We start from the raw sequence: 56,298 nt of genomic DNA on the forward strand, positions 1-56,298 counted from the left end.
GCGCCGCCCCCCCCCCCCCCCCCCCCCCCCCCCCCCCCCCCTCCGCCCCCCCCCCCCCCCCCCCCCCCCCCCCCCCCCCCCCCCCGCCCTGAGCGGACTCGGTGGGGCCTGAGGCGTCAGCCCTGCTCGTCGTTCTTGCGGTCCATGACCCGTCCCTCGCCGGGAGCCAGGGTCGAGAGGATCCGCTCCAGGTCGTCCATCGAGGCGAACTCGACGACGATCTTGCCCTTCTTCTGCCCCAGGTCCACCTTCACCCGGGTCTCGAAGCGGTCCGAGAGCCGAGAGGCGAGGTCCGTGAGCGCGGGCGACACCCGGGTCCCCGCTCGGGGACCCTTCGGCTTGACCGGGGAGCCCGGCTCCGAGCCCATCAGCGTGACGATCTCCTCGACGGAACGCACCGAGAGTCCCTCGGCCACGATCCGGTACGCCAGCTTGTCCTGGGCCTCCGGGTCCTCGACGCCCAGCAGGGCGCGGGCGTGACCGGCGGAGATCACTCCGGCGGCGACACGGCTCTGGACCGGCGGCGAGAGACGCAGCAGCCGGAGCGTGTTGGAGACCTGCGGACGCGAGCGTCCGATCCGGTCGGCCAGCTGGTCATGGGTGCAGTTGAAGTCCTTGAGCAGCTGGTCGTAGGCCGCGGCCTCTTCCAGCGGGTTCAGCTGAGCCCGGTGCAGGTTCTCCAGGAGGGCGTCCAGGAGCAGCTTCTCGTCGTCGGTGTGCCGCACGATGGCCGGGATGCGATCCAGACCGGCCTCACGGCAGGCCCGCCAGCGCCGCTCGCCCATGATGAGCTCGTAGCGCTCGGTCCCCACCTGGCGGACGACCACGGGCTGGAGAAGACCGACCTCCTTGATGGAGGCGATCAGCTCTGCCAGGGCGTCCTCGTCGAAGACCTCACGGGGCTGACGCGGGTTCGGCGTGATGGCGTCGAGCGGCAGCTCCGCGAAGTGCGCGCCGGCCGGAGCCGCCGGGGCGGCCACCACCTCGGGCTCGCTCCACGACACCACCGAGTCCGGGGACTGGGGGCTCTGGGGGAGCGTCGCCAGCTTCGCGGCGGCCACGCCGCGGTCGCCGGTCAGGACCGGGACGGCACCGGGAGAGGTCGCGCCCGCCCCGACACCGGTCGCCGGCACCTGCCGCTCCTGGGGAGCCGAGGGGATCAGCGAACCGAGTCCTCGCCCCAATCCCCTACGTCGCTCGCTCACTGAATCCCCTCCGACATGCTGCGCTGGTTGTTCTGGTGCCCCAGCTGGGCGTGGCCCACCTGGGCATGCCCTCCATGGGCGTGCTGGGGGTCGTAGTGCACGGTGGCCCCCCGCAGGGCGATCTCACGGGCCGCTTCGAGGTACGACAGGGCGCCGCTGGAGCCCGGGTCGTAGGTGAGGACCGTCTGGCCGTAGCTCGGCGCCTCGGAGATGCGGACGGACCTCGGAATGCTGGTCCGCAGCACCTCCTCGCTGAAGTGGGTGCGCACCTCGTCGGCGACCTGGGAGGCGAGCCTCGTCCTGCCGTCGTACATGGTGAGCAGGATGGTCGAGACGTGCAGCCCCGGGTTCAGGTGCCCCCGGACCAGGTCGACGTTCCGCAGGAGCTGCCCGAGCCCCTCCAGCGCGTAGTACTCGCACTGGATCGGGATCAGCACCTCGGCGCCGGCCACCATGGCGTTGACCGTGAGCAGGCCGAGCGAGGGCGGGCAGTCGATCAGGATGTAGTCGAGCGGCTGCTCATAGGCCTGGATGGCCCGCTGCAGCCGGCTCTCACGGGCCACCAGCGACACCAGCTCGATCTCCGCACCGGCGAGATCGATGGTGGCGGGGGCGCAGAAGAGGCCTTCCACTTCCAGGACCGGCTGCACCACTTCGGAGAGCGGCCTGCTGTCGACCAGCACGTCGTAGATCGAGGGGACCTCGGCGTGATGGTCGATGCCGAGCGCCGTGGACGCGTTGCCCTGCGGGTCCAGGTCGATGACCAGGACCCGGGCCCCGTGCAGGGCGAGGGAGGCGGCAAGGTTGACCGTCGTGGTCGTCTTGCCCACGCCGCCCTTCTGATTGGCGACCACCATCACGCGCGTCTGGGCCGGTCGGGGAAGTCCCTCACCGGCACGACCCAGGGCCTCTACTGCCAGCTGGGCAGCACGACCAATGGGGGTGTCGTCCATCGGGGGCGGTGTTTCACGTGAAACATCCTCCCCCACCGATTCGGTTCGGGGACCGGGGACCGGATCGGTCATCGGTCCCGCGATGTTGGCGTCGGACCGCAAGGATTCACTCTCCTCGGCTTCAGGCTCGCGATGAGCAGAGCCTGCCATGCTTTCGGGGTCGTGAACCAGCGAGGTCGGTGGTTCTGTGGGTGAATCCACCTCTGTGGACAACTCCGTAACCCTCGCGAGTGGCTTTACGCGGGGGCTGCGGCCCCGGGGCGTGGCAGCCGCGCGGCCGCGGCTGATGATCCCCTGCAGCAGTGAGCGACGTTTCACGTGAAACACCATGCCTCTGCTGCCCGGCCAGGACCGCTCGACACTCCGAAATGGTGCGTATGCGACGCTCAGCGGCGTCGGCGGGTCTTGCTCGTACGGGCGGCCTTGGCCCGCTTCGCCGCGAAGCGCACCCCGCCCGGGCTCTCGCCGACCTCCACACGGACGACGGTGGTCAGCGGATCGACGATCCCCTCACCGACCTGGAGCACCGAGGTCTCCACCACACCGAGCCGGGAGAGCGCGGCGCGGGCACCGTTGATCTCCTCCTCGGCGGTGTCGCCCTTGAGCGCCAGCATCTCGCCGTAGGGGCGCAGCAGGGGAACGCCCCAGCCGGCGAGCCGGTCGAGGGGAGCCACCGCACGGGCGGTCACCACGTGAACCGGCGTGATCTTGCCGAGCATCTCCTCGGCGCGACCCCGGACCACGGTCACATGGTCGAGGCCGAGCAGCTCGACGACCTCCTGGAGGAAGTTCGTCCGGCGAAGGAGCGGCTCCAGGAGCGTGATCTTCAGATCGCGCCGGACCAGGGCCAGCGGGATACCGGGAAGACCGGCGCCCGAGCCCACATCGCAGACGGTGACGCCCTCGGGAACGGCCTCCGCGAGGACGGCACAGTTCAGCAGGTGGCGTTCCCAGAGTCGCGGGACCTCGCGCGGGCCGATCAGGCCACGCTTCACACCCGCGTCCGCGAGGAGCTCCGCGTACCGCACGGCCTCCGGGAAGTACTCACCGAAGACTGTCCGCGCCTGCTCCGGCGCCTCGGGGAGCTCCGCTGCCTCCGTCACGGGAACCGTCCTTCCGTACCGCACGCTTCACGTGCGAGCGCACTGTGATGGCTGACTATCAGGCTGACAAAGATCGGCCCCGCCTGCGAACAGGCGGGGCCGACACTACGTGAGGGGTCAGGCGGGGAGCACGACGACGAAGCGCTGCGGCTCCTCGCCCTCGGACTCGCTGCGCAGACCGGCGGCGGCGATCGCGTCGTGCACGACCTTGCGCTCGAACGGGGTCATCGGGTCGAGCTTGACCGGCTGGCCCGTCGACTTCACCTCGTCCGCCGCCTTGGCGCCCAGCTCAGCGAGCTCGGCGCGCTTCTTGGCCCGGAAGCCGGCGATGTCGAGCATCAGACGGCTGCGGTCACCGGTCTCCCGGTGCACGGCCAGACGCGTCAGCTCCTGGAGAGCCTCCAGAACCTCACCGTCGCGGCCCACCAGCTTCTGCAGCTCGCGGCCGCCGGCGTCGCTGATGATCGAGACCGCGGCGCGGTCCGCCTCGACGTCCATGTCGATGTCGCCGTCCAGATCGGCGATGTCGAGCAGGCCCTCGAGGTAGTCGGCCGCGATCTCACCCTCCTGCTCCAGGCGGGTCAGGGTGTCGCCACCCTCGGCGGCGGCGGAGGTGGTGCCTTCCGTCACGGATGGACTCCTTCTTGCTTCGGGGCGGCTTACTTCTTGGAGGACGGGTGCTTGGGCCGCTGCTGGCCCTTGCGCTGGCCGGACTTGCCCTGACGGGTTCCTCCGGAGTTGGCACGGCTCGGACGTGCGGGCTTGTCGCCCTGAGCCGCGTCCTTGGCCTCGCCCTTCGCACCGGCGTCGGCCGCGTCCTGGGGCTTCTTCTCGAGCGAGGTGATCGCCTCTTCGGCGGCCGGCTCGGAGGCCTCTTCCGTGTCCTTGGTCAGGCTCTGCGGGGCGGCGGCCTGGCGCTGGGACTTGGTCTGGCGCTTGGGCTGCTGACGCTTGGCGGCGGCACCGCCCTCGGCCTCGGCCACGATCGTGTCGCTCTTGATCACGCTGCCGTCGGCCTGGGCCGCGAAGCCGGCCTTGGAGAGGCCCGCGAAGAAGCGGCGCTCGTTCTCGTTGCGGTCGCTGCCCTTGGCGACGATCACCTTGACGATGTTCTTCCGCCGGCGGCCCTTGACCTCACCGCTGTGCGTGACGCTCTTCAGGAGCCGCTGGAGGTAGGCGTCCTGGGCCTTGCTGCCCGGGGTGGGGTTCTGGTTGATCACGTACATCTGCTGGCCCATGGTCCACACGTTGGTGGTCAGCCAGTAGACGAGGACACCGACGGGGAAGTTGATGCCCATGACGGCGAAGATCACCGGGAAGATGTACATGAGCATCTTCTGCTGCTGCATGTACGGGGTCTTCACCGAGAGGTCGACGTTCTTCATCATCAGCTGGCGCTGGGTGAAGAACTGCGAGGCCGACATCATGACGATCATGACCGCGGTGACAATGCGGACCGAGGTCAGCGAGGCGTCGAGAGCGGCAACCTCGGCGGCGGAGTCCGTGAACTTCGACGCCAGCGGGGCACCGAAGATGTGGGCCTGACGGGCGCTGGCGAGCAGCGGGCCGTCGATGACACCGATCTCCTTGCCCGAGGCGATCGCCGAGAGCACGTGGTACAGCGCGAAGAAGAACGGCGACTGCGCCAGGATGGGAAGGCACGAGGAGAGCGGGTTCGTACCCGTCTCCTTGTACAGCTTCATCATCTCTTCGGACTGACGCTGCTTGTCGCTCTTGTAGCGCTCCTGGATCGCCTTCATCTTCGGCTGGAGCGCCTGCATGTTCCGCGTCGACTTGATCTGCTTGACGAACAGCGGGATCAGACAGATGCGGATCAGCACCACGAGAGACACGATGGACAGGCCCCAGGCCCAGCCCGTGTCAGGGCCGAAGATCGCCCCGTACACCTTGTGGAACTGGACGATGACCCAGGAAACGGGCCAGGTGATGAAGCTGAACAGACTGGCAATCGTGTCCACTAATCAGGCTCCTTGAGCATTGGGCGAGGTCTCGGCGGCCGGGCTCGTCTCGGCGGTGGACCCGCCCTTGTCGCCGCGCAACGCGTTCCTCAGCATTTCGTGCCAGCGGGGGCGCTTACGCGGGGGGACATGGTCCACACCGCCGGGCGACCACGGGTTGCACCGCAGGATTCGCCAGGCGGTCAGGGCCGTGCCCTTGATCGCGCCATGCCGGTCGATGGCCGTGAATCCGTAGTGGGAACACGACGGGTAGTACCGGCAGACGGGCCCGAGAAGCGGGCTGATCGTCCACTGGTACAGCTTGATGAGAGCCAGCAGCGGGTACTTCATCGCGTGCCCCCTCCCAGCAGCCGCTGAAGAGCGGCGTCCAGGTCTCGGGCCAGCTGTGCGTGGTCGGCGTCGCCGGCTCCGGGCAACGCCCGTACGACCACCAGGCTACCGGGGGGCAGCTCGGCGAGCCGGTCGCGAACGAGGTGGCGCAGGCGACGCTTCACCTTGTTGCGTACGACCGCAACGCCTACGGCCTTGCTCACGACGAAACCCGCACGCGACGGGGGAGCGCTCTCCCCAGGCGCGTGCGGGTTCGTTGCACCGCTGTGTAGGTGGACGACGAGGAGCGGGCGACCGGCCCGGCGACCTCGGCGTACCGCGGTTGCGAAGTCCTCGCGCCGCCTCAGCCGATTCTCGGTAGGCAGCACGTCATGACCTGTTTAAGCGGATCAGGCGGACAGCGCCGAGCGACCCTTGGAACGGCGGTTCGCAAGGATGGCGCGACCGGCACGCGTACGCATGCGCAGGCGGAAGCCGTGGGTCTTGGCGCGACGACGGTTGTTCGGCTGGAAGGTGCGCTTGCTCACTCGGGGGCTCCAGAAATGATTCGTAGATGGCGGGACATCGCCTGGCTGTCACCGTGCGCCCACGAGTAGCTCGCAATACGCCCGAGTGCACCGCTACACGATCACTGACCGTGATCTTTGCCCATCGGAGGCAGGCGGCAGCAGCCATCGACAACTCGACCTGGTTACGGTACGCGCGGCTACGCCATCCGGTCAAACCGACCTGTCGCCACCCCCCATTGTGCACAGGCTGTGGACAACAACTTGAACCACGTCAGGCGGCCCGACTACCGTGGACGGTCTCCACAATCTTTTGCCGTTCTGTCCCACCTGTCCTCAACGGACCCGTCCTCACGGACTTCGACCCACTGTCCCCGAGAACCACACCATCGTGGGACCTGCGAGAAAGCGTGCCCTGTGGCTGACGTACCTGCCGATCTTGCCGCAGTGTGGCCACGGGTCCTCGAGCATCTCCTCGCCGAGGGCCAGCAGGGGATCGAGTCCAAGGACAAGCAGTGGATCGAGCGCTGCCAGCCGCTCGCCCTGGTCGCGGACACGGCCCTGCTCGCGGTGCCCAACGAATGGGGCAAGCGCGTCCTCGAAGGCCGGCTGGCGCCGCTGATCAGCGAGACGCTCAGCCGTGAATGCGGCCGGCCGATCCGGATCGCGATCACCGTCGACGACTCGGTCGGCGAGCCGACCCCGCCCGCACCCGCGCCGCAGCAGCCCCAGCAGCCGCGCTACGACGAGCGCCCGCAGCCCGACGCGTACGAGAAGTACGACGGCTACGGTCACCGGCCGATGCCCGACGACGGGCTGCCCACCGCGCGTCCCGCCTACCCCGACTACGGACAGCAGCGGCCCGACCCCGGCGCCTGGCCGCGCACCCAGGAGGACCTCTCCTGGCAGCAGCCGCGGCTCGGCGGCTACCAGGAGCGCGCTCCGTACACCGGCCCCGACCAGTCGCGGCAGACCCGCTACGACGAGCCGGCCCGGGGCTACGAGCCGCAGCGGCCCGAGCGCGCCGAGCTGCCCGAGCCGCCGAGCCACGGCGCGCGTCCCGGTCCCCGGCCGGGCGGCGGTCCCGTCCCCGGCCCCGGGGGCGGTGGCCACGGCGTCTCCTCTTCCTCCGGCCAGGGCGCCGGCGCTCCGGGCGAGCAGCACGCGCGGCTGAACCCCAAGTACCTCTTCGACACCTTCGTCATCGGTTCCTCGAACCGGTTCGCGCACGCGGCCGCGGTCGCGGTGGCCGAGGCGCCGGCGAAGGCGTACAACCCGCTCTTCATCTACGGGGAGTCGGGTCTCGGCAAGACCCACCTGCTGCACGCGATCGGGCACTACGCGCGGAGCCTCTACCCGGGCACGCGCGTGCGGTACGTGAGCTCGGAGGAGTTCACCAACGAGTTCATCAACTCGATCCGCGACGGCAAGGGCGACGCGTTCCGCAAGCGCTACCGCGATGTGGACATCCTGCTCGTCGACGACATCCAGTTCCTCGCGAGCAAGGAGTCGACGCAGGAGGAGTTCTTCCACACCTTCAATACGCTGCACAACGCGAACAAGCAGATCGTGCTCTCCTCCGACCGGCCGCCCAAGCAGCTGGTGACGCTGGAGGACCGGCTCCGCAACCGCTTCGAGTGGGGACTCACCACCGACGTGCAGCCGCCGGAGCTGGAGACGCGCATCGCGATCCTCCGCAAGAAGGCGGTGCAGGAGCAGCTCAACGCCCCGCCGGAGGTGCTCGAGTTCATCGCCTCCCGGATCTCGCGGAACATCCGTGAGCTGGAGGGTGCGCTGATCCGGGTGACGGCCTTCGCGAGCCTCAACCGGCAGCCGGTGGACCTGGGGCTCACCGAGATCGTCCTCAAGGACCTGATCCCCGGCGGCGAGGACAGCTCGCCGGAGATCACCGCGCCCGCCATCATGGCGGCCACCGCCGACTACTTCGGTCTGACGGTGGAGGACCTCTGCGGATCCTCGCGCAGCCGCGTCCTGGTGACGGCCCGGCAGATCGCCATGTACCTGTGCCGCGAGCTCACGGACCTGTCGCTGCCGAAGATCGGCGCGCAGTTCGGTGGCCGCGACCACACGACGGTGATGCACGCGGACCGCAAGATCCGTGCCCTGATGGCGGAGCGGCGCTCCATCTACAACCAGGTCACCGAGCTCACCAACCGCATCAAGAACGGCTGAGACAGGGCCGTCACGGCCTCAGAAGGGCGCTCCAGGACACCTCCTGGGGCGCCCTTCGTCGTCTCGCGCTCGTACAGAGCCGCGCTGTGCACAGCTGTGTACGAGCGCGGGCTGTTCGATTACTCCGTTCCGGTGGCGGGTTCTCCACAGATTGGGGGATGATCTCCCGTCCACAGGGTGGGGACTGTTGAGTTATCCGGATCGTGTCCACAGGCAGAGCTGTTGACAGATCATCACCCCAGGTCAGACCCCTGTGGAATTGTTGGCAAACGATCTCCACAGCCTGTGGATGAATCTTCTGTCCACAGGGGCGCTCCGAGGTTGTCCACTGCCCGCCCACAGGGAGCGGTCGGTTGCCCACAGCTTCTCCACACCGCTGTCCACTGTTCGGCAACAAAACACCCCCGCTCACCGGGCCGAGTGAAAGCGGTCACACCGAAGGAGACGTTTGGGCTGTGGGGAACCTGGGGAAAGCTGGGGACAGCGCTGGGGAGAACTCCCCCTGGTCTGTGCATGGGGTGTGCAGAACTTTCCGGTGTCCACAGAAACCCCTGGTTTTCCACGGGTTCCACCCACAGGGTCGGTGGACAAAAAACTGGGCCTGACCTGCGGAAACGACGTTATCCACGGTTTCCACAGGCCCTACTACTACTCCCACTTAGAGTTAGCTAGGAATCCGTTTCGAAGTTGGCCCTGTGCACAACTCGGCGCCGGAGCTCCGACGCGCCCTCGTCGCGATTTGACCCAGGAGCAGCGACGAGTGTCGGCGGCGTACGTCAGACTGGTTCCCGCAGTCGACGAAGAGCCAGCAACAAGCAGGAGGCGGTTCCGGTGAAGATCCGGGTGGAGCGCGACGTACTCGCCGAGGCGGTGGCCTGGGTGGCCCGCAGCCTCCCGGCCCGTCCGCCGGCGCCCGTTCTCGCGGGCCTTCTGCTGAAGGCCGAGGACGGCGCCCTGAGCTTCTCCAGCTTCGACTACGAGGTCTCGGCCCGGGTCTCCGTCGAGGCGGAGGTCGAGGAGGACGGCACCGTCCTCGTCTCCGGCCGGCTGCTCGCCGACATCTGCCGCGCCCTCCCCAACCGTCCGGTGGAGATCTCCACAGACGGTGTACGGGCGACCGTCGTCTGCGGCTCCTCCCGCTTCACCCTCCACACCCTGCCTGTGGAGGAGTACCCGGCGCTGCCGGAGATGCCCACCGCGACCGGCACCGTCCCCGGCGAGGTCTTCGCCTCCGCCGCCGCCCAGGTGGCCATCGCCGCCGGCCGTGACGACACGCTGCCCGTCCTCACCGGTGTGCGCATCGAGATCGAGGGCGACACGGTCACCCTGGCCTCCACCGACCGCTACCGCTTCGCGGTCCGCGAGTTCCTGTGGAAGCCGGAGTCCCCGGACGCCTCCGCGGTCGCCCTGGTGCCCGCGAAGACCCTCCTGGACACCGCCAAGGCGCTCACCAGCGGTGACACGGTCACCCTCGCGCTCTCCGGCTCCGGCAAGGGCGAGGGCCTCATCGGCTTCGAGGGCGCGGGCCGCCGCACCACCACCCGGCTCCTGGAGGGCGACCTCCCGAAGTACCGGACGCTCTTCCCCACCGAGTTCAACTCGGTCGCGGTGATCGAGACCGCCCCCTTCGTCGAGGCCGTCAAGCGTGTGGCCCTGGTGGCCGAGCGCAACACCCCGGTCCGGCTGAGCTTCGAGCAGGGCGTGCTGATCCTGGAGGCCGGTTCCAGCGACGACGCACAGGCTGTGGAGCGTGTGGACGCGCAGCTGGAGGGCGACGACATCTCGATCGCCTTCAACCCGACCTTCCTGCTCGACGGCCTGAGCGCCATCGACTCGCCGGTCGCCCAGCTCTCCTTCACGACCTCCACGAAGCCGGCGCTGCTGAGCGGCAAGCCCGCGCTCGACGCCGAGGCGGACGAGGCCTACAAGTACCTGATCATGCCGGTGCGGCTCTCCGGCTGAGCCGGTCGGTTCGTGCCGGGGGTCCGGGGGTCGTCCCCCGGGAAGGCGCGGTATGCCGGTGCGGCTCTCCGGCTGATCGAGGGCAGCGGGGGCATCGCCTGAGCGGCTGACCCCACAGGTGTGCGCCGGGGTCCGGGCGTAGGCTCGGACCCGGGTAAACCGCACACGACGCTTAAGGAATCTCTGATGGAGCTCGGTCTCGTCGGTCTCGGCAAGATGGGCGGCAACATGCGTGAGCGCATCCGCCGCGCAGGCCACACCGTCATCGGATACGACCGCAACCCGGACCTCGCCGATGTCCACAGCCTCGAGGAGCTTGTGGGCAAGCTCAAGGGTCCGCGCGTCGTGTGGGTCATGGTCCCGGCCGGTGCCGCGACCCAGTCCACCATCGACGAGCTGGCCGAACTGCTCTCCCCCGGCGACATCGTCGTGGACGGCGGAAACTCGCGCTGGACCGATGACGAGAAGCACGCCGAGGAGCTCGCCGCCAAGGGCATCGGCTTCGTCGACTGCGGCGTCTCCGGCGGCGTCTGGGGCCTGGAGAACGGCTACGCGCTGATGTACGGCGGTTCCGCCGAGGACGTGGCGAAGGTCCAGCCGATCTTCGACGCGCTCAAGCCCGAGGGCGAGTTCGGCTCGGTCCACGCGGGCAAGGTCGGCGCCGGCCACTTCGCGAAGATGGTCCACAACGGCATCGAGTACGCGATGATGCAGGCCTACGCCGAGGGCTGGGAGCTCCTGGAGAAGGTCGACTCCGTCACCGACGTGCGCGAGGTCTTCCGCTCCTGGCAGGAGGGCACGGTCATCCGTTCCTGGCTGCTCGACCTCGCGGTGAACGCGCTGGACGAGGACGAGCACCTGGACAAGCTGCGCGGCTACGCGTCGGACTCCGGCGAGGGCCGGTGGACGGTCGAGGCCGCCATCGACAACGCCGTCCCGCTGCCGGCGATCACCGCGTCGCTGTTCGCGCGGTTCGCCTCGCGTCAGGACGACTCCCCGCAGATGAAGATGATCGCCGCGCTGCGCAACCAGTTCGGCGGCCACGCGGTCGAGACGAAGAAGTAATCCACAGGCTGTGCACCCCGCGGTGCACAGCCGCCGGGGGAAGAAGGTCGGCGCCCACCATGCACGTCACGCATCTCTCGCTGGCCGACTTCCGCTCGTACGCCCGGGTCGAGGTTCCGCTCGACCCGGGCGTCACCGCTTTCGTGGGCGCGAACGGCCAGGGCAAGACCAACCTCGTCGAGGCCGTCGGCTATCTGGCCACCCTCGGCAGCCATCGCGTCGCCTCCGACGCCCCGCTCGTCCGGATGGGGGCGGACCGCGCGGTCATCCGGGCCGCCGTCACGCAGGGCGAGCGCTCCCAGCTGATCGAGCTCGAACTGAACCCGGGCCGCGCCAACCGGGCCCGTATCAACAGGTCCTCGCAGGTCAGACCCCGTGACGTGCTCGGCATCGTACGGACGGTGCTGTTCGCCCCCGAGGACCTGGCGCTGATCAAGGGCGACCCCGGCGAGCGCCGGCGCTTCCTCGACGAGCTGATCACGGCGCGCGCGCCGCGCATGGCGGGCGTGCGCTCCGACTACGAGCGCGTGCTCAAGCAGCGCAACACGCTCCTCAAGTCGGCGGCGATGGCCAGGCGGCACGGCGGCCGCGGCATGGACCTGTCGACCCTCGACGTCTGGGACCAGCACCTGGCCCGGGCGGGCGCCGAGCTGCTCGCCCAGCGCCTCGACCTCATCGGCGTACTGCAGCCGCTCGCCGACAAGGCGTACGAGCAGCTGGCGCCCGGCGGCGGGCCGGTCCTGCTGGAGTACCGGCCGTCCGCGCCGGGCGGCGGGCACACCCGCGAGGAGCTGTACGAGCAGCTGATCGCCGCCCTGGCAGAGGTCCGCAAGCAGGAGATCGAGCGGGGCGTCACGCTCGTCGGACCGCACCGCGACGAGCTGCTGCTCAAGCTCGGCGACCTGCCCGCCAAGGGGTACGCGAGCCACGGCGAGTCCTGGTCGTACGCGCTGGCGCTGCGGCTGGCCTCGTACGACCTGCTGCGGTCCGAGGGCAACGAGCCGGTGCTCGTCCTCGACGACGTCTTCGCCGAGCTGGACGCGCGGCGGCGCGAGCGGCTCGCGGAGCTGGTGGCGCCGGGCGAGCAGGTGCTCGTCACGGCGGCGGTGGACGACGACGTGCCGGGCGTGCTCGCGGGCACGCGGTACGCCGTGGCCGGCGGGGTGGTGGAACGCGTATGACCGAGCAGAACTCCCCACAGCCTGTGGACAGGCCCGCGGTGCCCGAGCCGTCGGGTGTGGATCTCGCGCGGGTCGCGCTGCGCGCCGCCAAGGAGCAGGCGAAGGCGCGGGGCGCGGCGGCGGCGCAGAAGAAGCAGGCCCGGCGCGGGGGCGGGCTGCGCTCCGGCGCGCGCGCCGACGGGCGTGACCCGATGGCGCTGGGCGCGGCGATCAACCGGCTGATCACCGAGCGCGGCTGGGAGACGCCGGCGGCGGTGGGCGGGGTCATGGGCCGGTGGCCGCAGATCGTCGGCGACGACCTGGCGAACCACTGCGTGCCGGTGAGGTTCGACGACGAGCCGGACGCGCGGGTGCTGACGGTGCAGTGCGACTCGACGGCCTGGGCGACGCAGCTGCGGCTCCTCGCGCCGCGGCTGGTGGCCCGGCTCAACGAGGACCTGGGGCACGGGACCGTGCGGATGATCAAGGTCCTGGGGCCGGGCGGGGCGTCGCGGAAGTCCTACGGGCCGCTGCGGGCGCCGGGGAGCGTCGGGCCCGGGGACACCTACGGGTAGTCAGGTGCCGATCGCCCGGAGGGAGCGGCGACGGGTTGCCCACGGGGTGCTACGGCTCGAAGCGCTGGGTGGCCGTCAGGGGCCTCTGAAGCCCCTGTGTGGATATGGGGAGTCGTCTCGGTGCCGCGCAGGGCGGCACATGCGGACTCAGGTACCGGCAAACCCCCATGAGTGTCAGTGGTACCGGTAGACTGGAGAGTAATCCCGCCACCCTGCGGAACAAGTCGAACGACGCAGCCGCTCCCGTATGCCCGGAGAACGGCCTGTGCTGTGCCAGAAAGGGCGCTTCGTGGCCGATTCCGGCGACCCCAACGAGAACAACCAGTACACCGCCAGCAACATCCAGGTCCTCGAAGGCCTGGATGCCGTGCGCAAGCGCCCTGGCATGTACATCGGCTCGACCGGTGAGCGCGGCCTGCACCACATGGTGCAGGAGGTCGTCGACAACTCCGTCGACGAGGCCCTGGCCGGGCACGCGGACACCATCGACGTGACGATCCTGGCCGACGGCGCGGTACGCGTCGTCGACAACGGCCGAGGCATCCCGGTGGGCATCGTGGCCTCCGAGGGCAAGCCGGCCGTCGAGGTCGTGCTGACCGTGCTGCACGCGGGCGGCAAGTTCGGCGGCGGCGGCTACGCCGTCTCCGGCGGTCTGCACGGTGTCGGTGTGTCCGTCGTGAACGCCCTGTCCACCAAGGTCTCCGTCGAGATCAAGACGGACGGCCACCGCTGGACGCAGGACTACAAGATGGGCGCCCCGACGGCCCCCCTCGCCCAGCACGAGGAGACGTCGGAGACCGGCACGTCGGTGACCTTCTGGGCCGACCCGGACATCTTCGAGACGACCGAGTACTCCTTCGAGACGCTCTCGCGCCGCTTCCAGGAGATGGCCTTCCTCAACAAGGGCCTGACGATCACGCTCACCGACGAGCGCGAGTCCGCGAAGGCCACGGTCGGCGCCGACGACCCGGACGCCGAGGCGACCGCCGAGCCGAGCGCGCGCACGGTGAAGTACCACTACGAGGGCGGCATCGTCGACTTCGTGAAGTACCTCAACTCGCGCAAGGGCGAGCTGATCCACCCCACCGTGATCGACCTCGACGCCGAGGACAAGGACAAGAGCCTGTCCCTCGAGGTCGCGATGCAGTGGAACAGCGGCTACAGCGAGGGCGTGTACTCCTTCGCCAACATCATCCACACCCACGAGGGCGGCACGCACGAAGAGGGCTTCCGCGCCGCGCTGACCTCGCTGATCAACAAGTACGCGCGCGACAAGAAGCTGCTCCGGGAGAAGGACGACAACCTCACGGGTGACGACATCCGCGAGGGCCTGACGGCCATCATCTCGGTCAAGCTGAGCGAGCCGCAGTTCGAGGGCCAGACCAAGACCAAGCTGGGCAACACGGAGGTCAAGACCTTCGTGCAGAAGGCGGTCTACGAGCACCTCAACGACTGGCTCGACCGCAACCCGAACGAGGCCGCGGACATCATCCGCAAGTCGATCCAGGCCGCCACCGCGCGCGTGGCCGCGCGCAAGGCGCGCGACCTGACCCGCCGCAAGGGTCTCCTGGAGTCGGCCTCGCTGCCGGGCAAGCTGTCCGACTGCCAGTCGAACGACCCGGCCAAGTGCGAGATCTTCATCGTCGAGGGTGACTCCGCCGGCGGCTCGGCCAAGTCCGGCCGCAACCCGATGTACCAGGCCATCCTGCCGATCCGAGGCAAGATCCTGAACGTCGAGAAGGCCCGCGTCGACAAGATCCTGCAGAACACCGAGGTCCAGGCGCTGATCTCCGCCTTCGGCACCGGTGTGCACGAGGACTTCGACATCGAGAAGCTCCGCTATCACAAGATCATCCTGATGGCGGACGCCGACGTCGACGGCCAGCACATCAACACCCTGCTGCTGACCTTCCTCTTCCGCTTCATGCGTCCGCTGGTCGAGGCCGGTCACGTCTACCTCTCGCGCCCGCCGCTCTACAAGATCAAGTGGGGTCGGGACGACTTCGAGTACGCGTACTCGGACCGCGAGCGCGACGCCCTGGTCGAGCTGGGCAAGCAGAACGGCAAGCGGATCAAGGAAGACTCGATCCAGCGCTTCAAGGGCCTCGGCGAGATGAACGCCGAGGAGCTGCGCGTCACCACGATGGACGTCGAGCACCGCGTTCTCGGCCAGGTCACCCTGGACGACGCGGCCCAGGCCGACGACCTGTTCTCGGTGCTGATGGGCGAGGACGTCGAGGCACGGCGCTCGTTCATCCAGCGCAACGCCAAGGACGTTCGCTTCCTCGACATCTGAGTCGGTCTCAGCTGACCGTACGAAAGGACTGACGACCAGCAATGGCCGACGAAAACACTTCCGGCACCACCGAAGAGCAGGAGCCCGTGCTCCGGATCGAGCCCGTCGGGCTCGAGACCGAGATGCAGCGCTCGTACCTCGACTACGCGATGTCCGTCATCGTGTCCCGCGCGCTGCCCGACGTCCGGGACGGCCTCAAGCCCGTCCACCGGCGCGTGCTGTACGCGATGTACGACGGCGGCTACCGGCCCGAGAAGGGCTTCTACAAGTGCGCCCGCGTCGTCGGTGACGTCATGGGTACGTACCACCCGCACGGCGACTCCTCGATCTACGACGCGCTCGTCCGCCTCGCCCAGCCCTGGTCGATGCGCATGCCGCTCGTCGACTCCAACGGCAACTTCGGTTCCCCGGGCAACGACCCGGCCGCCGCCATGCGGTACACCGAGTGCAAGCTCATGACGCTGTCGATGGAGATGCTCCGGGACATCGACGAGGAGACCGTCGACTTCCAGGACAACTACGACGGCCGCAACCAGGAGCCGACGGTCCTGCCGTCCCGCTTCCCGAACCTGCTGATCAACGGCTCCGCCGGTATCGCCGTCGGCATGGCCACCAACATCCCGCCGCACAACCTCCGCGAGGTCGCGGACGGCGCGCAGTGGTACCTGGCCCACCCCGAGGCGTCCCACGAGGAGCTCCTCGACGCGCTCATCGAGCGCATCAAGGGCCCCGACTTCCCGACCGGCGCGCTCGTCGTCGGCCGCAAGGGCATCGAGGAGGCGTACCGCACCGGCCGCGGCTCCATCACGATGCGCGCGGTCGTCGAGGTCGAGGAGATCCAGAACCGCCAGTGCCTGGTGGTCACGGAGCTTCCGTACCAGACCAACCCGGACAACCTCGCGCAGAAGATCGCCGACCTCGTCAAGGACGGCAAGATCGGCGGCATCGCCGACGTCCGCGACGAGACCTCGTCCCGCACCGGCCAGCGCCTCGTCATCGTGCTCAAGCGCGACGCCGTCGCCAAGGTCGTCCTCAACAACCTGTACAAGCACACCGACCTCCAGACGAACTTCGGCGCCAACATGCTGGCGCTCGTCGACGGCGTGCCGCGCACGCTCTCGCTCGACGCGTTCATCCGCCACTGGGTGACGCACCAGATCGAGGTCATCGTCCGCCGGACGAAGTTCCGGCTGCGCAAGGCCGAGGAGCGCGCCCACATCCTGCGCGGCCTCCTCAAGGCCCTCGACGCGATCGACGAGGTCATCGCCCTCATCCGCCGCAGCGAGACCGTCGACGTCGCCCGCACCGGTCTGATGGGCCTGCTGGCGATCGACGAGATCCAGGCCAACGCGATCCTGGAGATGCAGCTCCGTCGCCTGGCGGCCCTGGAGCGCCAGAAGATCATCGCCGAGCACGACGAGCTCCAGGCGAAGATCAACGAGTACAACGCGATCCTGGCCTCCCCCGAGCGCCAGCGCACGATCGTCAGCGAGGAGCTGGCCGCGCTCGTCGAGAAGTTCGGCGACGACCGCCGGTCCAAGCTCGTGCCCTTCGACGGTGACATGTCCATCGAGGACCTGATCGCCGAGGAGGACATCGTCGTCACCATCACGCGTGGCGGCTACGTGAAGCGGACGAAGACCGAGGACTACCGCTCGCAGAAGCGCGGCGGCAAGGGCGTGCGCGGGGCGAAGCTGAAGCAGGACGACATCGTCGACCACTTCTTCGTCTCCACCACCCACCACTGGCTGCTCTTCTTCACCAACAAGGGCCGGGTCTACCGCGTCAAGGCGTACGAGCTCCCCGACGCCGGCCGGGACGCCCGCGGCCAGCACGTGGCCAACCTGCTGGCCTTCCAGCCGGACGAGCAGATCGCCCAGATCCTCGCGATCCGCGACTACGACGCCGCGCCCTACCTGGTGCTCGCCACCAAGGCCGGCCTGGTCAAGAAGACCGCGCTGAAGGACTACGACTCGCCCCGCTCGGGCGGCGTCATCGCCATCAACCTGCGTGAGCGGGAGGACGGCAGCGACGACGAGCTGATCGGCGCCGAGCTGGTCTCCTCCGAGGACGACCTGCTGCTGGTGAGCAAGAAGGCGCAGTCGATCCGCTTCACCGCCACGGACGACGCGCTGCGCCCGATGGGACGTGCCACGTCGGGCGTCAAGGGGATGAGTTTCCGCGAGGACGACGAACTGCTCTCGATGAATGTCGTCCGGCCCGGTACGTTCGTCTTCACCGCGACCGACGGCGGGTACGCGAAGCGCACCCCCGTCGACGAGTACCGCGTCCAGGGCCGTGGCGGCCTCGGTATCAAGGCCGCCAAGATCGTGGAGGACCGCGGCTCGCTCGTGGGCGCGCTGGTGGTCGAGGAGACCGACGAGATCCTCGCCATCACGCTGTCCGGCGGTGTGATTCGTACGCGAGTCAACGAAGTCAGGGAGACCGGCCGTGACACCATGGGCGTCCAGCTGATCAACCTGGGCAAGCGCGATGCCGTCGTCGGCATCGCACGGAACGCCGAGGCCGGTGGCGACGACGAGGACGCCGAGGACGACGCCGATGGCGCCGTCGAGGCGACCGAGGCGGCGGCCGGTGTCGAGGCAGTCGAGGCAGTCGAGGGCACCGAGTCCTCGGCCGGGGAGCACGAGGAGTAAGAGCGTGAGTGGAGCCACGGGCGCCGGATCGGCGGCCGCCGGAGCTTCTGCTGGTGCTGGAGCGAACGGCGCCCGTGGCTCCGCCACGGACTCCCAGGGGGTTGCGGTGACGGACACTCGGGGGCAGCAGCCCTCGTCGTACGAGACGTACAACGGGCCGCTGCCCGGCGAGCGCGCGGGAGCGCAGCAGCCGGGTGGTCCGTACCACCCTCCGCAGGCGTACGGCGCTTCGGCGCCGGGCGGCCGGCCGGGCGGTACGCAGGGCGGCCAGACCGGTGCCGTGCGCCGGCCGCGTACGGGGGCGCGCACCACGCCCCGTACGCGCAAGGCGCGGCTGCGGGTGGCCAAGGCCGATCCGTGGTCGGTGATGAAGGTGAGCTTCCTGCTCTCCATCGCGCTGGGCATCTGCACGATCGTGGCCGCGGCGGTGCTGTGGATGGTCATGGACGCCATGGGCGTCTTCTCCACGGTCGGCGGCACGATCAGCGAGGCCACGGGCTCCAACGAGTCCAACGGCTTCGACCTGCAGTCCTTCCTGTCGCTGCCGAGGGTGCTGATGTTCACCTCGGTCATCGCCGTGATCGACGTGGTCCTGATGACCGCCCTGGCGACGCTGGGCGCGTTCATCTACAACCTGTCGGCCGGGTTCGTGGGCGGTGTCGAGCTGACGCTGGCCGAGGACGAGTAGGGCGCGGGGGGCCGTCCGGGCATACGGATTTTGGGACTGGCCCCCACGTGCGCTAATGTTCAGGAGTCAGCGCGCGGGACACACACCGCAAAGCGCGGCGGGGCTATAGCTCAGTTGGTTAGAGCGCATCCCTGATAAGGATGAGGCCACAGGTTCAAATCCTGTTAGCCCCACAGTGAAGATCGACCCGGACGGTTCATCCGTCCGGGTCGATTTGTTTCTCCGGGGCCGGTTGAAGGTTTGAAGCCCGTACAGGTCACCGATCGGTATCGGTCGATGTGTAGAGTGGGCGTCAGAAGTCTCCTACGTCAACGAAAGACGAGGTCGCGCGGTGAAGAAGCTTCTCCTGGTCGCACTGGCCGCCATCGGCGGGCTCCTCGTGTACCGCCAGATCCAGGCGGATCGCGCCGAGCAGGATCTGTGGACGGAGGCGACCGACTCCGTGCCCGCAGGTTCGGGTGTCTGAGACGAAGACCGTCTGTGGGTGAAGCCCCGGCCGCGCGTGAGCGGGCCGGGGCTTTGCTTTGCCTGAGCAATGTGATCACTTGCTTGAGTGAAGAGAAGGAGCTCGTGTGAAGACGCAGGCCGGCTTCGGCCGGAGGGCGGGGGCCCTGCTCACGGCGGCCGCCGCGGTGGGTGCCGTGGCCGCACTGCCCGGCGGGGCGCAGGCGGCCGAAGGGGCCGCGCTCCCGCCGTACACCTTCGACAGCACCGCCCAGCGCGTCCAGGGGGCCGCCTCCAGCTCGGACGCGGTACAGCTGAAGTCCGGCGGGACCTACCGCAGCACCCTCAAGAAGGGCGGCAAGGTCTACTACCGGGTCGACCTCGACGACAAGCGGAACGCGTACGTCTCCGTCGTCGCCGTCCCCAGGACGGGCGGCAAGGTCGAGTACGGCGACGGCTTCCGGGTCAGCATGCAGGACGGCACCGGCACCGAGTGCGGCTACCAGCAGGTCAGCTTCTCGTCCGCCGACTACCCGCGCCCCCTCGCCGGCTACGCGCGGCGCGTCGTCGACCCGGACAGCTCCAGCTGCCAGAAGGCCGGCGCCTTCTACGTGCTCGTCGAGCGGGAGTCCAAGGCCACGTCCTCCCCGGACGACTGGGAACTGGAGATCCGGCACCTGTCCGAGCCGCTCCTCAAGAAGGCCGGCCCGACCGCGCTCCCGTCCGCCTGGCCCTCCGGCACGCCCGCGCCTCCCACCGGCGGCCCCAAGCCCCGCCAGGGCGGCTCCGGCGTCCATGACGCCGTCTCCCTGGCCCAGGGCGAGTGGCGGTCCGACATCCGGCCCGGCCAGACGCTCTTCTACCGCGTGCCGGTCGACTGGGGCCAGCAGCTGTACGCCACCGCCGAGCTCGGCAGCAGCGCCGCCGCCGACGAGTACGTGGGCAGCGCCCTCGCGCTCTCCCTGGAGAACCCGGCGCTCGGGCACGTCGACGAGAACACCGGCAGCTACGACGGGAAGCCCGCGACGGTCGCCCTCGGCCCGCTGCGGCCCGTCGCCCACGAGAACCGCACCTCGTACGAGGAGGCCACCAGCGGGATGCGCTTCGCCGGCTGGTACTACCTGGCGGCCACGCTCAGCCCGGAGATCGCCAAGGAGTACGGGGACAAGGCGGTTCCGCTGACGCTGCGGATCAACCTCACGGGCACCAGGAAGCCCGAGCCCGGGTACGACGGCGACCCCGGGCCGTTCGCCGTGACCGACGGCGACCGGGACGCCGCCGAAAGCGGCGCGAGCGGCGCGAGCGGGGTGCTCGCCGCCGAACGGAGCGACTCCATGAAGGTCGTCGCGGCCGCCGGCATCGGCAGCGGAACGGTCCTGCTGCTCGGCCTGGGCGCGTGGACGCTGCTGGCCCGGAGGCGGGCGGCCTAGAACCCGGGCCGGCTCAGACCTGGGTGAGGGCCCAGAAGCCGACGGCGAAGCAGACCAGCGCGAGCAGCAGGACCGGGACCGCCACCTTCGGGGGCGGTCCCGGTCGGCGTACGGGGGAAGTCCGACCCGGCTGACCGGGAACCTGAGGCGGTCGAGCGGTGTATGGATGAGTAGGGGCTTGTCCGTACGGCGCCGCGGACGTGGGGGCCTGGTCCAGGGAGGGGGTGGCGGGATGCGCGACCGGCGGGGGCAGATGGAAGCTGCCCGTCTCCGAGGCGACCGGCACCGGCACCGGCTGCGCGGGCGGGAACCCGGGCTGGGGCTGGTGGTGCGGCTGCGGCTGGTGCTGTGGCTGGTGAGCGGGGTGTGGGGGCTGTACGGGCTGTACGGGTGCCTGGGCGGGCTGCTGCCCCGCCGGTACGGGTACGGGGCCCGGTGCGGTGGTGGGAGCCGGTACGGCGTCGGCGGGGAACGGCGGCGCGGCCGGGGCCTCCGGCGCGGCGGGGCCCGTCGGGCCCTGGGGGCCGAAGCCGGCGGGCAGCGGGCCGAGCCGGTCGCGGATCTCGATCGGCGCCTCGCCCGCGGCGGGCTCGGGCAGCATCTCGACGGCGGCGCTCAGCGCCTTGCGCGCACCCGTGGCCGTCCGGAAGCGGGCCTGCGGATCGGGCTGGAGCAGCCCGGCGAGGACCTGCCACAGGGGCTCCGGGATGCCCTGGGGGGCGCCGGGCGTGCCGTGCGTGACGAAGTGCTCGACCAGGACCTGGGAGTCGGGCCTGCGGCCCTGGAGCAGATAGAGCGCGACCAGGCCGACCGCGAAGAGGTCGGCGGTGAAGTCGGGCTCGGCGCCCATGAGTTGTTCGGGCGCGAAATAACCGGGCGTTCCCACCACGTAGTTGGTCTCGGTGAGCCGGGGCTCGCCCTTCCGCATGGAGATGCCGAAGTCGGACAGCCGCAGGTGCGGCCGTCCGCTGCCGGTGACCTCCATGAGGATGTTGGCGGGCTTGATGTCCCGGTGGACGACGCCCTCGGCGTGCACCGTGGCCAGACCGGAGAGCAGCTGGTCGAGCAGGGTGCAGACGAGCCGGGGCGGCAGCGCGCCGTAGTCGCCGATGACGTGCGCCAGGGAGCCGCCGGCCACCAGGTCCATGGTGAACAGGACCTTGTCGTCGTCGGCCGCCCAGCTCGCCGGGGCGAGGACGTGCGGGTGGTCGATCCGCAGCGCCTGCTCGCGGACGAACCGCAGCAGGGTGTGCGCGTCGCTCTGGAGGAGCACCTTGGCCGCCACATAACGGCGGCGCCGGTGGTCCCAGGCCCGCCAGACGGCGCCCGCCCCACCCCTGCCGATCGGGTCGATCAGCTCGTACCGACCAGCGAAGACCTCACCCATGGCGCTGCGCCCGCTCCCCGTGCGTCGTCTCTCGGCGGTGCCGGCCCGCTTGCCGGCTCCCGCGTCAGTTCTGGTGCGACTCGTAGTGCGCGACCGCGTCCCCGGTGCGCCCGGCGCCGTACACCCGGAGGAACTCTGCCAGTTCCGGGTGGGCGGGGGCGAGGGAGTCGGCGGCGTCGATGATGTCGCCCGCGGCGGCCACGGAGCGCAGCAGCGACTGGATCTCGCGGACCACGCGGCGCACGGTGGGAGCGCCCGCACCGGGGGCGGCCTGACCCGTGGCGGTGAGAACGGAACCGCCCTGGGACTTCTTGATCTCGTCCATCCGGTCGGTGGCCTCGGCGGCGCTGACGCTGCCGTCGGCGACCTGGACGGCGAGTTCCTGGAGGGCCTGGACACGCTGGACGACGGCGGGGTTGCCGATCTTGGCCCGCTGGCCGCTCATCAGCTGGGACAGCATGGGCGCGGAGAGCCCGAGCACGGCGGCGAGCCTGGCCTGGTTGAGCCCGAGATCGTCGATCAGCCGACGGAAGAGCGCCCCCAGCGGCTCCCCGTACCAACTGCGCTGAAGCTCTCTGGCTCTTGCCGTGGCTTCCTGCTGCGCTGTGTCCATCACTTCTCCCCATCCCTGCGGTTCGCCACTGCGAACCTCGGTCAGCATCTTACGGAGAGTGGTCGCTGACCGGGAGTCCCAATCCTTTTGCCGGACATGGGGGGTGACCGGGTACGCTGTCCTCGTTCCGGGGCCTTAGCTCAGTTGGTAGAGCGCTGTCTTTGCATGGCAGATGTCAGGGGTTCGACTCCCCTAGGCTCCACTCGGAAAAATCCCCCTTGACCTGCGGAAACGCGGTCGGGGGGTATTTTTTTGCCCGTTTCGCCAGGAGCGGCGGGGGGTGGCCGCGGGGCGGTCGCCGGACGCGGTGGCCCGTGGTGGCCCGCGGTGAGGGGCCCGTGCTGGTCCGTACGGGTGGTGTTCATCGGAAGAACTGCGCGGCGGTGGCGTCGGTCCGCGGAAATCGGGCGCGCATCCACATCATGAGGAAGGTACGAAAAGCGCGCAATCCGAAATGAACCATCCGAGAACGACACGAAAGTGAGGGGCCATGGCCACCGCCAAGGTCAAGCAGTTCTGGACCGCCTTCATCTCCGTCCTCTTCGCCCTGCTCGCCTCCGTCGGCCTGGCGAACACCGCCGCCGCGGCTCAGCAGCCCGCCGTGCAGCAGCCCGAGGAGCCGGCCGGCCCCGCCGCCGCCCTCGTCCCCGCCACCAAGGGGGAGCGCGCGCTCGCCTCCGTACCGGCACAGCGGACGCACCGGTGGCCGCTCGCCGGCGCCCGTTCGCTGCCGCCCACCATCAAGCAGCGCATCGCCGCCGAGGCCCACGGCTCCTCGCCCTCCGCGCGTCAGCGGTCCTCCGCCACGCCCGTGACGGAGAGCGACCCGGCCGCCCTCACCGAGCTCGCCCTCGCCGCGGCCGCGTAGGGCGCGGGGAGACGACATGCGCACTCCCCACACCCGTACCCACTTCGCAGGACCCGGTAGGAGTTCGGCCGGTCAGCGGCGCTCGTCGCGTTCGGCGGCTTCGGCCGCGGCGGCTGCTTCGGCTTCGGTCTGCTTGGCCTCCACCTCGGGGTCGAGGGAACTGCCACTGCCGTCGACGGACGTGAGTCCGTTCTCCTCCTCCACATCGGTGGGAGCGGGCGGCTCGACAAGCCAGTCGGGATTGGCCTGCTTGTCCCACCACAACCAGGCGGCGAAGACGCCGCCGGCGACGACGCCGAGGACCAGAAGGCCCTTGGCGAGGCGTCCGGCCTTGGCCCGGCGCTCGTGCTTCTTCACGATCTTCCGGATTTCCTTCGGCGTCACCTGACCGCGCAGCGCGGCCCAGGCGGCGGTGGAACGCGACCCGGCCTCCTCAAGGACGGGACCGGTCGCGGCGACCGCGTGCTCGACACGCGGAACGGTGTAGTCGGCCGCCTGACGGGCGGCCCAGCGGGTCTTGACCGCCGCAGTGTGTGCGGCCGCGTCGACCCGCGGCGGTACGTGCGGTGCGACATACGAGTCGTACTGCGTACGAGCCTGTGCCCGGCAGAGCCGGGCGGCTTTCGAGACCTTCGGCGCGAGCGCGACTCGCGCCTCGTGCGCGTAGTGCGCGGCCTGGTCCTTGGCCGTGCCGGCGTACGGCGCCACCACTTCCGCGGCGTGCAGGACGCTCTCCTTCGCCGAATCTGTCGCGGCGCGCACGCTGTCCATGCGGGTCACGGGATTCCTCCTCCTCGGTGGCGACGATGTCGGTTTTTCACCTTTCCATCCTTTTCGGAATCATGCCCGTCGGATCGTGGTCCGGCATGCGGGGCGGGCATCCGGGGCATGGCCGTCCGGCGGCGGGGGCATGCGAGGATCGGACCGCCAGTGACAGACGCAGACGTGACATGCGCGAACCGACGTGGACGGAAGGCGACCGTGGCCGAGCAGCAGTACGCGATCCTCAAGACGAGCCTGGGTGACATCGAGGTGCGGCTGATGCCGTTCCACGCACCGAAGACGGTCCGGAACTTCGTCGAACTCGCCACCGGCGAGCGCGAGTGGACGCACCCCGCGACCGGGGCGGTCTCCAAGGACCCGCTCTACGACGGCACGACGTTCCACCGGGTCATCAAGGGCTTCATGATCCAGGGCGGCGACCCGCTGGGGAACGGCACCGGCGGCCCCGGCTACGAGTTCGCCGACGAGTTCCACCCGGAGCTCTTCTTCGACCGCCCCTACCTGCTGGCGATGGCCAACGCGGGCCCGGGCACCAACGGCTCGCAGTTCTTCGTCACCGTCGCCCCCGCGACCTGGCTGAACCGCAAGCACACCATCTTCGGCGAGGTCGTGGACAAGGAGAGCCGGAAGGTCGTGGACGCGATCGCGACCGGCGCGACCGACCCGCACACCGAGCGTCCGGTCCAGGACGTGGTGATCGAGTCCGTGGTGATCGAGAAGCGCTGAGGCGGAAGGGACGGGCACCTCCATGGAACCGCGACCCTCCGGCACCCCGCAGTCGGGTCCGCCGCGCTGCTACCGCCACCCCGAGGCCGAGACCGGCATCCGCTGCACGCGCTGCGAGAAGCCGATCTGCCCGCAGTGCATGGTCTCCGCCTCGGTCGGCTTCCAGTGCCCCGACTGCGTGCGCAACGGCTCGGGGACCGGCCACGCGCCCGACGCCAACCAGCCCCGGACGCTTGCGGGCGGCCGGGTGGCCTCGGACCCCCACTTCGTCACCAAGATCCTCATCGGGATCAACCTCGCGGTCTACCTCGCCGTGCTCGTCCTCGGGGAGCGGTTCGTCGACGAGCTGGTGCTCATCGGCTACGCCTACAACCCGCTCCTCGGCGAGGTGGTGGGGGTCGCGGACGGCGAGTGGTACCGGCTGCTGACCTCGACCGTCCTGCACGAGGAGGTCTGGCACATCCTCTTCAACGTGATCGGCCTGTGGGTGATCGGCGGGATCGTCGAACCCGAGCTCGGCCGGGTCCGCTACGCGGTGCTGTGCCTGCTCTCCGGGCTCTCGGGCTCCACGCTCGCCTATCTGGTCGCCGCGCCGAACCAGCCCTCGCTGGGTGCCTCCGGGATCGTCTACGGCCTCATCGGCGCCTGGGTCGTCCTGGCCCGTCGGCGCCGCCACGACATGCGTCCGGTGGTCCTCTTCGTGGCGCTCTCGCTGCTGATGACCTTCACCCGTCCGGGGATCTCCTGGGAGGCGCACGTGGGCGGTCTCGTGGGCGGCGCCCTCGTCGCGTACGGGCTGCTGCACGCGCCCCGGGCCCGCCGGGACCTCGTGCAGTACGCGGTCTGCGGTGCGGTGCTGCTGCTCGACCTGGGGATCGTGCTCGCCCGCTCGGCCGCGCTCACCTGAGCGCACCGGCCTGTGGAAGAGCTCTTCTGTGAGCTTTCCCCAGAGTTATCCACAGTGTGTGGCGGATCTTTCCCCCGTCGTGGGGAAAGACCGCACCCCCCGCCTCTGACCTGGTCTTTCTCCAGGGAGGCGAGGGGCGCGTGGCCTTGCCGCGGGGGTGATTCCGGTCATACCGGCGTCAACCTCGTGCGAGTTATCCACAGATCTTCGTAAGTTATCCAGTGCTGTGCACAACGCTGTGGATAAGTTCAGGGGAGAGCTTGACGAGCAGCCGGTACGGCCGCTAAGTCCCCGCTACTTCCACTGCGTGGAGACACCGAATCCGGCCGCGATGAAGCCGAAGCCCACCACGATGTTCCAGTTCCGGATCGACTCGAGCGGCAGCGAACCGTCGGTGACGTAGAAGACCACGATCCACACCAGACCGATGGCGAACAGCGCCAGCATCACGGGCGCCACCCAGCTGCGGTTCGTCAGCTTGATGTTGGTCGCCTGCTTGGCGGGCGGGGGCGTGAAGTCGGCCTTCTTGCGGATCCGTGACTTCGGCACGAGGGACTCTCCTGTCGATGCGCTGCGTGACCGCGCAGGGAACTGTGGCTGGCGCCGGGATGTGACGAAGGAGGACGACTGCGTCCCCCAGGCGTCCGTTAGCGTAGTGGTTCCGCGGCACCGAAGGGGATCAGGGTACGTTGAGCAATTCCGCCGACACTCCCGAAGGGCCGGGCCGCACCACGAGGTGGCGCCCCGTCCGGGTGCTCACCCTTGCCGTTTTCGGCCTCGCCGGACTGATCTTCGTGACCAGTTTCAACACGGCCAAGGGCACCAACATCCGCACGGACGCCTCGCTGCTCAGGCTCTCCGACCTCATCGAGGAACGCAGCCACAAGAACGCCGGCCTCGACGAGTCCACCGCGACCCTCCGCTCCGAGGTCGACGCGCTCGCCGCACGCGACGACGGATCCACCCGCGCGGAGGACGCCAGACTCGACGCCCTCGAAGCGGCCGCGGGCACCACCGAGGTCTCCGGCACGGGCCTCACCGTCACCCTCAACGACGCCCCGCCCAACGCCCAGGCGGCCCCCGGCTACCCCGAACCGCAGGCCAACGACCTGGTCATCCACCAGCAGGACCTCCAGGCCGTCGTCAACGCCCTGTGGCAGGGCGGCGCCACGGGCATCCGCGTCATGGACCAGCGGCTCATCTCGACCAGCGCCGTGCGCTGCGTCGGCAACACCCTGATCCTCCAGGGCCGCGTCTACTCGCCCCCGTACAAGGTCACCGCCGTCGGCGACCGCGGGAAGCTCACCAAGGCCCTCGCGGACTCCCCGGCGATCCAGAACTACCAGCTGTACGTGAAGGCGTACGGGCTCGGCTGGAAAGTCGACGAGCACAAGGCGGTGACTCTGCCGGGCTACTCGGGCACAGTGGACCTCCACTACGCGCAGCCGGTGAGCTGACAGCGGGAGAGCGGAGGGCCGCTTGCGCCTCGTCGTGCGGACCTTCAGCGAGCTGTGCCTCACCGTCGGCACGCTCATCGTCCTCTTCGTCGTGTACGTCCTGTACTGGACCGGCGTCCAGGCGGACATCGCCGGCGCCGCCCAGATCGACATCCTCCGGCGCGAGTGGGCGGACGCTCCCGTGGCGGCCGCTCCCGGACCCGGAACCGCCCCCACGCGCGCGCGTCCCCCGTACGCCCCCGGCAAGGGCATCGCGGTCATGTACGTCCCCCGGCTCGGCAAGGACTGGAAACGGCCGGTCCTCGAAGGCACCGGGACCGGGGTCCTCAAGAAGGGCCTCGGGCACTACGCGGCCACCGGGCGGCTCGGCGAGACGGGGAACTTCGCCGTGGCCGGACACCGCCGCACCTACGGCGACCCGTTCAAGGACTTCCCGCGGCTCCGCGCCGGTGACGCGGTCGTCCTCACCGACGGGACGACCTGGTTCACGTACCGGATCGACCGCGGACCCCACCGGACCGTGCCGAGCGACGTCGCCGTCGTCGATCCCGTCCCCAGGAAGTCGGGCTTCCGCGGGCCGGGCCGCTACCTCACCCTCACCACCTGCGACCCCGAGTGGGGCAGCAGCCACCGGCTGGTCGTCTGGGCGCACCTCGACGCCACCCAGCCGGTGACCGACGGCCGTCCACAGGCTTTGGACAGCTGACCCTGCACGGCCCCGGCGACCCGTACTCTGGTCCCCGTAACGAACGGAAGGGGCGGTCGACGTCATGTACGGCTGGATCTGGCGGCATCTGCCGGGCAACGCGTGGGTACGGGCGCTGCTCTCGATCGTGCTGGTCCTCGCGGTCGTCTACGTCCTCTTCCAGTACGTGTTCCCCTGGGCGGAGCCGCTGCTTCCGTTCAACGATGTGACGGTGGACGGCCAGTGAGCGCGCGAATTCTCGTCGTCGACAACTACGACAGCTTCGTCTTCAACCTCGTTCAGTACCTCTACCAGCTCGGCGCCGAGTGCGAAGTCCTCCGCAACGACGAGGTCGAGCTGAGCCACGCCCAGGACGGTTTCGACGGCGTCCTCCTCTCGCCCGGACCGGGCGCCCCCGAGCAGGCGGGCGTCTGCATCGACATGGTCCGGCACTGTGCCGACACCGGTGTGCCCGTCTTCGGCGTCTGCCTCGGCATGCAGTCGATGGCCGTGGCGTACGGCGGTGTCGTCGACCGCGCGCCCGAGCTGCTGCACGGCAAGACCTCGCTCGTCACACACGAGGGCCAGGGCGTCTTCGCCAGCCTGCCCTCGCCGTTCACCGCGACCCGCTACCACTCGCTGGCCGCCGAGCCCGCCGCGCTGCCGGCCGAGCTCGAGGTCACCGCGCGGACCGAGGACGGCATCATCATGGGCCTGCGCCACCGGGAACTCCCCGTCGAAGGCGTCCAGTTCCACCCCGAGTCGGTCCTCACCGAGCACGGTCACCTGATGCTCGCCAACTGGCTGGAGCAGTGCGGCGACAAGGGGGCGGTCGGCCGGTCGGCGGGTCTCGCGCCGGTGGTGGGCAAGGCCCTCGCGTGACGACGGGCTCCCCCTGGTTCCGCGCGACCAACGCGCCGGAGCCCGAGCCGATACCCACCGACCCGTACGCATACGGCCAGCCCGCGCCGCACGAGCCCACGGCTTACGAGGCCGCGCCTTATGAGCCCAGTTACGCGGCCGAGCCGGTGGTCGCGTACGAGAGCCCGTACGAAGCCGGGTACGAGCCGGCGTATGGGGCTGCACACGAGCCCGGGTACGAGCAGCCCGGGTACGAGGACGTGCGTGAGCCGGTGTACGAGGCCCCCAGTGGGGCTCTGGAGGCCGCGGAGGACCCGGAAGCCCCGAGGGACGAGACGATGGCTCTGCGGGCCGTGGAGCCCCTTCCCGGGCCCGGACGGGCCGAACGGCGCAAGGCGGCCAAGGGCGGCCGGGGCAAGGGCCGGGGCGCCGCCCCCGCGACCCCCGCTCAGCCCCCCGCCGACGGCCGGCCGCTCTCCCGCGTCGAGGCCCGGCGCGCCGCCCGCGCGGCCAAAGAGAGCGTCGGCGTCATCGCCAGCCGGGCCGTCGGGGAACTCTTCATCACCCTCGGCGTCGTCATGCTCCTCTTCGTCACCTACCAGCTGTGGTGGACGAACGTCCTCGCCGGCCAGGAGACCGACCGCGCCAAGGAGCAGATCGAGGACACCTGGGCCAAGGGCGACACCGGCGAGAAGGGCGACGACGGCAAGCCGGGGGCGTTCGAGCCCGGCCAGGGCTTCGCCATCATGTACATCCCCAAGCTGGACGTCGTCGTCCCCATCGCCGAGGGCATCAGCAAGCCCAAGGTCCTCGACAAGGGCATGGTCGGCCACTACGGCGAGGGCAAGCTCAAGACGGCCATGCCCGCCGACAAGCAGGGCAACTTCGCCGTCGCCGGCCACCGCAACACCCACGGCGAACCGTTCCGCTACATCAACCGCCTCAAGCCCGGCGACCCGATCGTCGTCGAGACGCAGAACGCGTACTACACGTACGAGATGGCCAGCATCCTGCCGCAGACCTCGCCCTCGAACGTCACGGTCATCGAGCCGGTCCCGAAGGGCTCGGGCTTCACCAAGCCCGGCCGGTACATCACGCTGACCACCTGCACGCCCGAGTTCACCAGCACGTACCGCATGATCGTGTGGGGCAAGCTGGTCGAGGAACGCCCGCGCAGCAAGGGAAAGCCGGCGGCGCTCGTAGGCTGAGACCCCACACCTCCGGACGGGACGACGGGACGACCTAGTGGCACGCGCGCGCAACCGGATCGCCGGGATCATCAGCGTCTTCGGCGAACTCCTCATCACGGCGGGCATCGTGCTCGGCCTCTTCGTCGTCTACTCGCTGTGGTGGACCAACGTCCTCGCCGACCGCGCCGCCGACAAGGACGGCGCCCAGGTCCGCGACCAGTGGGCCGACCAGGGCCCCGGCGCGCTCGACACCAAGGACGGCATCGGCTTCCTCCACGTCCCCGCCATGAAGAACGGCGAGGTCCTGGTGAAGCGGGGCACCGGCACCGACGTCCTCAACCACGGCGTCGCCGGCTACTACACCGACCCGATCAAGTCCGCGCTCCCGCAGGACAAGCAGGGCAACTTCACGCTGGCCGCGCACCGCGACGGCCACGGCGCCAAGTTCCACAACATCCACAAGTTGAAGACCGGGGACTCGATCGTCTTCGAGACCAAGGACACCTGGTTCGTCTACAAGGTCTACAAGACCCTGCCCGAGACCTCGAAGTACAACGTCGACGTCCTCCAGCCCGTCCCCAAGGAATCCGGCAAGACCAAGCCGGGCCGCTACATCACCCTCACCACCTGCACCCCCATGTACACCTCGGACTACCGCTACATCGTCTGGGGCGAACTGGAGCGCACCGAGAAGGTCGACCGCGACCGCACCCCGCCGGCGGAGCTGCGCTGAGCCCTCGGGAGGGCGGTGAGCGCGGGAAACGGGAGAGCCCCGGCATCCGTCCTGGATGCCGGGGCTCTCCCGTTCGTAGCTCTTCGCAGGTCGGGGCCGCTAGCCGAAGAAGCCGCCGCCGCGGTTGTCGCCGTTGCTGCCGTCCCCGCCGCCGCCGATCGTGATGACGGTGACCTGGTCGGTGGTGTTGACCATCGAGCCCTCGGGCGGGGTGGTGCCCATCACCATGGCGTCCTCCTTGTCGGAGCCCGTCTGCACCACGTTGGTCAGGCCCATGTTCTGGAGGATCTCCCTGACCTCCTTGAACTTCTTGCCCGCCAGACCGCCGGGGATCTGGACCTGGGTCTGCTGCGGGCCCTTGGAGACGCGGAGCTTGACCTCGGAGCCCTCGGGAGCCTTGCCCTCCACGCTCTGCGAGAGCACCTGGTCCTTGGGCTGGTCGGAGTCCACGTACTCGGTGACCACGACGAACTTCAGGTCCTTGAGCTGCTGCTCGGCCTGGGCGAGCTGGTTGCCGACCACCGGCGGAACCGTGACCTGGTTCTGCTTCGCGACGGTGATCGTCACCTCGGAGTTCTTCTCGGCCTTGGTGCCGCCCTGGGGGTTGGTGCTCAGGACGGTGCCGGGGTCCTCGTCGGACTCCTGCTGCTCGACCTTGACCTTGAAGCCCTTGGCCTGAAGGGTCTCCTCGGCGCGCTCCTGGGACTGCTCGACGACGTCCGGGACCTCGATGAGGGGGGCGCCCTCGGAGACGTACACCTGGACGGTGTCGCCGACGTTCATCTTGGTCACGTTGTCCGAGACCGGGTTCTGCCGGCAGATCAGGCCCTTGGGCTGGTCGCAGCGCTCGGTGCCGGCCTCCTGGACCTTCACCTGGGCGTTGCTCGCGAGCGTCGCCGCCGACTTCATGTCCTGGCCGACCAGCTGGGGCACGCCGACCTGCTGCGTGCCGTTCTCCTTGTCGAAGAGCGAGACGCCGATGAAGATCGCGCCGACGAGCACCAGGATGCCCGCGAGGACCAGCAGGATCGTCGAGGTGTTCGACTTCTTCTGGCCACCGCGACGGCGGTCCGGACGGTCGTCATAGCCGTGGCCGTAGCCGTCGTCCCCGCCGATCGGGGGCATCATCGACGTCTGGCCGCCCGGGTCGGCCTGGCGCAGCGCCGTGGTCGGCTGGTCCTCCGGCGGATAACCGCCGTAGCCCCCGCCGTACGCGGGCGCGCCCGCCATGCCCATCCCCATCGCGGCGGCCGCGGCGACCGGCTGGCCGTCGAGGCAGGCCTCGATGTCCGCGCGCATCTCGTCGGCGGACTGGTAGCGGTAGTCGGGGTCCTTGACCAGCGCCTTGAGGACGATGGCGTCCATCTCGGGCGTGATCTCGGGGTCGAAGTTGCTCGGCGGCTGCGGCTCCTCGCGCACGTGCTGGTACGCGACCGCGACCGGGGAGTCGCCGATGAACGGCGGCCGGACCGTGAGGAGCTCGTAGAGCAGGCAGCCCGTCGAGTACAGGTCGGAGCGGGCGTCGACCTGCTCGCCCTTGGCCTGCTCGGGGGAGAGGTACTGGGCCGTGCCGATCACCGCGGCGGTCTGCGTCATGGTCATGCCCGCGTCGCCCATGGCGCGCGCGATGCCGAAGTCCATGACCTTGACCTGGCCGGTGCGCGTCAGCATGACGTTCGCCGGCTTGATGTCACGGTGCACGATGCCGGCGCGGTGCGAGTACTCCAGCGCCTGGAGGATGCCGACCGTCATCTCGAGGGTGCGCTCGGGCAGCAGCTTGCGCCCGGAGTGCAGCAGCTCACGCAGGGTCGACCCGTCGACGTACTCCATCACGATGTACGGGATGGAGACCCCGTCGACGTAGTCCTCACCGGTGTCGTACACCGCGACGATCGCCGGGTGGTTCAGCGAGGCGGCGGACTGTGCCTCACGGCGGAACCGGGCCTGGAAGGACGGATCACGGGCCAGGTCGGCCCGCAGCGTCTTCACGGCGACGGTGCGGCCGAGCCGGGTGTCCTGGGCGAGGTACACCTCGGCCATGCCACCACGGCCGAGCACCGAGCCCAGCTCGTACCGGCCGCCGAGGCGACGCGGCTCTTCCATAGCTAATCCAGCCCTCTCCGTCTGTCCCGACCGCACCCATGGGTGGTCCGGCGGTGTGTGCTGTTCGCGGATACGGTACCGGCCCCGGGAAGGCCTTCCGCCCGGGGCCGCCGGCTGATACCCGACCGGTACCTGGCTCGTACCTGGTCCGGAGATCAGCCCCTGCTCTTCAGGACCGCCTTCATGACGGCCTTCGCGATCGGGGCCGCGAGACCGCCACCGCTGATGTCCTCACGGTCGGTGCCCGCCGAGTCCTCGACGATGACCGCGACCGCGACCGGGGAGCCCTCGGAGGTCTTCGCGTACGAGATGAACCACGCGTACGGGCGCTTGGCGTTCCTCTCGCCGTGCTGGGCCGTGCCCGTCTTGCCGCCGACCTTCACGCCGTCCATGCCCAGGTCGGCCTTGCCGCCGGTGCCGTTGGAGACGACGTTCTCCATCATCTGCTGGAGCAGCTGAGCGTTCTTCGGAGAGACCGGCTGGCTCATCTCCTCCGGCTCGTTCTTCTTGATCAGGTCGAGGTTCGGGGCACGCAGCTCGTCGATCATGTACGGCTTCATCAGCTTGCCGTCGTTGGCGATCGCCGCCGTGACCATCGCCATCTGGAGCGGGGTGGTCGCGGTGTTGAACTGGCCGATCGACGAGAGCGCGTTGCCGCCGCGGTCGGCCTTCTTGTCGTAGACCGAGGCGGAGGAGCGGACCGGGGTGAACTGCTCGGCGTTGAAGCCGAACTTCTCGGCCATCTCGACCATCTTGTCGCGGCCGACGTCGTCGCCGAGCTTCGCGAACACCGAGTTGCAGGAGATCTCCAGCGCCCGGTTCAGGCTGGCCTTCGCGCAGCCGCTGGCGTGGTTGACCATCTCCTTGGTGGAGAGGGGGATCTTCCAGCCCTCGGGGGTGTCCGTCGGCGCGTCGATGTCCGTGACCTTGCCGTTCTCCAGCGCGGCGGCGGCGGTCACGACCTTGAAGACGGAGCCGGGCGGGTAGATCTCACGGATCGCGCGGTTCAGCTTCGGCTTGTTCTTGTCGGTCTCCAGCGCGACCCACGCCTTCTCGTCCTTGCCGGAGTAGCCGGCGAACGAGGAGGGGTCGTACGAGGGCGTCGACGCCATCGCCAGGATCTTGCCGGTCTTCGGCTCGATCGCCACGACGGCACCCGTCTTGCTCCCCAGACCCTGGAACGCCGCCTTCTGCGCCGCCCCGCTCAGGGTCGTGACGACGTCGCCGCCCTTCTTCTTCTCGCCCGTGAACATCGCGAGCGTCCGGTCGAAGAACAGCCGGTCGTCGTTGCCGGTGAGGATGCCGTCCTCGATCTTCTCGATCTGGTTGGCGTCATAGGCCTGCGAGGCGTAACCGGTGACGGGGGCCCACATGGGGCCGTTCAGATACGTCCGCTTGTACTTGTAGAAGTCGTCCTGCGAGTCGACGGATCCGGTGATGGGCTTGCCGTCGACGATGATGTTGCCGCGGACGTTGGCGTACCGCTCGATCTGCACGCGCTTGTTGCGTGTGTGGGCGTTCAGCTCGTCGGCGCGGACGAACTGGATCCAGTTGTCCCGCAGAAGCAGGGCGAGGACGAGCAGGCCGCAGAAGATCGCGACCCGGCGCAGCGGCTTGTTCACGGACGGACCACCTGGGTCATCTCGGCGTCGGGGGACGGGGCGGGCGCGGGCGCCGGGCGCCGCGCGGTGTCGCTGATCCGGATCAGGATGCCGATCAGAGCCCAGTTGGCGATCACGGAGGAACCGCCGTACGCCAGGAAGGGCATCGTCATACCGGTGAGCGGGATGAGGCCCATCACACCGCCGGCGACGACGAAGATCTGGAGCGCGAAGGCGCCGGAGAGGCCCATCGCGAGCAGCTTGCCGAACGGGTCGCGAGCGGCGAGGGCGGTGCGGACACCGCGCTCGACGATCAGGCCGTAGAGCAGCAGGAAGACCATGACACCGGTCAGACCGAGCTCCTCGCCGACGGTGGCGAAGATGAAGTCGGAGTTCGCGGCGAAGCCGATGAGGTCCGAGTTGCCCTGGCCGAGGCCGGTGCCGAGGATGCCGCCGGAGCCGAACGACATCAGCACCTGGGTCATCTGGTCGCAGGCGGGCACCTTCTCCGCGCAGGCGAAGGGGTCGGCCCAGGCGTCCACACGTGCCTGGACGTGGCTCGCGAACGAGGCCACACCGACCGCACCGGCGACCGACATCGCCAGACCCATGACGATCCAGCTGGTCCGCTCGGTCGCCACGTACAGCATGATCACGAACATGCCGAAGAAGAGCAGCGACGTACCGAGGTCGTTCTCGAAGATCAGGATGAGGAGGCTGATCGCCCAGATCGTGATGATCGGGCCGAGGTCACGGCCTCGCGGCAGATAGAGCCCCATGAAGCGTCGACTGGCCAGGGCCAGGGCGTCCCGCTTCACCATGAGATAGCCGGAGAAGAAGACCGCCAGCACGATCTTCGCGAATTCACCTGGCTGGATGGAGAAACCGGCGACGTTGATCCAGATCTTGGCGCCGTAGATCGGGGTGCCGAGACCCGGAACGAGCGGCAGCAGCAGCAGGACGAGGGCGGCCGCCATGGAGATGTACGTGTAGCGCTGCAGGACACGGTGGTCCTTGAGCAGCAGCAGGACGCCGACGAACATGGCAACGCCGATCGCCGAGTAGAGCATCTGCTTCGGCGCGTCGGGGCTGAAGCTGCCGAAGTCCCGGATGGACTTGGCGATCAGCCGCGGTGACTGGTCCAGACGCCAGATCAGGACCAGGCCCATGCCGTTGAGGAGGGTGGCGAGGGGGAGGAGGAGGGGGTCCGAGTACGGGGCCCACTTGCGCACCACGAGGTGGGCGACGCCCGCGAGGAGGGCGAGGCCGAGGCCGTAACCGAGCATGCCGGCCGGGACCTTGCCGTCGATGGCCAGGCCCACGTTGAGGTACGCGAACACCGGGATGATGACGGCGAACCCCAGCAGCGCCAGCTCGGTGTTGCGGCGGCTCGGCGCCTCGATGGCGCCGATGGTGGTCGTGTTGGTGACAACGCTCATGGTGGTGAAAGGCCCCCTACGGGTGCTTACTGCTTGCCGCAGTTCGAGGCCAGCTTCTGCTCCTCCGTGGTGAGGGTGGGACCCGGGGAGGGAGCGGCTGTGGTGGGCTTGGAGTCAGGGGTGGCGGTGCCGTCGGGCTTCGTGGCCGGCGGCTTGCTCGCCCGGTCGGCGGCGGCCTTCTCGGAGGCCTCACGGCGCTGTTCGGTCTTCTTGCAGGCGGAGGCCTGCACGGACAGCTCGGAGATCTTCGTCTGGGCCTTGCCGAGGCTGCCGCCCGCGATCGTGTCCTCGACCTGCTTCCGCTGGTAGGCGGGGAGGTACTTGAGTTCGATCTCGGGGTGGTCCTTCTCGACCTTCGACAGGGAGATCCACGCCAGGTCCTGGCTGATGCCCTGGTACAGGGCGACGTGCTGGTCCTTGGCGCCCACGAAGTACTGGGTCTGGGTCCAGCGCCAGCCGCCGTAGGCCCCGCCGCCGACGACGGCGAGGATCAGCACGAGGAAGAAGGAGCGCTTGAGCCACTTGCGGCCGGTGCGCGGCTTCTCGAAGTCGTCGTCCAGGTAGGACTCGAAGGAGCCCTGCGGGGGCATGCCGCCGTAGCCGTGGTCGTCGCCGCTGCCGGGCGGGCCGAACCCGCCGGCGGGCGGCTGCTGGTGCGGGGCGGGGCGGCCGAGGCCGGAGGCGCGGCCGGCCGGCGTCTGCATCGCGCCGCCGTCGTTCAGCTGGGCGGCCTGGTTCTCGGCGACGGCGCCCACGATGACGGGGGTGTCGCTGAGGTGGCCGGCGAGGGTGTCGCCGCCGTCGACGTCGAGGACGTCGGCGACGATCACCGTGATGTTGTCGGGGCCGCCGCCGCGCAGGGCGAGCTGGATCAGCTCCTGCACGGTCTCCTGCGGGCCCTGGTAGCTGGCGAGGGTGTCCTCGAGGGTCTGGTGGGACACCACGCCGGACAGGCCGTCGGAGCAGATCAGGTAGCGGTCGCCGGCGCGGACCTCGCGGATGGAGAGGTCGGGCTCGACGTGGTCGCCGCTGCCGAGCGCGCGCATGAGGAGCGAGCGCTGCGGGTGGGTGGTGGCCTCTTCCTCGGTGATCCGGCCCTCGTCGACGAGCCGCTGGACCCAGGTGTGGTCCTGGGTGATCTGGGTGAGGACGCCGTCGCGGAGCAGGTAGGCGCGCGAGTCGCCGACGTGCACGAGGCCGAGGCGCTGGCCGGTCCACAGCAGGGCGGTGAGCGTGGTGCCCATGCCCTCCAGCTGCGGGTCCTCCTCGACCATCATCCGGAGCTGGTCGTTGGCGCGCTGCACCGCCGTGCCGAGCGAGGTGAGGATGTCGGAGCCGGGGACGTCGTCGTCGAGGGTGACCAGGGTGGAGATCACCTCGGAGGAGGCGACCTCGCCGGCCGCCTGGCCGCCCATGCCGTCGGCGATGGCGAGCAGGCGGGGCCCGGCGTAGCCGGAGTCCTCGTTGCCCTCGCGGATCATGCCCTTGTGGGAGCCCGCGGCGAAGCGCAGCGACAGAGTCATGCGCACCTGCCCTGTCGACGCTGCATCGGGGTACAGCCGGTCTCGACCCACACTGCCCACCCTCCGGTCGCTCCGCTCATTGTCGTACTACTTCCGAAGCTCGATGACGGTCTTGCCGATGCGGATCGGCGCGCCCAGCGGAATCGGGGTGGCGGTGGTGAGGCGGGTCCGGTCGAGGTACGTGCCGTTGGTGGACCCGAGGTCCTCGACGATCCACTGGCCGTCACGGTCCGGGTAGATCCTGGCGTGGCGGCTGGAGGCGTAGTCGTCGTCGAGGACGATCGTCGAGTCGTGCGCCCGGCCCAGCGTGATCGTCTGGCCCTGGAGGGCGACGGTCGTGCCGGTGAGGGTGCCCTCGGAGACGACCAGCTTGGTCGGGGCGCCGCGGCGCTGGCGGCCGCCCGAGGCCTGCTGGCCGCGCTGCTGCGGAGGCGCGGCGGCCTGGCGCGCGGCCTGCTGCGGCCGGGCCTCCTGGCGCCGCGAACCGCGCTGGGTCACCCGCGTGCCGAACAGGTCACTGCGGATGACCTGGACGGCCACGATGACGAACAGCCACAGAACGGCCAGGAAACCCAACCGCATGACCGTCAGGGTCAGCTCTGACATTGCCCCCGCTTCACCCTTCGGCTTGCCGGTAAACGATGGTGGTGCTGCCCACGACGATCCGCGAGCCGTCGCGGAGCGTAGCGCGGGTGGTGTGCTGCCCGTCCACCACGATGCCGTTGGTGGATCCGAGATCCTGGATCGTCGAGGGCGTTCCGGTCCGGATCTCGCAGTGCCGGCGGGAGACGCCGGGATCGTCGATCCTCACGTCCGCGTCGGTGCTGCGGCCGAGGACCAGGGTCGGGCGGGAGATCTGGTGGCGGTTGCCGTTGATCTCGATCCAGCGCCGCGTCCCGGCGCCCGCACCGGGGCCGGGCATGGCGCCGGGGCCGCCCTGGGGGCGGCCTGCGGGTGCCGTCGGCCGGTGGCCGGGCGGCGGTGCGGCGGGCATGGGCGGAGCGCCGGCCGGCGGGTACCCGTAGTCGCCGCGGCCCTGTCCCGCACCCTGCTGGTGGCCGGGGGCGGAGGGCTGCTGCTGTGACGTACTCGACGCCAGCGTGCGGCTGCGGACGCGGTACAGGCCGGTGTCGAGGTCCTCGGCCTTCTCCAGGTGGACCTTGATCGGGCCCATGAAGGTGTACCGCTGCTGCTTGGCGTAGTCCCTGACCAGGCCGGCGAGCTCGTCGCCGAGCTGGCCGGAGTAGGGGCTGAGGCGCTCGAAGTCCGGCGTGCTCAGCTCCACGATGAAGTCGTTGGGGACGACGGTCCGCTCGCGGTTCCAGATCGTCGCGTTGTTGTCGCACTCGCGCTGGAGCGCGCCGGCGATCTCGACGGGCTGGACCTCGGACTTGAAGACCTTGGCGAAGGTGCCGTTGACCAGACCTTCGAGGCGCTGCTCGAATCGCTTCAGGACTCCCATGGGGCACCTCCTCCGTCGTTGTCGTCCTGGTACTGCTTACTGATCGTATCCACGCGTCGGGAAATCGGCTGGTTCCCCTTCTCTGCCCTGTGGACGAGTGTCACCTCTCACAGGCTTTCCCCACGGATCGTAGAGGCGGCCTGTGGACAGTGTCCCGCACCCGACTGTGGAACCGGGGTGCGGTCCAAGGGTCGGTGCGGGAGGGCGGCGCCGTCCATCCCCGCGGCCATCCCCTTCGTCCCCCCTCCTCCCCTCTTCGGCACCCCCTATCCCTCTCTCCTGCCCTCACCTTGTTCTGCGCGAGCGGAGCCGAAACAACGGATGTGAATCCACGGCCTGCGACGTGCTAATCTTCAGATGTCGCCAGGCGCTCCCGCTGAAAAGCGAGAGGGCCCGGAGCACACCCAATGCGCGGGTGGCGGAATAGGCAGACGCGCTGGATTCAGGTTCCAGTGCCCGAAAGGGCGTGGGGGTTCAACTCCCCCCTCGCGCACCAGTCGAGACGGTCGGCATCGTTCACACGATGCCGACCGTCTTGCGTTTCCCGGGATGTGACGTTGTCCACGTCGGGGCCGGCGGTGGTGTCCGCGCGACTTTGGTCGTCGGGGGGTGCGACGAAAGAGAGGCGCTGGGGCGGGGGCTCGCTGTCTAGGGTGCGAGCGTGGACGAGATGGCGAAATCGGGGAGTCGGGGTGCGGGCCGGATCGGAGCCCGGATCGCCGACGCGTGGGCCTGGTTCCTGGTGCCCGGACAGTGGTCGGGGCGGAGGACCACCGGTGAGGTGGCGCTCGCCGTGGTCGTGGCGCTGCTCGCCGCCGGGACCGAGGACGTGCTGGGCGGCGAGGGATGGCGGCTCGCCGCGGTCGCCGCGGGTGCCGCCGTGCTCTCGCTGGTGCGGCGGAGGTTCCCGGCGATCGCGCTCGTGCTGGCCGCCGGACTCACGCCCTTCGTGCCCGGGATGGGGCCGCTGCTGCTGGTCGTCGGCTGGTCGTCGGGCCGGTACATCGTGGGCGCGGGGAACGCGCTGGCGGCGTACATCGCCGCCTTCGTGCTGAACGTCGGCGGCACGCTCCTGGAGTCCGGGGAGCGGCAGCGGATGCTCATCGTCGCCTTCATAGCGACCCTCTACTACCTGGGCACGACCCTGGCCCCCGGCCTCGCCCACCGCTACTGGACCCAGCGGCGGACCCTGCTGCACGCGCTGCAGGAGCGCAATGCCCAACTGCTGCGCGAGCGGACCATGGTGGCCTGGCACGCGCGGCTGCGGGAGCGGCAGCGGATCGCGCAGGACATGCACGACAGCCTCGGTCACCAACTGGCCCTGATCGCCGTCCACACCGGCGCCCTCGAGGTCGACCGTGAACTGGGCGAACGGCAGCGCGAGGTGGTCGGCGTCCTGCGGAACGCGTCGGTGACCGCGATGCACGAACTCCGCGAGGTCGTCGGGATACTCCGCGACGGCGTCGAGGCGACGGACGGTGCGGCGGCACCCGCTCTGGCCGGGGACGAGACCGGGCGGGCGGCGCGGGGCATCGCGGGCATCGAGGGGCTGGTGGAGGCGGCGCGGGCGGCCGGCACCGCGGTCGGGCTGCGGCGGCTCGGGGAGGAGCGGTCGCTGGCGCCCGCCGCCGACCACGCCGCGTACCGGATCGTCCAGGAGGCCCTGACCAACGCCTACAAGCACGCTCCGGGGGCGCCGATAGGCGTCGAGCTGCGGTACGAGCCGGACACGTTCGTGGTGGAGATCGTCAACGAGCGGCCGTCGGCGGGTCCCGCCGAGGACGTGGTGAGCGGCGGCCAGGGCCTCGCCGGGCTCGCCGAGCGGGCCCGGCTGGTGGGCGGCATGTGTCACGCGGGGCCGGCCGACGGCGGCGGGTTCCGGGTGGCGGGGATGCTGCCGTACGGGGCGGCGCCGGTCGCGGAGGCAGCGCCTTTGGTCGACGAGGCCGACGACTTCCGGCAGCAGACCACGAAACCGCTCGTGGGCGATGGTCGTCCCGTCGCGGTCGGACCGGCCGACTGGACGTTCACGGAGCGGGAGCTGGCGATGGCGGTACGCGGGGGCAAGGGCGGCACCAGCACGGGCGGGGCGATCGCGCTGGGGTGCGGGATAGCGTTCGCCGCGCTCGTTCTGCTGGTGGTCGCGGCGGGCTTCGGCCTCTACTTCCTGATGGGTTCCGTCGAGGACGGGATGATCGACCCCGAGCAGTACGACGCGGTGCAGGTCGGGACGGCCGAGAAGACGGTGCGGGACCAGCTGCCCTCCGGTGACTCGATAGCCACGGTGGGCCTGAACAAGGGCGGGCCCGAGCGGCCTGCGGGCTCCGACTGCCTGGTGCTCATGTCCTCGGAGTTCAGCGAGAGTTTCGACAAGGAGCCCGTTTTCCGGTTCTGCTTCAAGGACGGCAAGCTGATCGAGAAGAAGTCGTACGAGGTCGAGCAGCGGTAGCGCTGAGCCGCCCGTACCGGAGCCGTGGGGGAGAAGCTGTGGCAGGGCAGCCCATCAGGGTCGTGATCGCCGATGACGAGCCTCTGATCAGGGCCGGGATCCGGATGATCCTCATCTCGGACCCGGAGATCGAGGTCGTCGCCGAGGCCGCCAACGGCCGGGAGGCGGTCGAGGCGGCGCGGGCCCACGCGGCGGACGTGGTGCTGCTCGACATCCAGATGCCCGTGCTCGACGGTCTCTCGGCGCTGCCGGAGCTGCGCCGGGCGGCGCCGGCGGCCCGGGTCATCGTCCTGACGACCTTCGGCGAGCGGGAGAACGTGCTGCGGGCCCTTGAGCACGGCGGTGCCGGGTTCCTGCTCAAGGACACGGCGCCGGCCGAGCTGATCCGGGCGGTACGGGCGGCCGCGGCGGGGGACGCGTATCTGTCGCCGGCGGCGACCCGGCACGTGGTCGAGCGGCTAGCCACCAGCCGCGAGGCCGCCCGGGCCGAGCAGGCGCGGGGGCGGGTGGCGGCGCTGAGCGAGAAGGAGCGCGATGTCCTCGCCCTGCTCGGCGAGGGTCTTTCCAACGCGGACGCGGGGAAGCGGCTGCACATGAGCGAGGCCACGGTGAAGACCTATGTGAGCCGGATCCTGGCCAAGCTGGACTGCGAGAACCGGGTGCAGGCGGCGCTGCTCGCCCGGGACGCGGGGCTGTAGGCGGGCCGGGCCGCGCGGCGGGGGCTCGGCCTCGGGAGCGGGGACGTCGAGGTGAGCGGGGCTAGGCCTTGGCGGGGTGTGTCTGCCGGGGTGAGCGGGCTCGGTCTCGGGGTGTGGTTCGTTCGTCAGGGTGCGGGGGGCTCGGGGAGGCCGGTGGTGCCGGCGGCGTTGTAGCGGAGCAGGTAGCCGGCGAAGTGGGCGAGGTCCTCGGCGGACCAGTCCTTGAGGCGCTCCTGGTAGGCGGCGAGGCGGTTCGTCTGGGCCTGGGCGAGGACCTTCGCGCCCGCGTCGGTCGGGTGCAGGACGTGGACGCGGTGGTCGTCGGGGGCGGGGCGGCGCTCGACCATGCCGAGCTTCTCCAGGGCGGCGATCTGGCGGCTGACCGTCGACTTGTCCAGGAGGTAGTGGGCCGCGAGGTCGGTGGCCCGGCAGTCGCGCTGTTCCTCGATGTGGGCGAGGAGCGTGTAGGAGACGAGCGGCAGCTCGGGGTGGACCCGGGCCGCGGCGGCGCGGGCGCGGCGGGCGAAGGCGGTCAGTTCGCGCTGGATGACGTCCACGGACGCCTCGCGTGGGGGCTGGGTGCCGTCGGCGGTCATGGTGCGCTCCCTGGGCCGTGGTCGGGGCGAGGGGTGCCCGCTTCCCGTTTCGGTTGTATAGTACAACGGTTCGTTAGTTGTAAAAGCCAACCATGGAGGCTGCCTCGTGTCCGCAGGACCGAACACCACCGGTGCGTTGCGGCATGTCCTCGGACATCTGCTCACCCCCCTGCTGATGTGCGTCGGCATGGGACTCGCCTACCTCGGCGCCTTCCATGCCCCGGCACCCCACGACCTGCGCGTCGACGTCGTCGGCTCGGGACCCAGCGCGCAGGTCCTCGCGCAGACCCTCCAGGACAAGGGCGCGGGCGCCCTCGACGTCCGTACCGTCGCCGACAAGGACACGGCGGTCGCGGCCCTGCGCGAGCAGAGCAGCTTCGGCGCCTACGTCCCCGGCGAGAAGCCGGAGCTGCTCGTCGCCTCGGCCTCCTCCGACACCAGCGCCATGGCCGTGGAGAAGGTGTTCACCAAGGTCGCGGCCGGCCAGGGCGCCCCGCTCGAGGTCACCGACGTCGCGCCCGTCGCCTCCGGCGACCCGACCGGGCAGGGCGTGTTCTTCCTGCTCGTCGCCCTCAGCATCGGCGCGTACGCCTCGGTCGCCGTGATCGGCGGAGCCGGCGCCGTCCTGCCGATGCGGATCAGGGTCCTCCTCGCCGCCGGCATGTCCCTCGTCGTCAGCCTCGTCGGCACGCTCTTCGCCGGACCGGTCTTCCACCTCGTCGACCAGGGGCTCGGCGGAGTGTGGGCGCTGTCCTGGCTGTACGCGGCGGGCATCCTGCTCGTCGGCGTCGGCCTGCACACCTTCCTGCGCCGCTGGACCACCCTCGGCGTCATGGTGCTCTTCGTCATGCTCAACTTCACGAGCTCCGGCGGCATCTACCGGCCCGAACTCCAGCCCGGCTTCTTCGGCGCGCTGCACTCCTTCTGGAACGGCGCCGGCTTCGTCGAAGGCGTCCGGGGCCACGTCTACTTCGACGGGCACGCGCTCGGCGGACACGTCCTCACCCTCTCCCTCTGGCTCCTCGCCGGAGTCGCCCTCGTCGTCGCCGCGGGCGTCACGGAGGCCCGCCGGAAGACCGCGGGCACCCCGCGCGTCCAGGCGGCGACCCCGGCCGAGATCGAGGAGGAAGTGGAAGAGGCCGTCGCCGTCTGACGGTTGTCCACAGGGCGTTGTCCACAGGGGGAGACGGCCGCTCGGACACGGCTGTACGGTCAGGGCCGGATGATGTTGGACCATCGCATCGGGGGAGGGCGTCCCATGGACGAGAACAGGGCCGTCGTGCCGGGACAGCGCGGTACGGACCCGGAGCCCGAGGGCTTCCGCGTCCCGCACGTGCCGGGGTTCGCGCGCCGCGCCGCCGCCGGCACCGGCACCGGTGCGGGGGCCTCCCCCAAGGAGCTCGGCCGGCGACTGCGCGAGCGGGTGCCGCGCTCCGCGCACGACCTGGCCGCGCCCGCCGCCGACCGCCCCGACGCCGTCCGCGCCGTCGAGGAGTCCAACCGGGGCAGGGTCCCCGAGCTCGCGCCGCTGCGCGTCGGCCGGATGGCGGCGAGCCCCTTCGCCTTCCTCCGCGGATCCGCCGGACTGATGGCCCACGACCTCGTCGGCACCCCCGTCACCGGCATCGCGGCCCAGATATGCGGGGACGCGCACGCCGCCAACTTCGGCCTCTACGGCGACGCGCGCGGCCGTCTCGTCATGGACCTCAACGACTTCGACGAGACCGTCGTCGGCCCCTGGGAATGGGACCTCAAGCGGCTCGCCACCTCCCTCGTCCTCGCCGGGCGGGAGGTCGGCGCGAGCGAGGAGACCTGCCGGGCCGCCGCCTTCGACACCGTCGGCGCCTACCGGCGCACCATGCGCCTGCTCGCCAGGCTCCCCGCCCACGACGCCTGGAACGCGATCGCCGACGAGGAACTCGTCTCCCACACCGACGCCCGCGACCTCATCGGCACCCTGGAGCGGGTCTCCGCCAAGGCCCGCAACAACACCAGCGCCCGCTTCGCCGCCCGGTCGACCGAGGCCGTGACCGACGCCGAGGGCGGCGGCCGCAGATTCGTCGACGCGCCCCCGGTGCTGCGCCGGGTCCCCGACGCCGAAGCGGCCGAGGTCGCCCTCTCCCTCGGCGCGTACCTGGAGACCGTGTCCGAGGACCGGCTGCCGCTGCTCGCGCGGTACGCCGTCCACGACGTCGCCTTCCGGGTCGTCGGGACCGGCAGCGTCGGCACCCGGTCCTATGTCGTGCTGCTCCTCGACCACCGGGGCGAGCCGCTGGTCCTCCAGGTCAAGGAGGCCAGACCCTCCGCGCTGCTCCCCCACCTGCCCGCCGCCGGCTTCACCGTCCCCGACCCCGGCCACGAGGGGCGGCGGGTCGTCCTCGGACAGAAGCGCATGCAGGTGGTCAGCGACCATCTGCTCGGCTGGACCACGGTCGACGGGCGTCCGTTCCAGGTGCGCCAGTTCCGCAACCGCAAGGGCAGCGTCGACCCCGCCGCCCTGACCGCGAGCGAGGTCGACGACTACGGCCGGATGACCGGCGCCCTGCTCGCCCGCGCCCACGCCCACAGCGCCGACCCGCGCCTGATAGCCGGCTACTGCGGGAAGAACGAGGAGCTGGACGAGGCCGTCGCGTCCTTCGCGGTCCGGTACGCGGACCGCACCGAGGCCGATCACGCCGACCTCCTCACCGCCGTCCGCACGGGCCGGACCGTGGCGGAACCGGGCGTGTGAGGACCGTAGGCTGGGTGGGACGAGGCGGAACGAGGACTGGGCGGGCGTGGACGTGAGCGTGGACCAGGGTGTGAACGAGGGGCCCGGGGACGAGCGGCCCGAGGCGCGTCTCGAGCAGGCCGTGCGGGTGGCCGAGCAGGCGCTGATCGAGTTCGAGATCGCGGTGGAGACCTTCCGGGTAGAGGTGGAGAACTTCTCGCGGCTCCACCACCAGAAGCTCGGCCCGATGTACGCCCGGCTCGACGAGCTCGACGCGCGGATCGCCGAGGCCCGGGCGGCGCGCAGCGGCGACCCGGAGGACCTGCGGCGCGCGCAGGAGGCGCGGGCCGCGGTCATGCCGATGCCCGGGGTGGAGGAGCTGTTCCACGACTGGATCGACTCCGACGGTCTCTCCCCCGAGGCCGCCGCGATGCTCACCGACCGTCCGGTGCAGTCGCCCAAGCGCGTCAGGCCGGGCGAGGAGGCCCGCCGGCTCTACCGCGAGCTGGTCCGCAAGGCCCACCCCGACCTGGCCCGGGAGGAGGACGAGCGGAAGCGGCGCGAGGAGTTCATCACCCGGGTGAACGCCGCCTACGCCCGGGGCGACGAGACGCTGCTGCGCGAGCTCTCCGCCGAGTGGGAGGCGGGCCCCGTGCCGGCCGAGGAGCGGCTCAGCGAGAGCGAGGAGCTGTACGCGCGCCTGGAGTGGCTCGCGGACCGCAAGGACATGCTGTCGGCGCTGGCCGCGGAGCTGGAGGAGAGCGCGATCGGCGCGATGCTGCGGATGGCGCCGGAGGACCCCGACCGGCTCCTGGAGGAGATCGCCGAGCAGCTGCTCGCGCAGGTATCCGAGCGGGAGGCCCAGCTGGCAGGGCTGGTGGAGTAGGTTTTCGGTGCGCCCGAGTCCGTTCGGGCGGTGACGACGAGAGAAGGCCGTTCCCATGAATTTCTCCCCGCTGCCCTCGGTGGACGCGGCTTCCGTGCCGGTCGATGCCCTGGTGCTGGACGTCAGGGAGGACGACGAGTGGGTGGCCGGGCACGTCGAGGGTGCGGTGCACGTGCCGATGAGCGACTTCGTGGCCCGCTTCGGCGAGGTGACGGAGGCGGTCGCCGAGCACGGTCGCGCCTATGTGATGTGCCGGGTCGGCGGCCGGTCGGCGCAGGTCACCCAGTACCTGGTGCAGCAGGGCATCGACGCCGTGAACGTCGACGGCGGGATGATCGACTGGGCAGGTGCCGGGCGCCCGATGGTGTCGGAGGACGGCAGCCCCGCCTTCGTCCGCTGACCCCGGACGAGCGCCCGTCCGTCTCCGGCCGGGCGATCGGCCCTTCGAGGGGTGGCTAGCCGAGGGGATGGGCGGCCAGGAGGTCGCCCAGCGCCTCCTCGTGGGCGGCGGCCGGGCCGAGCGAGAGTTCGAGGTGCTTGGCCCAGGCGTGGTAGCGGTGCAGCGGGTAGTCGGTGTCGGCGCCGAAGCCTCCGTGCAGGTGCTGGGCGGTCTGCACCACCCGCCGTACGCCCTCGGACGCCCAGATCTTCGCGACGGCGATGTCCCCGGCGGCCGGCAGCGCCCCGGCGGCCCCGGTGGCGACGCGCCAGGCGGCCTGCCAGAGGGTGGCCTCCATGGCGCGCAGGTCGATGTAGCGGTCTGCGGCCTGGACGGCGACGGCCTGGAAGGTGGCCACGGGGTGGCCGAACTGCTCCCGCTTGCCGGTGTACTGGCTCGTCATGGTGAGGACGGCCTCGCCGAGGCCCAGGGCGAGCGCGCAGGTGCCGGTGGTGAGGAGGGCGCGCAGCAGTTCCCACGCGCCGTCGGCTTCGATGACCTCGGCGGCGCCGAGGCGGACGCCGTCGAGCCGTAGTTCGGCGAGGAGTTCGCCGTGGGTCGCGTACTGCTCGGCGAGGCCGAGGCCTTCGTGGGTCCGGGGCAGCAGGGCGAGGACCGTACGGCCCTCGGGGGTGTGCGCGGGGACGGCGACGATGTCCGAGCCGTGGGCCCAGGGCACGGCGGTCTGGACGCCGTCGAGGAGCCAGTCGGTGCCCTCGCGGCGGGCGGTGACGGCGAGTTCGGCCGGGTCGTGGCCGGTGCGCCCCTGGGAGGCGGCGGTGAGGGCCAGCTCGCCGCGCGCGACGCGGGGGAGCAGGGCCGCGGTCGTCCCGGGTTCGGCGTACCGCTCGATGGTCATGGCGACGGCGCTGGTCTCCAGGAGCGGGACGCGGGCGAGGACGCGGGCTGATTCGCGCAGGACCAGGCAGAGCGCGACGGCGTCGAGGCCGGCGCCGCCGTGCTCGGGGGCGAGCACGAGGCCGAGCAGGTCGGCGGTGGCGAGGCGGGACCAGAGCGCCCGGTCGAAGTCCTCGGACACGGCGCCCGGGGTGAGCGCGGGGCTGGGTACGGCGTCGGGTGCGACGTCCGCGAAGACCGCCTTGGCCGCCTCGACGGCCGCTCGCTGCTCTTCGGTGAAGGTGAAGTCCACTGTCCTGCCCTCCCGTTGCCGTCGCCGGCGCCCGTCCGACGCTCCTGACGGTTCGTCAAGATAGAACAGGTTCTAGTGGAAGGGAATGGCGGCGCCCGGACTTCGTCGGGCGCCGCCGCCCCGCACCCGCGGGTCCGGGGCCGTCACGCGTCAGCGGTCGAAGTCCAGCTCTACGTCCGCCGTGGCCGGGTGGGACTGGCAGGCGAGCACGTATCCGGCCTCGGTCTCCTCCGGCTCCAGCGCGAAGTTGCGGTCCATCCGCACCTCCCCGCCGACGACGAAGGCCCGGCAGGTGCCGCACACCCCGCCCTTGCAGGCGTACGGGGCGTCCGCGCGGGCGCGGAGCACCGTTTCGAGCAGCGTCTCGCCGCGCTCGACCGGCCAGCTGCCGGAGCGGCCGTGCAGGGTCGCGGTGAGCCGCGCGTGCGCCGGGGCGTCGGCCGCGGGGGCGGGGGCGGGCGCGGAGCCGTCGTCGACGTGGAAGATCTCCTGGTGGATCCGGCCGCGGTCGACCCCGAGGCCGCGCAGGGCCTCCTCGGCGCCCTGGACCAGCCCGAAGGGACCGCAGAGGAACCAGCCGTCGACCTCGCCGACCGACAGCAGCGCGGGCAGCAGCCCGGACAGCCGCTCGCGGTCGAGGCGGCCGGACGGCAGACCCGCCTGCTGCTCCTCCCGGGAGAGGACGGTGACCAGCTGGAAGCGGTCGGGGTAGCGGTCCTTGAGGTCGGCCACCTCGTCGAGGAACATCGTGGAGGCGGCCGTGCGGTCGCTCCGGATCAGGCAGAAGCGGGCCTCCGGCTCCCGCGCGAGCAGGGTGGCGGCCATCGAGAGGACCGGGGTGATGCCGCTGCCGCCGACGACGGCCGCGAAGTGGCCCGGACGCGGGGCGAGCTGGAAGCGGCCCCGCGGCTCCATGACCTCGACGACATCGCCGACGGCCAGTTCCTTGAGCGCGTACGTCGAGAAGGAGCCGCCGTCGACCAGCCGGATGCCGACGCGCAGCACGGGGGGTTCGCCGGCCGGGGCCGCCGGGGCGCAGATCGAGTACGTGCGCCGGATCTCCTCGCCCTGTTCGCCGGTGCGGCGCAGCGCGAGGTGCTGACCGGGGAGGTGGCGGTACGTGTCGTGGAGCTCCGGCGGGACCGCGAAGGTCACGGCCACCGAGTCGTCGGTGAGCCGCTCGACCTCGCTCACCCGGAGCGAGTGGAATCCGGCCCGCCCGGAGGCTGAGGACGCCATCTACAACTCCTTGAAGTGGTCGAACGGTTCACGGCAGGCGGTGCAGCGGCGCAGGGCCTTGCACGCCGTGGACGAGAAGCGGCTGAGCAGCTCGGTCTCGGTGGAGCCGCAGTGGGGGCAGCGGATCGCCAGGGTCAGCGGCACCGGGCCGCCCGCGGGGCCCTGGGGGCGGGGAGGGGCGATGCCGAACTCGGCGAGCTTGCGCCGGCCTTCCTCGCTGATGTCGTCGGTGGACCACGCGGGGGCGAGGACGGTGACGACGGAGACCTCGGGCACGCCGTGCTCGTGGAGCGCGCGCTCGATGTCGGCCGTCATGGTCTCGATCGCGGGGCAGCCCGTGTACGTCGGGGTGAGGGCGACCTCGACCCGGCCGGGGCCGGTGACCTGGACGCCCCGCATGACGCCGAGCTCCTCCAGGGTGAGGACGGGCATCTCGGGGTCGAGGACCGCGCCGGCGATCCGGCTCAGCTCCTCTTCCAGGGCGGTCGTCGTCACCATGTCGCACCCGGGTGGCTGCGGTGCAGGTGCTGCATCTCGGCGAGCATCCGCCCGAAGGATTCGGTGTGCAGGCCCTGGCGGCCCGCGCCGGCGGCCCAGGCGCCGGTGCGCGGCCCGGACGGCAGGGTGAGCGTGGCCCGGCCGAGGACGTCGGTGACCGAGGCGAGCCAGGCGCTCTCCAGGGCCTCGTGGTCCAGGTCGAGGCCGTCGACGGGCTGGAACAGCTCGCCGGTGTACCGCCACAGGGCGTCGCAGGCGCGCTGCATCCGCTCGTGGCTCTCGGCGGTGCCGTCGCCCAGGCGCAGGGTCCAGTGCTCGGCGTGGTCCTGGTGGTAGGCGACTTCCTTGACGGCCTTCGCGGCGAGGCCGGCGAAGGGGCCGTCGCCGGCGGCCAGTTGTCCGTAGAGGAGCCGCTGGTAGGTGGAGAAGTACAGCTGGCGGGCGATGGTGTGGGCGAAGTCGCCGTTGGGCTGCTCGACCAGCTGGGCGTTCCGGAAGGAGCGCTCCTCGCGGAGGTAGGCCAGTTCGTCCTCGTCGCCGGCGAGCGAGAGGAGGACGCGGGCCTGGCCGAGGAGGTCGAGGGCGATGTTGGCCAGGGCGACGTCCTCCTCCAGGACGGGGGCGGCGCCGGCCCACTCCCCCAGCCGCTGGGCGAGGATCAGGGCGTCGTCGCCGAGGGCGAGGGCGGCGCCGGTGAACGCGGCGGCCTCGTGCGTGGTCGGGGTGCTCACAGGTGCTTCACCCCCTCCGGGATCTCGTAGAAGGTCGGGTGGCGGTAGGGCTTGTCCGCGGCCGGCTCGAAGAAGGGGTCCTTCTCGTCCGGCGAGGAGGCGGTGATCGCCGCGGAGGGCACGACCCAGATCGAGACGCCCTCGCTCCTGCGGGTGTACAGGTCGCGGGCGTTGCGCAGGGCCATCTCCGCGTCGGGCGCGTGGAGACTGCCCGCGTGGGTGTGGGACAGTCCGCGGCGGGAGCGCACGAACACCTCCCACAGCGGCCAACCGTCGCTCGTCATGCCTGTGCCTCTCCGTGCGTGCCGGTGCGCTTCGCCGCGTACGCCGCGGCTGCTTCCCTGACCCAGGCGCCGTCCTCGTGGGCCTGGCGCCGCTTGCTCAGCCGCTGTTCGTTGCAGGGGCCGTTCCCCTTGAGGACGTCCCAGAACTCGGTCCAGTCGATCGGCCCGAAGTCGTAGTGCCCGCGCTCCTCGTTCCACCGGAGGTCGGGGTCCGGGAGGGTGAGTCCGAGGGCCTCCGCCTGGGGCACGGCGATGTCGACGAACCGCTGGCGCAGCTCGTCGTTGGAGTGGCGCTTGATCTTCCAGGCCATCGCCTGGGCGGTGTGGGTCGACTCGGCGTCCGGGGGGCCGAACATCATCAGCGAGGGCCACCACCAGCGGTTCACCGCGTCCTGCGCCATGGCGTGCTGGGCCTCGGTGCCGTTCGACAGGGCGAGGAGGGCCTCGTACCCCTGGCGCTGGTGGAAGGACTCCTCCTTGCAGACGCGGACCATCGCGCGGGCGTACGGCCCGTAGGAGCAGCGGCACAGCGGCACCTGGTTGGTGATCGCGGCGCCGTCCACCAGCCAGCCGATGGCGCCGACGTCGGCCCAGGTCAGCGTGGGGTAGTTGAAGATCGAGGAGTACTTCTGGCGGCCTGAGTGGAGCTTGTCGAGCAGCTCGTCGCGGCTGGTGCCGAGGGTCTCGGCCGCGCTGTACAGATAGAGGCCGTGGCCGGCCTCGTCCTGCACCTTGGCCATGAGGATCGCCTTGCGCCGCAGCGAGGGCGCGCGGGTGATCCAGTTGGCCTCCGGCTGCATGCCGATGATCTCGGAGTGGGCGTGCTGCGCGATCTGCCGGACGAGCGAGGCGCGGTACGCCTCGGGCATCCAGTCGCGCGGCTCGATCCGCTCGTCGGCGGCGACAGCGGCGTCGAACACGGCCTCGTAGGCGGCCTGCTCCGCCGCCACGGCCGCGTCCGAGCCGCCGGGCGCGCCCGTGGTCTCTGCTGTCCCTGCCGTCACTGCGGTCATCGGACCCCCTACCGACCGATCGTTCGGTTGAATGACTTCAATGGTGAGTCGGCGGCCCGTATGGTGTCAACCCTGTGAATGACCGAGGTGGGCCGTTGGGGGTCGGGACGGTATGGACGCGCACGTAGAGAAGGACCCGGGCGAGGAGCCCGGGGAGCGGCCCGGATCAGGGGAAACGGAAGTCCCGGAGGCCGGCTCCGCGAGCCGCTCGGGCTCCGGGATCATGGCTCTGTCGATGCCCTACCAGATCGTCGTCGCCGTCGCGCTCGCCGTCGCCGGGGTGTTCGCCTGCGTCCATCTGGCGATGGTGTTCCTGCACGTGGCCCCGTCCAACACGCTGACCAAGCAGCACGGCGAGGCGGTCGACGACTGGATCTACCCCGAGTTCGAACAGAACTGGAAGCTCTTCGCGCCCAACCCGCTCCAGCAGAACGTCTCCGTGGAGGTGCGCGCCGAGATCGCCGGCGACGGCGGGGCGCTCCGCACCACCGGCTGGATCGACCTGTCCGCCCAGGACGTCGCGAACATCCGCTACAACCCGCTCCCCAGCCACTCGCAGCAGAACCAGCTCCGCCGGGCCGTGGACTTCTACCGGAACACGCACAACGACGACAACCGGGCCACCGGACCGCGCGGCGGCCTCTCGGAGCAGTACATCCGGCGGATGGCGGTGCTCCGCCTCGACGCCATGCCCTCGCTCCAGGGCTCCGAACTGAAGCGCATCCAGCTGCGCACCGTCGTCCGCCCCGTGGCCGCCCCCGGGTGGAGCAGCGAGAAGAACAACACCACCCCGAGCCGCCGGGACCTCCCGTGGTGGCGGATCACCGACGCCGACCGGCCCGCCGGAACCGACCGAAGCCGCACGGAGGCGGGCCGATGAAGCAGCCGACGACCCCGCGCCCGCGGGAACCCTTCGACCGGCGGCTCGCCCGCGCCGTCCAGACCGTCACGAGCCGCTCCCTCGGCCCGTACCAGAGCGCGATCGTGCGGATCGGCTTCTCGCTGTCCTGGCTGCTCTACCTGCTGCGCGAGCTGCCGCACCGGAACCAGCTGTACGGCCCCGACGGCCCGTGGTCGTGGTCGATGGCCCGCCGGCTGCTCCTCGACAACCACGCCTTCACCGCGCTCATGTGGTCCGACAGCCGGATCTGGTTCGAGCTGGTCTACGGGCTCGCGGTGCTCTCCGCCGCGCTGCTCCTGGTGGGCTGGCGCACCCGGGCCGTCTCCGTGGTGTTCATGGCCGGGGTGCTCTCGCTGCAGAATCGCTCCGTCTTCGTGGGCGACGGCGGCGACAACGTCGTCCACATCATGGCGATCTACCTCGTCCTGACCCGTTGCGCCCAGGTCTGGTCCCTCGACGCCCGGCGGGCGGCCCGCGCGGAAGCCGCGGCCCTGGCCGGCGAGCCCGAGCGCCGCGACCTCGTCGGCCCGCTGCTCTGGACCGTCCTCGGCGGCTTCCTCCTCGCCGCCACCTGGTTCAGCGACGTCACCGGCGAATGGTGGCTGTTCGTGCTGCTGTGGGTGCTGTGGCTCGGGAACGCGCTCTGGTGGGTCGTGTGCCGGTACGCCCCCGGGGAGCCGCGCACCCTGCTCGACGCCCTCGCCCACCTCGCGCACAACGGCGTGCTCGTCGTGATCATGGCCGAGGTCTGTCTGATCTACGCCACGGCCGGCTGGTACAAGATCCAGGGCTCGCGCTGGCAGGACGGCACCGCGCTGTTCTACCCGCTGCACCTCGACTACTTCTCGCCCTGGCCCGCCGTCTCCGAGCTCCTCGGCGCCAGCGGGATCATGGTGATGCTGCTGACCTACGGCACGGTCATGGTCCAGGTCGCCTTCCCGTTCACGCTCTTCAACCGCAAGGTCAAGAACGTGCTCCTGGTCGCGATGATGATGGAGCACGCCGGCATCGCGGTCCTCCTCGGCCTGCCGGTCTTCTCGCTCGCGATGATCTCCGCCGACGCCGTCTTCCTGCCCACGGCCTTCCTGGTGGCGCTCGGCGCCCGGGCGGCGCGGGGCCGGGACCGGCTGCTGAAGCGGACGCCCGCGACGGCTCCGTCGCAGCCGCTGCCCGAACAGCGCCTTACGGGTGAGGAGCACGGCCCCCGTACCCTCGTCGGGTGAGCACCACCGAACAGCAGCCCGGAGCCGAGCGGGCCGAGAGCGCCGAGCCGGTCCAGTACGACGAGGGGTTCGGCCCCGAGATCGGCGTCGGGCCCCACCCGCGCCCCTGGCCCGAGGACGAGCGGTACGACCCCGAGCTGCTCGCCGAGGGCGACCGGCGCAACGTGGTGGACCGCTACCGGTACTGGACGCGGGAGGCGGTCGTCGCCGACCTGGACACCCGCCGCCACGACTTCCACGTGGCGGTGGAGAACTGGGGCCACGACTTCAACATCGGATCCGTGGTGCGGACCGCCAACGCCTTCCTGGCGAAGGAGGTCCACATCGTGGGCCGGCGGCGCTGGAACCGGCGCGGTGCCATGGTCACCGACCGCTACCAGCACGTCCGGCACCACCCGGACACCGCCTCGCTGACCTCCTGGGCGGCGGCCGAGGGCATCCCGGTCATCGGGATCGACAACCTGCCGGGCGCGGTGCCGCTGGAGCGGACCGTGCTGCCGCGCCGCTGTGTGCTGCTCTTCGGGCAGGAGGGGCCCGGCCTCACCGAGGAGGCACGCGCGCACGTGGAGATGGTCTGCTCGATCGCCCAGTTCGGTTCGACCCGGTCGATCAACGCGGGCGCCGCCGCCGCCATCGCCATGCACGCCTGGGTGCAGCGCTACGCGGAGATCGACACGCCCTGACGGCGGCACGGAGGCCCGGTGGGGCCCCCGCACCGCCCGGAGGTCAGGCCTGGCGGCGGACCTCCACCACCCGGAAGCGGTTGGAGACGAAGGCGCCGTCGCACAGCGCCGCGTTCGCCGCCGGGTTGCCGCCCGAGCCGTGGAAGTCGGAGAACGCGGCCGTCTGGTTCACGTACACCCCGCCCGTGAGGTTCAGCGACAGCTGCGCCGATTCCTCCAGGCAGACCTCCTCGACCGCGCGCTCGGTGTCCGCCGAGGTCGTGTAGGCGCCGACGGTCATCGCGCCCTTCTCGCGGACCGTGCGGCGGAGCAGCTCCAGGGCGCCGTCGGTGGAGTCCACCGAGACGGCGAAGGAGACCGGGCCGAAGCACTCCGAGAAGTACGCGGCCTCGGCGTCCGGCTTGGAGCCGTCCAGCTTCACGATGACCGGGGTGCGGACCACGGCGTCCGGGTACTCCGGGTTGGTCACCTCGCGGGAGGCGAGCGCCACCTCGCCGAGACCGGCGGCGGCCTCCAGGCGCGCCTTCACGTCGGGGTTGACCAGGGCGCCCAGCAGACCGTTCGCCCGGGCGTCGTCGCCGAGCAGGCCGCCGACCGAGGCGGCGAGGTCGGCGACGACCTCGTCGTAGGTCTTGGGGCCCTGGTCGGTGGTGATGCCGTCGCGGGGGATCAGCAGGTTCTGCGGGGTGGTGCACATCTGGCCGCTGTACAGCGACAGCGAGAACGCCAGGTTGGCCAGCATCCCCTTGTAGTCGTCGGTGGAGTCGACCACCACCGTGTTGACGCCGGCCTTCTCGGTGTAGACCTGGGCCTGGCGTGCGTTCGCCTCGAGCCAGTCGCCGAACTCGGTCGAGCCGGTGTAGTCGATGATCCGGATCTCGGGGCGGACCGCCAGGGTCTTGGCGATGCCCTCGCCCGGGCGCTCGACGGCGAGCGCGACCAGGTTCGGGTCGAAGCCGGCCTCGGCGAGCACCTCGCGGGCGATCCGGACGGTCAGCGCGAGCGGCAGGACGGCGCGCGGGTGCGGCTTGACCAGGACCGGGTTGCCGGTGGCGAGCGAGGCGAACAGGCCCGGGTAGCCGTTCCACGTGGGGAAGGTGTTGCAGCCGATCATCAGGGCGATGCCGCGGGCGACCGGGGTGAACTCCTTGCTGAGCTCCAGGGGGTCGCGCTTGCCCTGGGGCTTGGACCAGTCGGCCCGGCCCGCGGGGGTGCGGGTCTGCTCCGCGTACGCGTACGCCACGGCTTCGAGGCCGCGGTCCTGGGCGTGCGGGCCGCCGGCCTGGAACGCCATCATGAACGCCTGGCCGCTGGTGTGCATGACGGCGTGGGCGAACTCGTGGGTGCGGGCGGAGATCCGGGCGAGGATCTCCAGACAGACCAGGGCGCGGGTCTCGGGACCGGCGTCCCGCCAGGCGCCCATGCCCGCGCGCATGGCGGGGAGCAGGACGTCGACGTCGGCGTGCGGGTACTCGATGCCGAGGGACGGGCCGTACGGCGAGGTCTCGCCGCCGGTCCAGCCGTCCGTGCCGGGCTGGTCGAGCTCGAAGCGGGTGTTCAGCAGGGCCTGGTGGGCAGCGAGGCCGGCCGCGGCGTCGAGCGAGCCGTCCGCGCCGTACGCCTTGGGGTGCTCGGGGTACGGCGACCAGTAGGCGCGGCTGCGGATGGTGGCGAGCGCCTGGTCGAGCGTGGACCGGTGCTTGTCGGCCAGACGGTCGGTGGTCAGCTGAGCGATGGCCATGGATGGACCAACTCCTCGTCGAGCTGGGCAGGGAGACGCGTACGGAGTTAGAGTAACCGAACGATCGGTCGGGACAAGGGGGTCCGTCGATCCTGTGGAAAACCCATCGGGGAGGATCACTCCTATGAGCGCCAACGTGACCGTCAGGGGGAGCGACGACGTGACCGCCAGTG

At 70.6% G+C, this 56,298-nt stretch carries 54 protein-coding genes and 3 tRNA genes; 31 read left to right on the plus strand and 26 right to left on the minus strand.

The window, feature by feature from the left end; genetic code table 11:
• Positions 1 to 116: 116 nt before the first annotated feature.
• The 8 genes from ACZ7G1_RS18805 to rpmH all read right to left on the minus strand — a co-directional run bounded on the left by ACZ7G1_RS18805 (position 117) and on the right by rpmH (position 6,097).
• Positions 117 to 1,205 (minus strand): ParB/RepB/Spo0J family partition protein, encoded by a 1,089-nt coding sequence (locus ACZ7G1_RS18805; protein WP_470874128.1) that lies wholly within the window; start codon positions 1,203 to 1,205, stop codon positions 117 to 119.
• Complete coding sequence (locus ACZ7G1_RS18810; protein WP_470874130.1) at positions 1,202 to 2,308, minus strand: ParA family protein; 1,107 nt, start codon at positions 2,306 to 2,308, stop codon at positions 1,202 to 1,204. The genes ACZ7G1_RS18805 and ACZ7G1_RS18810 overlap by 4 nt, the downstream gene beginning before the upstream one ends.
• A gap of 236 nt (positions 2,309 to 2,544) precedes the next feature.
• Positions 2,545 to 3,261: a 16S rRNA (guanine(527)-N(7))-methyltransferase RsmG gene (rsmG, locus tag ACZ7G1_RS18815; protein WP_376483790.1), complete on the minus strand. Its 717-nt coding sequence runs from the start codon at positions 3,259 to 3,261 to the stop codon at positions 2,545 to 2,547.
• A 117-nt stretch (positions 3,262 to 3,378) separates the two neighbouring features.
• Positions 3,379 to 3,891, minus strand: a complete 513-nt coding sequence (locus ACZ7G1_RS18820) for a Jag family protein (RefSeq protein ID WP_470874133.1) — start codon at positions 3,889 to 3,891, stop codon at positions 3,379 to 3,381.
• Between the two features lie 29 nt (positions 3,892 to 3,920).
• The gene (gene yidC, locus ACZ7G1_RS18825) at positions 3,921 to 5,240 is read right to left on the minus strand and encodes a membrane protein insertase YidC (RefSeq protein ID WP_470874135.1); all 1,320 of its coding nucleotides are present in this window, start codon (positions 5,238 to 5,240) and stop codon (positions 3,921 to 3,923) included.
• A 3-nt stretch (positions 5,241 to 5,243) separates the two neighbouring features.
• Positions 5,244 to 5,570, minus strand: a complete 327-nt coding sequence (gene yidD, locus ACZ7G1_RS18830) for a membrane protein insertion efficiency factor YidD (protein WP_015034858.1) — start codon at positions 5,568 to 5,570, stop codon at positions 5,244 to 5,246.
• A complete protein-coding gene (gene rnpA, locus ACZ7G1_RS18835) occupies positions 5,567 to 5,938 on the minus strand; it encodes a ribonuclease P protein component (RefSeq protein WP_470874137.1) in 372 nt (123 codons plus the stop codon). Before rnpA ends, yidD begins: the two co-directional genes overlap by 4 nt.
• A gap of 21 nt (positions 5,939 to 5,959) precedes the next feature.
• Entirely contained in the window at positions 5,960 to 6,097 is a 138-nt protein-coding gene (gene rpmH, locus ACZ7G1_RS18840; RefSeq protein WP_007265229.1) for a 50S ribosomal protein L34, read from the minus strand.
• Between the two features lie 396 nt (positions 6,098 to 6,493).
• On the opposite strand from rpmH, the gene dnaA reads away from it, so the two are divergent.
• The 11 genes from dnaA (at position 6,494) to ACZ7G1_RS18895 (ending at position 20,546) form a co-directional block, all read left to right on the plus strand.
• Complete coding sequence (dnaA, locus tag ACZ7G1_RS18845) at positions 6,494 to 8,269, plus strand: chromosomal replication initiator protein DnaA (RefSeq protein ID WP_470874139.1); 1,776 nt, start codon at positions 6,494 to 6,496, stop codon at positions 8,267 to 8,269.
• 831 nt (positions 8,270 to 9,100) lie between these two features.
• Positions 9,101 to 10,231 carry a DNA polymerase III subunit beta gene (gene dnaN, locus ACZ7G1_RS18850; RefSeq protein WP_015034855.1) on the plus strand — a complete coding sequence of 377 codons (1,131 nt, stop codon included), beginning with the start codon at positions 9,101 to 9,103 and terminating at the stop codon, positions 10,229 to 10,231.
• Positions 10,232 to 10,417: 186 nt separating this feature from the next.
• On the plus strand, positions 10,418 to 11,296 hold the full coding sequence (gene gnd / locus ACZ7G1_RS18855) for a phosphogluconate dehydrogenase (NAD(+)-dependent, decarboxylating) (protein WP_056565173.1): 879 nt from the start codon (positions 10,418 to 10,420) through the stop codon (positions 11,294 to 11,296).
• Between the two features lie 59 nt (positions 11,297 to 11,355).
• Positions 11,356 to 12,477: a DNA replication/repair protein RecF gene (gene recF, locus ACZ7G1_RS18860; protein WP_470874142.1), complete on the plus strand. Its 1,122-nt coding sequence runs from the start codon at positions 11,356 to 11,358 to the stop codon at positions 12,475 to 12,477.
• Positions 12,474 to 13,031 (plus strand): DciA family protein, encoded by a 558-nt coding sequence (locus tag ACZ7G1_RS18865; protein WP_470874144.1) that lies wholly within the window; start codon positions 12,474 to 12,476, stop codon positions 13,029 to 13,031. The genes recF and ACZ7G1_RS18865 overlap by 4 nt, the downstream gene beginning before the upstream one ends.
• Positions 13,032 to 13,296: 265 nt before the next feature.
• Positions 13,297 to 15,327 carry a DNA topoisomerase (ATP-hydrolyzing) subunit B gene (gene gyrB, locus ACZ7G1_RS18870; RefSeq protein ID WP_470874146.1) on the plus strand — a complete coding sequence of 677 codons (2,031 nt, stop codon included), beginning with the start codon at positions 13,297 to 13,299 and terminating at the stop codon, positions 15,325 to 15,327.
• A 41-nt stretch (positions 15,328 to 15,368) separates the two neighbouring features.
• Positions 15,369 to 17,984, plus strand: a complete 2,616-nt coding sequence (gyrA, locus tag ACZ7G1_RS18875; RefSeq protein WP_470874148.1) for a DNA gyrase subunit A — start codon at positions 15,369 to 15,371, stop codon at positions 17,982 to 17,984.
• Between the two features lie 106 nt (positions 17,985 to 18,090).
• A complete protein-coding gene (locus ACZ7G1_RS18880; RefSeq protein ID WP_470874150.1) occupies positions 18,091 to 18,672 on the plus strand; it encodes a DUF3566 domain-containing protein in 582 nt (193 codons plus the stop codon).
• A 99-nt stretch (positions 18,673 to 18,771) separates the two neighbouring features.
• Positions 18,772 to 18,845: transfer RNA gene (locus ACZ7G1_RS18885), tRNA-Ile, on the plus strand.
• Between the two features lie 158 nt (positions 18,846 to 19,003).
• Positions 19,004 to 19,138, plus strand: coding sequence for a DLW-39 family protein (locus ACZ7G1_RS18890; protein WP_003958712.1), 135 nt, complete (start codon positions 19,004 to 19,006; stop codon positions 19,136 to 19,138).
• Between the two features lie 106 nt (positions 19,139 to 19,244).
• Positions 19,245 to 20,546 (plus strand): hypothetical protein, encoded by a 1,302-nt coding sequence (locus ACZ7G1_RS18895; RefSeq protein ID WP_470874152.1) that lies wholly within the window; start codon positions 19,245 to 19,247, stop codon positions 20,544 to 20,546.
• 13 nt (positions 20,547 to 20,559) lie between these two features.
• Here the strand turns inward: ACZ7G1_RS18895 and ACZ7G1_RS18900 are convergent, their stop codons facing one another.
• Both ACZ7G1_RS18900 and ACZ7G1_RS18905 read right to left on the minus strand, forming a co-directional pair.
• Positions 20,560 to 21,933 (minus strand): serine/threonine-protein kinase, encoded by a 1,374-nt coding sequence (locus ACZ7G1_RS18900; RefSeq protein WP_470874154.1) that lies wholly within the window; start codon positions 21,931 to 21,933, stop codon positions 20,560 to 20,562.
• A gap of 64 nt (positions 21,934 to 21,997) precedes the next feature.
• A complete protein-coding gene (locus tag ACZ7G1_RS18905; protein WP_470874156.1) occupies positions 21,998 to 22,546 on the minus strand; it encodes a helix-turn-helix domain-containing protein in 549 nt (182 codons plus the stop codon).
• A 129-nt stretch (positions 22,547 to 22,675) separates the two neighbouring features.
• Here ACZ7G1_RS18905 and ACZ7G1_RS18910 point away from each other — a divergent pair.
• A tRNA-Ala gene (locus ACZ7G1_RS18910) sits at positions 22,676 to 22,748 on the plus strand.
• 288 nt (positions 22,749 to 23,036) lie between these two features.
• A complete protein-coding gene (locus tag ACZ7G1_RS18915; protein ID WP_470874158.1) occupies positions 23,037 to 23,414 on the plus strand; it encodes a DUF6344 domain-containing protein in 378 nt (125 codons plus the stop codon).
• Positions 23,415 to 23,486: 72 nt separating this feature from the next.
• Here the strand turns inward: ACZ7G1_RS18915 and ACZ7G1_RS18920 are convergent, their stop codons facing one another.
• Positions 23,487 to 24,194, minus strand: a complete 708-nt coding sequence (locus ACZ7G1_RS18920; protein WP_470874160.1) for a DUF5324 family protein — start codon at positions 24,192 to 24,194, stop codon at positions 23,487 to 23,489.
• Between the two features lie 201 nt (positions 24,195 to 24,395).
• Here ACZ7G1_RS18920 and ACZ7G1_RS18925 point away from each other — a divergent pair, with 201 nt between their 5' ends.
• Entirely contained in the window at positions 24,396 to 24,923 is a 528-nt protein-coding gene (locus ACZ7G1_RS18925; RefSeq protein ID WP_470874162.1) for a peptidylprolyl isomerase, read from the plus strand.
• 22 nt (positions 24,924 to 24,945) lie between these two features.
• Entirely contained in the window at positions 24,946 to 25,830 is an 885-nt protein-coding gene (locus tag ACZ7G1_RS18930) for a rhomboid family intramembrane serine protease (RefSeq protein ID WP_470874164.1), read from the plus strand.
• A 294-nt stretch (positions 25,831 to 26,124) separates the two neighbouring features.
• On the opposite strand, the gene crgA is transcribed toward ACZ7G1_RS18930, so the two are convergent.
• On the minus strand, positions 26,125 to 26,379 hold the full coding sequence (gene crgA, locus ACZ7G1_RS18935; protein ID WP_411109451.1) for a cell division protein CrgA: 255 nt from the start codon (positions 26,377 to 26,379) through the stop codon (positions 26,125 to 26,127).
• A 140-nt stretch (positions 26,380 to 26,519) separates the two neighbouring features.
• On the opposite strand from crgA, the gene ACZ7G1_RS18940 reads away from it, so the two are divergent.
• The 6 genes from ACZ7G1_RS18940 to ACZ7G1_RS18965 all read left to right on the plus strand — a co-directional run bounded on the left by ACZ7G1_RS18940 (position 26,520) and on the right by ACZ7G1_RS18965 (position 30,756).
• The gene (locus tag ACZ7G1_RS18940) at positions 26,520 to 27,287 is read left to right on the plus strand and encodes a DUF881 domain-containing protein (RefSeq protein ID WP_470874166.1); all 768 of its coding nucleotides are present in this window, start codon (positions 26,520 to 26,522) and stop codon (positions 27,285 to 27,287) included.
• A 22-nt stretch (positions 27,288 to 27,309) separates the two neighbouring features.
• Entirely contained in the window at positions 27,310 to 27,993 is a 684-nt protein-coding gene (locus ACZ7G1_RS18945) for a class E sortase (protein WP_470874168.1), read from the plus strand.
• A 64-nt stretch (positions 27,994 to 28,057) separates the two neighbouring features.
• The gene (locus ACZ7G1_RS18950) at positions 28,058 to 28,219 is read left to right on the plus strand and encodes a hypothetical protein (RefSeq protein WP_017240377.1); all 162 of its coding nucleotides are present in this window, start codon (positions 28,058 to 28,060) and stop codon (positions 28,217 to 28,219) included.
• Positions 28,216 to 28,854 carry an aminodeoxychorismate/anthranilate synthase component II gene (locus tag ACZ7G1_RS18955; RefSeq protein WP_470874170.1) on the plus strand — a complete coding sequence of 213 codons (639 nt, stop codon included), beginning with the start codon at positions 28,216 to 28,218 and terminating at the stop codon, positions 28,852 to 28,854. Before ACZ7G1_RS18950 ends, ACZ7G1_RS18955 begins: the two co-directional genes overlap by 4 nt.
• A complete protein-coding gene (locus ACZ7G1_RS18960) occupies positions 28,851 to 30,041 on the plus strand; it encodes a class E sortase (protein WP_470874172.1) in 1,191 nt (396 codons plus the stop codon). Before ACZ7G1_RS18955 ends, ACZ7G1_RS18960 begins: the two co-directional genes overlap by 4 nt.
• A 37-nt stretch (positions 30,042 to 30,078) precedes the next feature.
• Positions 30,079 to 30,756 (plus strand): class E sortase, encoded by a 678-nt coding sequence (locus tag ACZ7G1_RS18965; RefSeq protein WP_470874174.1) that lies wholly within the window; start codon positions 30,079 to 30,081, stop codon positions 30,754 to 30,756.
• A 99-nt stretch (positions 30,757 to 30,855) separates the two neighbouring features.
• Here ACZ7G1_RS18965 and pknB read toward each other — a convergent pair whose 3' ends face one another.
• The 6 genes from pknB to ACZ7G1_RS18995 form a co-directional block, all read right to left on the minus strand.
• Positions 30,856 to 32,859, minus strand: a complete 2,004-nt coding sequence (gene pknB / locus ACZ7G1_RS18970; RefSeq protein ID WP_470874176.1) for a Stk1 family PASTA domain-containing Ser/Thr kinase — start codon at positions 32,857 to 32,859, stop codon at positions 30,856 to 30,858.
• 155 nt (positions 32,860 to 33,014) lie between these two features.
• Positions 33,015 to 34,481 carry a peptidoglycan D,D-transpeptidase FtsI family protein gene (locus ACZ7G1_RS18975; protein ID WP_470874178.1) on the minus strand — a complete coding sequence of 489 codons (1,467 nt, stop codon included), beginning with the start codon at positions 34,479 to 34,481 and terminating at the stop codon, positions 33,015 to 33,017.
• Positions 34,478 to 35,899: an FtsW/RodA/SpoVE family cell cycle protein gene (locus ACZ7G1_RS18980; protein ID WP_470874180.1), complete on the minus strand. Its 1,422-nt coding sequence runs from the start codon at positions 35,897 to 35,899 to the stop codon at positions 34,478 to 34,480. The genes ACZ7G1_RS18975 and ACZ7G1_RS18980 overlap by 4 nt, the downstream gene beginning before the upstream one ends.
• 26 nt (positions 35,900 to 35,925) lie before the next feature.
• On the minus strand, positions 35,926 to 37,422 hold the full coding sequence (locus ACZ7G1_RS18985; protein ID WP_470874182.1) for a Stp1/IreP family PP2C-type Ser/Thr phosphatase: 1,497 nt from the start codon (positions 37,420 to 37,422) through the stop codon (positions 35,926 to 35,928).
• Positions 37,423 to 37,509: 87 nt separating this feature from the next.
• Entirely contained in the window at positions 37,510 to 38,028 is a 519-nt protein-coding gene (locus ACZ7G1_RS18990) for an FHA domain-containing protein FhaB/FipA (RefSeq protein ID WP_470874184.1), read from the minus strand.
• 10 nt (positions 38,029 to 38,038) lie between these two features.
• Entirely contained in the window at positions 38,039 to 38,884 is an 846-nt protein-coding gene (locus ACZ7G1_RS18995; RefSeq protein WP_470874186.1) for an FhaA domain-containing protein, read from the minus strand.
• 409 nt (positions 38,885 to 39,293) lie between these two features.
• Between ACZ7G1_RS18995 and ACZ7G1_RS19000 the strand changes: the two genes are divergently transcribed.
• The 3 genes from ACZ7G1_RS19000 to ACZ7G1_RS19010 all read left to right on the plus strand — a co-directional run bounded on the left by ACZ7G1_RS19000 (position 39,294) and on the right by ACZ7G1_RS19010 (position 42,031).
• Positions 39,294 to 39,380: transfer RNA gene (locus ACZ7G1_RS19000), tRNA-Leu, on the plus strand.
• A 174-nt stretch (positions 39,381 to 39,554) separates the two neighbouring features.
• Positions 39,555 to 41,333: a sensor histidine kinase gene (locus ACZ7G1_RS19005; RefSeq protein WP_470874397.1), complete on the plus strand. Its 1,779-nt coding sequence runs from the start codon at positions 39,555 to 39,557 to the stop codon at positions 41,331 to 41,333.
• A gap of 38 nt (positions 41,334 to 41,371) precedes the next feature.
• On the plus strand, positions 41,372 to 42,031 hold the full coding sequence (locus tag ACZ7G1_RS19010) for a response regulator (RefSeq protein WP_470874188.1): 660 nt from the start codon (positions 41,372 to 41,374) through the stop codon (positions 42,029 to 42,031).
• A 125-nt stretch (positions 42,032 to 42,156) separates the two neighbouring features.
• Here the strand turns inward: ACZ7G1_RS19010 and ACZ7G1_RS19015 are convergent, their stop codons facing one another.
• A complete protein-coding gene (locus ACZ7G1_RS19015) occupies positions 42,157 to 42,627 on the minus strand; it encodes a MarR family winged helix-turn-helix transcriptional regulator (protein ID WP_470874190.1) in 471 nt (156 codons plus the stop codon).
• 106 nt (positions 42,628 to 42,733) lie between these two features.
• Between ACZ7G1_RS19015 and ACZ7G1_RS19020 the strand changes: the two genes are divergently transcribed.
• The 4 genes from ACZ7G1_RS19020 to ACZ7G1_RS19035 all read left to right on the plus strand — a co-directional run bounded on the left by ACZ7G1_RS19020 (position 42,734) and on the right by ACZ7G1_RS19035 (position 46,623).
• Entirely contained in the window at positions 42,734 to 43,780 is a 1,047-nt protein-coding gene (locus tag ACZ7G1_RS19020; protein WP_470874192.1) for an ABC-2 transporter permease, read from the plus strand.
• A gap of 105 nt (positions 43,781 to 43,885) precedes the next feature.
• On the plus strand, positions 43,886 to 45,358 hold the full coding sequence (locus ACZ7G1_RS19025; protein ID WP_470874193.1) for a DUF2252 domain-containing protein: 1,473 nt from the start codon (positions 43,886 to 43,888) through the stop codon (positions 45,356 to 45,358).
• A gap of 46 nt (positions 45,359 to 45,404) precedes the next feature.
• Positions 45,405 to 46,223, plus strand: coding sequence for a hypothetical protein (locus ACZ7G1_RS19030; protein ID WP_470874195.1), 819 nt, complete (start codon positions 45,405 to 45,407; stop codon positions 46,221 to 46,223).
• 55 nt (positions 46,224 to 46,278) lie between these two features.
• Positions 46,279 to 46,623 (plus strand): rhodanese-like domain-containing protein, encoded by a 345-nt coding sequence (locus tag ACZ7G1_RS19035; RefSeq protein WP_470874196.1) that lies wholly within the window; start codon positions 46,279 to 46,281, stop codon positions 46,621 to 46,623.
• A 55-nt stretch (positions 46,624 to 46,678) separates the two neighbouring features.
• On the opposite strand, the gene ACZ7G1_RS19040 is transcribed toward ACZ7G1_RS19035, so the two are convergent.
• The 6 genes from ACZ7G1_RS19040 to paaA all read right to left on the minus strand — a co-directional run bounded on the left by ACZ7G1_RS19040 (position 46,679) and on the right by paaA (position 51,577).
• Complete coding sequence (locus ACZ7G1_RS19040) at positions 46,679 to 47,812, minus strand: acyl-CoA dehydrogenase family protein (RefSeq protein ID WP_470874198.1); 1,134 nt, start codon at positions 47,810 to 47,812, stop codon at positions 46,679 to 46,681.
• 150 nt (positions 47,813 to 47,962) lie between these two features.
• Positions 47,963 to 49,051, minus strand: a complete 1,089-nt coding sequence (locus tag ACZ7G1_RS19045; RefSeq protein ID WP_470874200.1) for a 2Fe-2S iron-sulfur cluster-binding protein — start codon at positions 49,049 to 49,051, stop codon at positions 47,963 to 47,965.
• Positions 49,052 to 49,549 (minus strand): 1,2-phenylacetyl-CoA epoxidase subunit PaaD, encoded by a 498-nt coding sequence (gene paaD / locus ACZ7G1_RS19050; protein ID WP_470874202.1) that lies wholly within the window; start codon positions 49,547 to 49,549, stop codon positions 49,052 to 49,054.
• Positions 49,543 to 50,280 carry a 1,2-phenylacetyl-CoA epoxidase subunit PaaC gene (paaC, locus tag ACZ7G1_RS19055; RefSeq protein ID WP_470874203.1) on the minus strand — a complete coding sequence of 246 codons (738 nt, stop codon included), beginning with the start codon at positions 50,278 to 50,280 and terminating at the stop codon, positions 49,543 to 49,545. Before paaC ends, paaD begins: the two co-directional genes overlap by 7 nt.
• Complete coding sequence (paaB, locus tag ACZ7G1_RS19060) at positions 50,277 to 50,564, minus strand: 1,2-phenylacetyl-CoA epoxidase subunit PaaB (RefSeq protein ID WP_399223620.1); 288 nt, start codon at positions 50,562 to 50,564, stop codon at positions 50,277 to 50,279. The genes paaC and paaB overlap by 4 nt, the downstream gene beginning before the upstream one ends.
• Positions 50,561 to 51,577, minus strand: a complete 1,017-nt coding sequence (paaA, locus tag ACZ7G1_RS19065) for a 1,2-phenylacetyl-CoA epoxidase subunit PaaA (RefSeq protein WP_470874205.1) — start codon at positions 51,575 to 51,577, stop codon at positions 50,561 to 50,563. Before paaA ends, paaB begins: the two co-directional genes overlap by 4 nt.
• Positions 51,578 to 51,689: 112 nt before the next feature.
• On the opposite strand from paaA, the gene ACZ7G1_RS19070 reads away from it, so the two are divergent.
• Genes ACZ7G1_RS19070 through ACZ7G1_RS19080 form a run of 3 tightly spaced genes read left to right on the plus strand, consistent with a single transcriptional unit; the run spans position 51,690 to position 54,384 of the window.
• The gene (locus ACZ7G1_RS19070; RefSeq protein ID WP_470874207.1) at positions 51,690 to 52,457 is read left to right on the plus strand and encodes a DUF5819 family protein; all 768 of its coding nucleotides are present in this window, start codon (positions 51,690 to 51,692) and stop codon (positions 52,455 to 52,457) included.
• A complete protein-coding gene (locus ACZ7G1_RS19075) occupies positions 52,454 to 53,701 on the plus strand; it encodes an HTTM domain-containing protein (protein WP_470874208.1) in 1,248 nt (415 codons plus the stop codon). Before ACZ7G1_RS19070 ends, ACZ7G1_RS19075 begins: the two co-directional genes overlap by 4 nt.
• The gene (locus ACZ7G1_RS19080; RefSeq protein WP_470874210.1) at positions 53,698 to 54,384 is read left to right on the plus strand and encodes a TrmH family RNA methyltransferase; all 687 of its coding nucleotides are present in this window, start codon (positions 53,698 to 53,700) and stop codon (positions 54,382 to 54,384) included. The genes ACZ7G1_RS19075 and ACZ7G1_RS19080 overlap by 4 nt, the downstream gene beginning before the upstream one ends.
• A 43-nt stretch (positions 54,385 to 54,427) precedes the next feature.
• Here ACZ7G1_RS19080 and paaN read toward each other — a convergent pair whose 3' ends face one another.
• Positions 54,428 to 56,125 carry a phenylacetic acid degradation protein PaaN gene (gene paaN / locus ACZ7G1_RS19085; RefSeq protein ID WP_470874211.1) on the minus strand — a complete coding sequence of 566 codons (1,698 nt, stop codon included), beginning with the start codon at positions 56,123 to 56,125 and terminating at the stop codon, positions 54,428 to 54,430.
• Between the last annotated feature and the right edge of the window lie 173 nt (positions 56,126 to 56,298).

Source organism: Streptomyces sp. NPDC037273 (genome assembly GCF_055603625.1).

Coding starts and splice junctions, on each gene's coding strand:
- ACZ7G1_RS18810 (WP_470874130.1), bottom strand. CDS start 2,308: ATGGCAGGCTCTGCTCATCGCGAGCCTGAAGCCGAGGAGAGTGAATCC.
- yidD (WP_015034858.1), bottom strand. CDS start 5,570: ATGAAGTACCCGCTGCTGGCTCTCATCAAGCTGTACCAGTGGACGATC.
- gnd (WP_056565173.1), top strand. CDS start 10,418: ATGGAGCTCGGTCTCGTCGGTCTCGGCAAGATGGGCGGCAACATGCGT.
- recF (WP_470874142.1), top strand. CDS start 11,356: ATGCACGTCACGCATCTCTCGCTGGCCGACTTCCGCTCGTACGCCCGG.
- ACZ7G1_RS18865 (WP_470874144.1), top strand. CDS start 12,474: ATGACCGAGCAGAACTCCCCACAGCCTGTGGACAGGCCCGCGGTGCCC.
- gyrA (WP_470874148.1), top strand. CDS start 15,369: ATGGCCGACGAAAACACTTCCGGCACCACCGAAGAGCAGGAGCCCGTG.
- ACZ7G1_RS18900 (WP_470874154.1), bottom strand. CDS start 21,933: ATGGGTGAGGTCTTCGCTGGTCGGTACGAGCTGATCGACCCGATCGGC.
- ACZ7G1_RS18905 (WP_470874156.1), bottom strand. CDS start 22,546: ATGGACACAGCGCAGCAGGAAGCCACGGCAAGAGCCAGAGAGCTTCAG.
- ACZ7G1_RS18915 (WP_470874158.1), top strand. CDS start 23,037: ATGGCCACCGCCAAGGTCAAGCAGTTCTGGACCGCCTTCATCTCCGTC.
- ACZ7G1_RS18930 (WP_470874164.1), top strand. CDS start 24,946: ATGGAACCGCGACCCTCCGGCACCCCGCAGTCGGGTCCGCCGCGCTGC.
- ACZ7G1_RS18950 (WP_017240377.1), top strand. CDS start 28,058: ATGTACGGCTGGATCTGGCGGCATCTGCCGGGCAACGCGTGGGTACGG.
- pknB (WP_470874176.1), bottom strand. CDS start 32,859: ATGGAAGAGCCGCGTCGCCTCGGCGGCCGGTACGAGCTGGGCTCGGTG.
- ACZ7G1_RS18980 (WP_470874180.1), bottom strand. CDS start 35,899: ATGAGCGTTGTCACCAACACGACCACCATCGGCGCCATCGAGGCGCCG.
- ACZ7G1_RS18985 (WP_470874182.1), bottom strand. CDS start 37,422: ATGACTCTGTCGCTGCGCTTCGCCGCGGGCTCCCACAAGGGCATGATC.
- ACZ7G1_RS18990 (WP_470874184.1), bottom strand. CDS start 38,028: ATGTCAGAGCTGACCCTGACGGTCATGCGGTTGGGTTTCCTGGCCGTT.
- ACZ7G1_RS18995 (WP_470874186.1), bottom strand. CDS start 38,884: ATGGGAGTCCTGAAGCGATTCGAGCAGCGCCTCGAAGGTCTGGTCAAC.
- ACZ7G1_RS19005 (WP_470874397.1), top strand. CDS start 39,555: ATGGCGAAATCGGGGAGTCGGGGTGCGGGCCGGATCGGAGCCCGGATC.
- ACZ7G1_RS19015 (WP_470874190.1), bottom strand. CDS start 42,627: ATGACCGCCGACGGCACCCAGCCCCCACGCGAGGCGTCCGTGGACGTC.
- ACZ7G1_RS19025 (WP_470874193.1), top strand. CDS start 43,886: ATGGACGAGAACAGGGCCGTCGTGCCGGGACAGCGCGGTACGGACCCG.
- ACZ7G1_RS19035 (WP_470874196.1), top strand. CDS start 46,279: ATGAATTTCTCCCCGCTGCCCTCGGTGGACGCGGCTTCCGTGCCGGTC.
- ACZ7G1_RS19045 (WP_470874200.1), bottom strand. CDS start 49,051: ATGGCGTCCTCAGCCTCCGGGCGGGCCGGATTCCACTCGCTCCGGGTG.
- paaD (WP_470874202.1), bottom strand. CDS start 49,549: ATGGTGACGACGACCGCCCTGGAAGAGGAGCTGAGCCGGATCGCCGGC.
- paaB (WP_399223620.1), bottom strand. CDS start 50,564: ATGACGAGCGACGGTTGGCCGCTGTGGGAGGTGTTCGTGCGCTCCCGC.
- paaA (WP_470874205.1), bottom strand. CDS start 51,577: ATGACCGCAGTGACGGCAGGGACAGCAGAGACCACGGGCGCGCCCGGC.
- ACZ7G1_RS19070 (WP_470874207.1), top strand. CDS start 51,690: ATGGACGCGCACGTAGAGAAGGACCCGGGCGAGGAGCCCGGGGAGCGG.
- ACZ7G1_RS19075 (WP_470874208.1), top strand. CDS start 52,454: ATGAAGCAGCCGACGACCCCGCGCCCGCGGGAACCCTTCGACCGGCGG.
- paaN (WP_470874211.1), bottom strand. CDS start 56,125: ATGGCCATCGCTCAGCTGACCACCGACCGTCTGGCCGACAAGCACCGG.